This window comes from Pseudomonas fluorescens group sp. PF-1 (genome assembly GCF_054481335.1).
This window is the reverse complement of sequence record NZ_JBTMNG010000002.1, coordinates 392,501-450,171: the sequence shown is the minus strand read 5'-3', so window position 1 is coordinate 450,171 and position 57,671 is coordinate 392,501. Positions and strand designations below refer to the sequence as shown.

Genomic DNA, 57,671 nt, shown 5'->3' with positions numbered 1-57,671 from the left:
CTTGTTCGATAAAAAGGCTGGCAAGGTCGTCGCCCGTTACCAGCAGGTATTCGGCATCAAGCGCTTGATTGAAAGAATCAGCCTGAAACGCAAAGACGGTGGCCGTGAAGGTGGGGTGATCTGGCATACCACTGGGTCTGGCAAGTCATTCACCATGGTGTTTCTAAGCAAGGCGTTAATCCTGCACGACGCCCTTAAACAATGCCGCATCGTGGTGGTCACCGACCGGATTGACCTGGAAAACCAACTGAGTAGAACTTTCGCCTCAAGCGGGGAGCTCTCAGGTAAAAAAGACCGTGCCTCCGCCATGGCGACCTCTGGCACACGCCTGGCCGAGCAGATAGGTCGCGGTCATGAGCGCATCATTTTTTCGCTGATCCAGAAATTCAACAGCGCCACCAAACTGCCGGAGTGCGTCAACACCAGTTCAGACATCATCGTACTGATCGACGAAGGTCACCGCAGCCAGGGCGGTGAAAACAACATTCGCATGAAACAAGCGCTGCCGAATGCGGCCTATGTCGCCTTCACCGGCACACCGCTGCTCAAGAAAGACAAGACCACCAACAAGTTCGGCCCGATTGTGCACGCCTACACGATGCAGCGCGCGGTTGAGGATAAGGCCGTGACGCCACTGCTGTATGAAGAGCGTAAGCCCGATCTGGATGTGAACGAACGCGCCATCGATAGTTGGTTTGCGCGTATCACCGAAGGGCTGACGGACGAACAAAAGACAGACCTCAAGCGCAAGTTCGCCAAGAAGGGGGCGATTTATAGCTCCGAGGATCGCATCCGTTTGATTGCGCTTGATGTCGCTAACCATTTCGTGAAGAACATCGATGCCGGCCTCAAAGGTCAGCTCGCCTGTGATAGCAAGGCTTCGGCAGTCAAGTACAAGAAGTACCTCGACGAAGCAGGTTTGTTCGAAAGCGCGCTCGTCATGAGCCCGCCGGACAGCCGCGAAGGCAACCTTGAAGTCGATGAGTCTTCTACACCTGAGGTGACTCAGTGGTGGGCCAAGAATGTCGGCAGCACGGATGAGCAAACCTATACCAAGCAGGTGATCGAGCGCTTCGACAAGGATGAATCGCTCAAACTGCTGATCGTTGTGGACAAGTTGCTGACCGGTTTCGATGAACCGAAAAACACCGTGCTGTACATCGACAAGCCGCTCAAGGAGCACAACCTCATTCAGGCCATTGCCCGGGTCAATCGTCTACATCCGCTGAAAAAATTTGGCCTGCTGATCGACTACCGCGGCATCCTGACTGAGCTGGATACCACCATTCAGAAGTACCAGGACCTGGCGTCCCGCACGCAGGGCGGCTATGACATCAATGACATCGCAGGTCTCTATGACCCGATGAGCAGCGAATACAAACGCCTGCCACAGCTGTACAAAGCCCTTTGGGCGATTTTTGCCAACGTCAAAAACAAAGGTGATATCGAGCAACTGCGTCACGTGCTGGTCCCAAGAATGCAGGAACGCGATGGCGAGCTGGTTGACGTCAACCTCAAGGTTCGTGAGGACTTCTACGAAGCCCTGAGCGAATTTGCCAGTTGCCTGAAAGTTGCGCTGCAATCGGCTTCGTTTTTCGAAGACACCAGTTTCAGCGATGCGGATCGCGATCACTACAAGGACACCCTGAAACAGCTCTCCAGCCTGCGCCTTTTGGCCAAGCAGGATGCGGGGGAAACGATTAACTATGACCAATACGCCGATCAAGTGCGCAAGTTGCTTGATAAGCACGTGGTCGGAGTTGAAGTGCGCGACCCTCAGGGCGTTTATGAAGTCGGCAAAATGGGCCAGAAGAAGCCTGAAGAGTGGAGCGAGGAGAAAACCCGCAACGAGACCGACATCATCAAGACTCGCGTGAGCAAGATGATCGAACAGGAGATGCTTGACGACCCCTATGCCAGGGAGGCGTTTTCAACGCTGTTGCGCCAGGCCATCGAGGAAGCGGAAAAACTCTTCGACCATCCACTCAAACAATACCTGCTGTTCCACGAGTTTGAGCAACAAGTACAAGCACGCAAACTGGATGAGTTGCCCGATGCATTTGACGGCAACAAGCATGCGCAGGCGTACTACGGCGTCTTCAAAAAGACCCTACCCGCCGCTTTTGCTGCGCTGGACTCTGCGGCTCAAGATGCATGGGTCAAATTGGCTTTTAGCCTGGAAGAACTGGTAACGGCTTCGGTGGCCGAACACTCGATCAACCCTCAAAACATTGAAGCGGATATTCGTAAAAAACTGCTGCCGCTGATGTTCAAAGAGTGCAAAGCCATTGGCGCCGGGATGGATCAGGCAAAAACCATCGTTGAATGGGTGGTTCAAATCACCCGTGTAGGCTTGAGCGCTGCATGAGTGTTCCCATACTCCTGCCTGAAGCTGGTGGTCGCCCTTCCAGGCACTGGCTGAGCTTCCACTATGCTGATGAGCTGATTGTCGTCGAACGGGCACCTAAGGCGCGACAAGTGCATCGCCTGCTGATCAAAGTTGATCCTGACTGTCGGGTGTCGGTGCAGGCACCGGCTAGCGCCAGCGATGCGGATGTGTTGCAGGCGTTGAAACATCGCGGCCGTTGGATTTATCAGCAGTTGCGACAGTTTCGAGCGCTGCTGACGCATGTCACGCCTCGTCAGTACGTCAGTGGGGAGAGCCACTATTACTTGGGCAAGCAACATGTGCTCAAGGTGATAGAGGCCCCGGGAGATGCTCCTCAAGTGCGGATGTTGAGAGGAAAACTGGAAGTTTCTGTCAGGCATAAATCTGCAGAGAATGTTCGCGAGCTACTAAGGGCCTGGTACAGAAACCGGGCACGGGATGTATTCGATCGCCGCCTACAGGCTCTGCTGGAACAAACGCTTTGGGTTGCAGATGAGCCGCCGCTGCGAATTCAAACGATGCAAACCCAATGGGGCAGTTGCTCGCCAAATGGTCGGATCACCTTAAATCCTCACTTGGTTAAAACACCCCGTGAGTGCATTGATTACGTCATCCTTCATGAGCTCTGTCATATCGCTGAACACAACCACAGTGAACGCTTCTATCGTTTGTTGACGCAGGTGATGCCCCATTGGGAGAAGGTCAAAGCGCGGCTGGATGGAATGGCCGCTCTCGTTTTAAGTGACCTGCCAAAACTGGATAACGACTAGCAATCCATCGAGATCAACTGGTATTGGACAGGCACATTCCCCTACTTGGTGGCCCAATAGATCGAATAAAGATCGGGCAACTTCACAACAAGGCACGCCTACTTGCCGTGAGTACAGTATCCCTGCACCATTGCCTCGACAGCCATCAGTTCGCCATTAGCGATTATCGCCATTTCATTTCCAGAATCGTTTTTTAAAAGGACTTTCCATGCCCAGTGCCAACCAAACCATTGCCGACGCTTTATCCAGCGCGCAGTCGATTCTTGCCCGGTGGGTGCCTTCTGAGGGCATCAGTTCCGAGCAAGCCTTGGGTGATCTGGTAGGTGTTCTAGACAACCGCACGCTATTGGCCGCTCAGCGCGTCCAGGCCGGGGAATGCCGCACGGGCGTAGACCGGGGTTTATTGACTAAGCGCTCCAAAGTCACCTTCGACCTATTGCGTAAATACGGCGTACTGGTCGATCCGGACTCCTTGAGTGATGAAGTGGTTGAACGCCTGCATCCGCGCATCAACTATCCGCGATTGTCATACGGACAAACCCTCCGGGAGTGGAGCGATACTGTCCTGGGTGAAGGTGAACAGGTGCTGTTCTTTCTTCCTCAAGCCCCTAAGCGCAATACCCACTTGAACACCGTGCAGTTCCTCAGCCACGACGCAAAGGCCTTTATTGACGAGCTGGTGACGGTAGCGCAGACCGAGGGCGAGTCAGAAGCGCAGGCCACGATCGAGGCGCAGGAGGAAGCCTTCGTCCTGGATCTATCGAAAGCGGAGCGGAGCAGTTTTGACAAAGAGGCCGAAGCGATCACTTCGGGTGGCCAGCGTGGACTCAATACCTTGCGCGCACTGATGGAGGTCGCAGAGGAAGACAAATGTTGGTCGCCAGCCGTCGTGGAGTGCATCGGCAAGCTGCTGGAGACTCATGACAGTGAAGAGGAAGCGGACACACTGGAAGTGATGACCCAACTGGTAGACCGCTTCGACTTGATGGTGCGCAAAGCCCGCGAGGTACTCGAGAAAGCAAAGGCTCAGTCCGTGTGATCACGCGCCGTCGTTCACGCCATAGGGCATCAGAGCTGACCCAGGAAGTACCTTCATACTGGCATTAACCAGCCACTGCATTTGTTCAAGGGATGGATGAAATGATCAAGAAATCGGTAACCGACCTCATGTTCGTCAACAGTCGAACGCCACTTCCGACTGTTGAGGTGGACTCTGAAAGCGTCGAGGCAGCTGGCTACAGTATTTATCGCACAGTGATGGAGGTCTTATCCAAATTGGCCGCCGATGACTCGACGCTGCGAGCCACCCTCTATTTGTATGGCACCGTCAGTGTCAATTTCCGCGAACCCTGCTGGTCTGAGTTCCTGCTGGTTGCAGGCCCCGAAAAAGTACTGATGGCGCTGGGCGCAGGCTTTGAGCGCTTATCAGGGGTGAAGTCCCGCTATAGCGATTACGTACCGTCGTCAGAAGCTGTACGCACATTCCATGTCGAGGATGGCTTGGTGTGGGAAAAGGAAGACGCCAGCACGTGGTACTCCCACGGACAGAAAGAAGAAACCGGCGAAGTCGTAGACACAGGCAACGACCTGGAGGAGTTCGAGGAAGAAGAAGCCGATTGGGAAGCTGAAGATCCCGAAGAACAAGAGGAAGACCAAGTCGTGGCCGTCAGCAGAAAGGCAGCACGTTATCGTGCGGCACGATCGGACGCCAAGGTCAGCAGCATTCGTTTACGAATAGAGGAAGTCTTTGGCTTGCCGATTGGATCGGTTGCGCTATGCGGGCCGGATGGCCGCCCTCTGCGTGGCAATGCCCTGATCAGGACACTGCGTAAACGCTGGGAAGAAATCTAAAGGCGCAAGTGAATCAGACGGGGCGAAACTTCTCGTTTCCCCCAGCCCATGTTGAACCATGAAATCGATCATTCGTGTGCAAAGTTGCCATGAGTGATCACCCTGCACCAAATGATTACTCCGTCGTCCAATCAAACTCGTCGTATTCATCATCGTCCTCGTCATCCTCGAAACCTTCATCTTCGAGCACGTCGTCTTCAACGATGTCTTCTTCCGGCTGATTCAGCAGAAAATCCTTACGACTTTCGGTAATCGCTCGCCGTAGTTCCTCACCCTTTTCCGGGCAGTTGAGCATTTGGGCGATGCGGTCGATTTTTTTTGTCACGGCATCCTCCAACGCATCGACTTCAAGCTGATAGTGCGCGCTTTCGGGGAGGGATGCCAAATCCCCGGAAGGCCGCGCACTTCAGTTTTTTCTGCAAAGCCGCTGAAGTGATCAGGCTTCAGCGGTGGTAACGCCGGACCACGCTGCTGTTTTTCAGCACATGACCGTTGATTCGTTCCAGCAGCTGCGCACGGGTCAGGCCTGCCGGCAACGCCTCCGGTGCGAGGTCCAGGGCGTAGATCTGGATGATGTAATGGTGCGCACTGTCGCCAGCCGGCGGGCAAGGGCCGACGTAACCGGCGGTGCCTTTGCTGTTGATGCCGGACACGCCTTCAAGTGTGGACTTTGCGCCGACACCGGACGCGATCTGGTGGGTGCTGGCTTTGATGCCGTAGTGCACCCAGTGATCGACACCCTGTCCTTTCTGGCCGTCAGGGTCGTGCATGACGATGGCGTAACTGAGCGTTCCGGCCGGGCCGGCGCTCCAGCTCAGCGCCGGTGAAACATTATGCCCGCCGCAGCCCGGCGCATCGCTGGCAGCGGCAGAAGTGAACAACCGGTCATCCGACACGCCTGGGATGTTCAGGGTGAAACGCTCCTGGGTCGCTTGTGCCGCCTGCGCCGCATGCGCCGGCAATTGCACGCAAAGGGCGACCGCTATGGCCGCTAGCCAAGGGTTCAGAGAGGTCAATCGGGTCATGCCGGAGTACCTTGTGCGGGTGGGGCCGTCGTCGGCGTGCAAACTATAGCTGGAGCTTTCATTTGGTGGCACCAGGATTTGGCGCAACCTTCAACAATTGCGCCGTTTTTTTCAATGAAGCACCGCGCCTCAGAACCGTCCTACACCCGTTGCTGAAGACGGTGACGAGGATAGGTCGACCGCATTTCAACCGCCGAACAGCAAAACGCCCGGCGCCTGCATTGCGCAGAGGCCGGGCGTTGTCTGGAGGGTGGCGGTTTTATTGAACCTCGCCTGCGCCAGCAAATTTGCTCATGACGAAGCCGACAAATTCTTCGACTGTCATTTTCTGGCCGTTGAACTCGACCTGATTGTTGGCGTAATGCAGTTTGCTGACGATGTTGTTTCCGTCCAGTTTCGCCAGCTGCGAGCCGACGGCCATGCTGCCAAACATGTCGGCGGTGGCGGTGGCCTGATCGGCGATCAGCTTGGCGTCGGTCTGGCCGTCGATTTGCGATTGCACGGTGAACACGTCAACGAGCATTGGCTTGGACACTTGCAAATTGATGTCCAGCAGCGCAATCAACTGCCTGATCAGTTGGTCGGTCGGCAATTCGATCGATTGCGGCTTGGTCAGGTCCAGCACAAGGTTGGCGCGGCTTTCGCCGTTGGTGGTTTTGAACGAGAGGTTTTCCAGGGCCACCTGCGGGCCGGCCGCCAGCAATTGCTCCAGACCGGTTTTCAGTTGCGCCTCTTCGGCTTCGGTCAGCTTCAGTTCCGGCACCGGTTGACCCGCCTCGGCTGCCTCGGCGGCAAGTTGCTCATACGGCTGCAGTTTGCTCTGGTAAATCTGCATCAGCGACATCGTCGCCGGTATGTCGAGGTTCTTCAGGCTCATCGCCAACTGTGCCGAACCGAACGCCTTGCCGTTCAAGGACACTTCACCCACCTTGTAATCGGCACGCCCGGAGGCGCTGGTGCCCGATTCCTCGGTCTGGTTCTTCATCTCGAAATTCTTGAAGCCCAGCACGGACTGTTTGGCACCGAACGTGGTTTGGCTGTTGGTCAGCACAACGGTGTTTTCGCCGGTGTAGTAGCCGTAGGTGCTTTTGCTCAGGTTGCTGGCCAGAGTCAGGCCGTTCAATTCGACCTGCACCGGTGCCTGATCTTCGGAAACGGTGGTCAGCTTCAGACTGTCCATGTAGCCGTCGGCCTTGACCTTCTGCGCCTGGGCGCTGGCCGAAACATCGAGTTTCAGGCCAGAAAACTTCAAGCTGGACTTGTCATCCAGTGCGGTTTCCAGCGGCAGCATTTCCAGCGTGCCGTTGGTGGAGTTGTCGTAGCCGATATTGACCACGCCTTTGAGCGGGGAGACATCCTTGGCGGCGGCAAACCATTTTTCAGTGAGCGGCGTCTTTTCCAGTTCGTAATGACTGGTGGCCATGACCGGCAGCCACTTCAGCGACACCAGGCGCGAGAACGGCAGCGGACCGTGTTCGATGTGATCGACAAACAGCAGCTCGACCGGCTCCTCGCCGAACATTTCACCTTCGCCCTTGAGGCGATAGTGCGCGGTGCTGCTGAACACATGGCGCTCCAGCGACACCAGTTCCAGCGATGCCGTGCCTTTATGACCGACCAGCGCCGCTTGCAGTTGCTGGTTGGCGTCAGCCAGGGAGGTGTTCAGCACGCTTTCGATTTTGGTGCCGGTGTACCAGGCACCGCCGGCGCTGATTGCACCGATGGCCACGACAATTCCCAGTAACACGCCTGCTGATTTATTCATGAATGACCCGTTCAATGTCCGTTGTTGAAGGTGTAGTCGTCTTCCCTGAACCCATGACGGGTTGCGGTCGCGACAGCGCTGAAAGTGGGATGCAGATTAGCATCAGGCGCGGTGGACGGCCCAAGGATTAAAGGTGAAAGAGTGTCTATGGCGCATGTATGAGCGATTGTCTTCGCTGGCAAGCCAGCTCCCACAGGTTGCGCACATTCCCCGTAGTAGCTGGCTAGCCAGCGAAGGCGTCAGACCTGCCAACGCAGCATCAGGAATACTGGACCTCGATCTCATCGAGCTGATGATCAAAGGTTTTAAGCCGCGCGGTCCAGGTGTACACCAGCACTTCAAAGTCGCGATTGATCACCGCCCCGCCCATCACTTCCCCCTGCGGGTCGCAGAAATCCAGCTGATAGCGTTCGCGGGCCATGGCGGCGGCGACATCGGCCAGTTCCCGCGCATTGTTGAGCCAGTGCCAGCCGTCGTCGGCCACTTGCTTGTCGAGCGCCAGGCATTGTTTTTTCAGGGTTTCCAGGCTCTTTTCCAGCGGTGTGCCGGTGAGTTCGCCCATGACCTCCTGGAACGTGCGACCTGGCTGCCAGTAACTGCCCCAGAAATAACGGTCGAACACCGTTTCGACACGACGCAGCGCGACCTTGGTGTCCCAGATCAGTACCAGGGTCTTGCCTTGTTCGAGTTGTCTTTTTTTGATTCGCTGGTTCTGGACCGAGGCCCAGGCCACCACCGCGATGGACATCACGGCAATCAGCGCCGTGGCGCTGTCGAGGAACACCAGAGCCTTGTCGATCTGGTGGGTCAGCATAACGCCGTAGAAATAGGTGGCCGAAAGCAGCACTAACGCTACGACGGCGCACCAGAAGCCGAGAGCATAAGGGTTTTTCATTATTGGTTTCCCCATGACCTGCGCGAGCTTTGCGAAGCAAGGGCGCCTGACTCCAGCGCCCCTCCAACACTTCAAAGCATAGCAACGGCCTCAGGGTTTGCCGGAGTTCGACGCTTGCGTTCGTCCGCTTTCCCACCCTCCGCCCAGGGCGAGGAACAAATCGATCTGGCTCATGGCAACTTGCGTGTTCGCCGTGGCCAGTTGCGCCGTGACGTCGGTGTAAGTGCGGGTCGCTTGCAGGTCCGCCAGGAACGACTCGCGGCCGGCCTGGAAGAAGCGGTGCGTCTGGTCGGCCGCCAGTTTCGCCGATTGCTCGGCATCCGCCAGGGCATCACGGCGTTGCAGCAGCGCGGAGTACTGGGCCAGGGCGGTCTGGGTTTCGCGAATGGCGTTGAGCACAACGCCGTCGAAGTGTGCCAACACACCCTGGGTCGTGGCTTCGGCTTCACGGATGCGGGCGCGGGTGCCGTTGGACGGTACGGTCCAGGTCAGCGACGGCCCGAACCCCCAACGGTTGGTGGATGGGTCGCCGAGATCCCCCAGGATGCCGACGGTACCGATGGTCGCGCCGATGCTGATGTTCGGGTACAACTCGCCCGTAGCGATGCCGATACCGGCCGTCGCGGCCGCCAGTCGGCGCTCGGCCTGCCGCACGTCGGGACGACGCTTGAGCAATGCGGCACCATCGCCCACAGGCACCAACTGCGCGATTTTCGGCAGTTCGGCGCAAGTCGCGGTGCCGGCCGGCAATTGATCCACAGGCTTGGCCAGCAGCATCGACAAACGGAACAGCCCGGCCTGACGCGCCGCCTCATAACGGGGCATGTCGGCACGCAACGACTTGAATTGGGTTTGCGAGCGCGTGACCTGGGTCTCGTCGCCGCGTCCGGCGTCGCGCAAGCGCTGGATCAGCGTGGTGCTCTGGGATTGCAGATCAAGGGAATGCTGGGCGATCTCCCGCTCTTCGTTGGCCGCGCAGACTTGGGTGTAGGCCCGAACCACATCCGCCACCAGGGTAATGCGCGCGGTGTCGGCGGCAGCCTGGGTGGCATCGGCATTGGCCTTGGCCGCTTCGATGCCACGCTGCAACGTACCGAACAGGTCGAACTGGTACGACGCAGAAATACCAATATCGCCGATGTTGGCCACCGGCACCTTTTCCGGCAACAGGAAGGCTTGGCCGGACTCCTGCAAACGCTCTGCGCCCATTTTCACGCCACCGCTCCAGCCACCGGCCGCCTCGGCCTCGTCGACTTGCGCACGAGCGCGCAACAGGCTGGCCGCCGCCACGCGCAGGTCGGTGTTGGATGCCATGGCTTGCTGCACCAGTTGATCGAGACGCGGGTCCCGATACAGGCGCCACCAATCGGCAGGCACCGGCGCCGAGACCACGGGCTTGCCAGCCACCGCCAGTTCGCCCTGCAAGTCATCACGGTGGATGGCCGCCTCCTCTGGCAAGTGATAGTCCGGCCCGACCACCTGACACGCCGACAGCAACAAGCCTAATCCGGCAACCGCCAAACCCGTGGCTTTGCTCATTGCGCAGGCTCCCGGACCTGATCGTCGATGATCGACACAGTCGCCGTACGGCCGGCGATCATGCGGAAATCCGCCGGTACGTCATCGAAAGCAATCCGCACTGGAATCCGCTGGGCCAGGCGCACCCAGCTGAACGCCGGGTTGACGTTGGGCAACAGGTTGTTGCCGCTGGTGCGGTCGCGGTCTTCGATACCGGCGACGATGCTGACCACATGGCCACGCAGGCGCGCGCGGTCACCAATCACCCGGATGTCGACGCTCTGGCCGATATGGATGCCGTCCAGTTTGGTTTCTTCAAAATAGCCGTCGATGTGAAACGAATTGCTGTCGACGATAGACAGCACCGGCCGCCCGGCACTGACGAATTCCTGGGCACGCGGCGCGCGGTCGTTGACGTAACCGTCCACCGGGCTGCGGATCACCGAACGGTCGAGGTTGAGCTGAGCGCTGTCCACCGCCACCTGGGCTTCCATCAATGCCACTTGCGCACGGGCGACCTTGGACTGGCTTTCTTCCAGCTGTTCGGCAGGCACCAGATTGCCCAGGCCCTTGTTGCGCTTGGCTTCGCGCTGGGCCTGGGCCAGGGTTTCTTCCCGGTCGGCGACGGCGGCTTTCGCCTGGCGCAGGGCCAGTTTGAAACGGTCCTGATCGATGCTGAACAGCACCTGACCGCGCTTGATCGGCTGGTTGTCGCGCACGTCCACCTGCTGGATCAGCCCGGAAACGTCCGGGGCGATCTGCACAATGTCGGCACGGATGTGACCGTCGCGGGTCCAGGGGGCAAACATGTAATACAGCACCATCCGCCAGACCACGACCACGGCGAAGCTCACGATCAACAGGGTCAGGGCCACGCGGCCGATGGTCAATAAAGGCTTTTTCATGTCATCAGGTATCGACTGAGTGAGTCCACGACGCCAAGCAGCAAGGCGTAGAGAGCCACGTTAAACAATGCCCGGTGCCAGACCAGGCGATAAAAGTGCAGACGCGTGAGCACCCCGTGCACCAACAGGAACAACACATAGGTAATGCCCATCAGCACCAGCAGTGTGGGCAGGAATACCCCGCTGAGATCCAGGTCACCAATCATAAAGGCGCTCCATCGATGCCATGGGGAAGCGGTTCTTCAAGCTCGGCGGAACCGACAAATTCGACGCCAGGCAACAACGCCAGGCGCAAGCCACTCAAGGCGTGCAACAGTTGCAGGCGGGTCTCGTCATCGCCCGCGCCGCCCAGCGCTCGACGGGCTCGGTCCATGGTCATCAGCAACGGGCTCGGTGCGGGCAAGCGCCTGCCAGCCTTGAGGCACGCCTTGAAGTATTCGCCGACCTCGGCCACCACCTGGCGCAGCAACGCGTTCGGCACCCCGTCAATACGCGGCGCGTAGGCGAGAAGATCGAGCATATTCAGCGCCACGCGGACTTCCCGCAGGGCAATCCCGGTGTCCTGCCCGGTCAAGGCCAGACGCGGCAAATGCTGCATCAGGCGGTCAAGCATTTGCACGCCAAGGTGCCGGTGCTCGGCCAGACTGGCCGGTTCGGACAGGCCGACAATGTCACGCCAACTGAATCGGGTCAGACGCTTGGCCGCCAGTTCGGCGCCGAAGGGCCGGGCGATCAGGGTCCAGACAAACGCAAACAGCAAGCCCACCGGGCCGGCCAGGTTGGCGTTGGCAAAGCTGAGGAAGTCCGCGTCGTACGCGCCCTGAATGCTGATGAAGGACGAGGTGTTGACCAGTGTCAGCAACATGCCCAGGTAAAACTGCGGCTTGACGGTCAAGGTGCCGACGATGATGAACGGCACGGCGAACGCCAGCACCAGCATCGGGAAATCGTGCAGGTTGGGCAGCACCAGAAACAGGTAAAGGCTGGCGAACAACACCGACATCGCCGTCCAGAAAAAGAACCGGTAAATCTGTGGTGCAGGGTCGTCCATCGAGGCGAAGAAGCTGCACGCCACGGCCGCCAGAATCACGGCGGAGCCCCCGTCGGTCCAGCCCAGCAGAATCCACAGCACCGATGCAACGATGATCGCCGTGACGGTGGACGCCGCTGAATAAAGCATCAGGCCGCGATCCAGAAATGGCGACAGTCGGCCGAGCCGCCAATGCCGATACACCGCGTGCCAACTGTCCTGGTTTTCGCACTGGATGGCGCTTTGCAGACTGCGGCAGTCCTGCCACAGATCGATCCATTCGCCGAGGCGGTACAGCGCGTTGGAGAACAACAGCTGCTTGCGGTCCTCCAGCGCTTCGACATTGGGTTGAAGGGCTTGGACCTGGTCTTTGAGCGCCTGCCAGCGATCGACATCCGCGTCCTTGTGTTGCAGCCATTCGCCAGCGGCGCTGAGGAGCGGCGCGAACTTATCCACAAGCTCGGGCGTGCGCCGCTCCAGGGCGTAAAGCGCATCGTCGAGGGCATCGACCACGGTCAGCAGGTGAATCATCCGCCCGCGCAGCTCCTTGGTGTTGCGCACCGTTTGCGGCCGCGCGCCTTCGTGGGGCAACTGACCGATCATCAGCTCCAGGCTATTGAAGGTCGCCACCATCGACGCACGCAACGCACTGGCTTCGGCCGGTTGCACATGGCGACCGAGGAATTGCAGGCTATAGGTCGAGGCATCGGCGAACCATTTGCTCACCGAATCGTTGAACACCGGGGCCAGCCGCCGGGGCCAGAACATCGCGCCGACGACTGCCGCAACGGCGATGCCGAGGAAGATCTCCTCCGTGCGTGCCTCGGCGACGTCCCACACCGACAACGGGTTATTCATCACCGGCAACGCGATAAGGGGCAAGGTGTAACCGGCGAGCATCAACGCGTAGTTGTTGGCGGTTCGCAGGTGCAGGGACAGAAACAACAGAATCCCGGTCCACAGCGCAATGACCAGCACCAGCACATAGGGGCTCTGGACAAACATCGGCACGAAAAACACCGCCGCGGCAGCACCGAGGAAGGTGCCCACTGCGCGGTACAGCGCCTTGGAACTGGTCGGGCCGACAAACGGGCTGGAAACGATATACACCGTGGCCATCGCCCAGTAAGGACGCGGCATTTGCATGAGCAAGGCGATGTAGAGCGCAATCATCGAGGCGGCGAACGTACGCACGCCGAAGAACCAGTCCCGCGCCGGGGGCACGCCGGTAAAAAAGCCGCTCAAGGGTAGAGCACCGGTGCTTGTCCGGCCGACTCGAAGGCCTTCAATACACGCAAGGTGGCTTCGAGGTCGCGCGCATCGATGCCTTCGAGCACCTCACTGCGCAAGCGCACCAGCTCAACTTCGACGGCTTGCACCAGTGTCCGACCGCTGTCGGTGAGGCTCAGGCATTTGGCGCGGCGATCCTGCGCATCCTCGGTGCGACAGACGTACCCGGCGTGACACAACTGATCGAGCAACCGCACCAGGGACGGACTCTCCATCCCCGCCGCCTGCGCCACCGTCACCTGACGCACCCCTTCGCCCAACCGTCCGATCATCAACAACGGCACGGCACAGGCTTCGGAAATTCCGTAATTGAGCAGCGTGCTCTGGCAGATTTTCCGCCAATGCCTGGCGGCCACCACCATGGAGCTGCTGATGTTCATCTGCAGAACGTCGAGATTATTCGGCACGGGAGAAAACACACTGTTAGTTTGCTAACTATCAATATGGCATTGGAGAGGTTTTTCCGTCAAGTTTTGAAACAAATTCGCCAACTGTCAGCGCTTTTTGGCCCGCTCATAGATTTCACTACGTTCCCGTTTCCCGACCGCGACGACAGAAACGACTACGCGCTCATCGATAACCTCATATACCAACCGGTATCCTGAGGACTTAAGCTTGATTTTGTAGCAATCAGGCATGCCATGAAGTGCGTCGGATGGGATTCGAGGCAACTCGAGTCGTTCTGCCAGCTTCTTTTTGAATTGCTCGCGCAACGTATGTCCAAGCTTGTCCCATTCCTTACGCGCAGACGGCAGGAATTCGAGCTTATAGGTCATCCAGGCTTACCGGGATCGGTGTTTCATGACGACGAGAACGAATGATTTCCGCCAGCGAAAGGTCATCAAGGCGCTCCATCATGGCCTCGAAAACATCGGCAGGGACCATGTAGCCCATGACTCGATTGTGATTGAGCACCGCAACGGGCCCGCCATGAGCACCGTTTAAAACGGCAGTCGGGTTTTTCTTTAACTCAGACACACTGACAGCCATGTCGGCCAGAACACTTTGCATAATTAAGACCTCAAATAAGGTCGTAATTCTGGTCTGTTTTTCCCAAGCGAGCAATGTTGCAAGCAACCTCCCATCAGATTTCTTATACCCCCCGCCCCTTCCTCAACATCACATCCAGCTGATCAACCACCTCCGCCCAATCGGCATCCTCCAGAATATCGTCGCGCAGAAAATCCGCCTGGCTCTGGGTCCAGAAGAACGCATCCGCCAGGTGCAGCTCCGGTTTGAGCGGTGAATGGGTGGAAATGAATTTATCGATGCTTTCGGCGTCGTCGGGCAGACCGAGTTGTTTGAACAGCGATGGGAGGCTGTGGGTCGGGTTTTCCATGTCTGGAGCTCCTGTGAATCAATGAAGGGACCGCTGCGCGGTCAATCGCGGGCAAGCCCGCTCCCACAGGGTGAGCGCATGACCTTGTGGGAGCGAGCTTGCTCGCGAAGACGCCGCACATCTAATGACTCAACTCCCGCACCTCGGCATGCGGCACCATTTTCAGGAACTGTGGCATGTCCATGTGCAGCAGGTTGATGTGGTTGCCGGCTTCCAGATAAATGTCCTTTTGCCGGGTCAGCAGCGGGTCGATGACCACGTCCAGCCCATAGGCCTCGCCCAGGGCGGGTACGGCGCCGCGCTCGCAGTCATCGAACAGGTGCGGCAGAGTGCTTTCGCGCGAGACTTGCCATTCACCGCTGCTGCGCACTTTGCTCAGGTCCAGGTGGCGACTGGCGGGCAACACGGCCATCAGGTAATGGCCGTGGTGGTCGTCGAGGATGACCGACTTGGCCACCCGCTCGGCTGGAATGCCCGCGACTCGCGCCGTTTCCAGGCTACTGGCCGAGTGAGGGTGGGTGACGATGTCATATTCGCATTGAGCCTTTTCCAGGCTTCGCTGCACGGTTCTTGCCATACGCATGATGCACCTCGGTGTCCGCAACAACGTCTGACGGACGATGGTTGACGCTGTTCCACGTAGTGAAAGTCTAGGCCCGCCGGGCCAAACCGGTGGGAAATCCGCCCATTGGACACGTCGACACCTGAACAAAATTCATACAACCAAACGGTCAACTAAACTGTATACAGAACCGTCCACGACGCTCCCGGAGGGTGACGTGAATACGCGCTGTTGTACCGCTGCACTGCTAATGGCGTTGAGCGCATCAGCCTTCGCTGCAGACACTGTCGGGCTACCGGCGACCAATCCCGCCGGAATCTGGTTGATCACCTTCGGCCTCGCGTTCCTGATCGCCGAGGCGGCCCTGCCCAATTACGGCGTGATTGGCCTGGGCGGAATCGTGATGTTCGTGATCGGCGCGCTGATCCTGACCAATGCCGAACTCCCCGCTCCGTTGATGATCGTCTTGGGCCTGATCAGTGCGTTGCTGCTGGTGTTTCTGCTGATCCGCGCCCTCAAGACCCGCCCGCGCCATACCATCAGCGGCGATGCCGTGCTGGTCGGCAGCATCACCCCCGTCACGTCATTGCTGGCCGACGATGCCTGCCACGGCTGGGTGCATTTGCAGGGCGAATACTGGCAAGTGTCGAGCGCCAAACCCCTGCAGATCGGGCAGAAAGTTCGCGTGGTGTCGCGCAAGGGATTAATGCTGAAAGTGGCCGCGACTGACGCGGTGCCAGCGGGAGAATAGTCATGGGCCTGCAAGTGGGTTTTGTCGCGCTGCTGTTACTGCTGATCGCGCTGGCCGGTTCGACCTTCCGCATCCTGCGTGAATACGAACGCGGGGTGGTGTTCCAGCTCGGACGCTTTTGGCAGGTCAAGGGCCCGGGCCTGATTCTGTTGATTCCGGTGGTTCAGCAAATGGTTCGCGTCGACTTGCGCACCGTGGTGCTCGACGTCCCGGCGCAAGACGTGATTACCCGCGATAACGTCTCGGTCAAGGTCAACGCCGTGCTGTACTTCCGCGTACTCGATCCACAGAAGGCGATTATCCAGGTCGAGGACTTCCTGATGGCCACCAGTCAGCTGGCGCAAACCACCTTACGCGCGGTGCTGGGCAAGCACGAACTTGATGAGCTGCTGGCTGAGCGCGAACGGCTGAACATCGATATCCAGCAAGTGCTCGACGCCCAGACCGATGCGTGGGGCATCAAGGTGGCCAATGTCGAGATCAAGCACGTGGACCTCAACGAATCGATGATTCGCGCCATCGCCAAACAGGCCGAAGCGGAGCGCGAGCGCCGGGCCAAGGTGATCCACGCCGAAGGCGAATTGCAGGCCTCGGAAAAACTCATGCAGGCCGCCGAGATGCTGGGCCGCCAGCCCGGGGCCATGCAGTTGCGTTACATGCAGACGCTCAGCTCGATCGCCGGCGACAAGAGTTCGACCATCGTCTTCCCACTGCCGATCGAGCTGCTCAAGGGCATGGCGGACTTGTCGTCGAAACCTTGAGCGCCGTCACTCAGCCCCCATGACGAACAAGCGTGCCCGAGTGTTACCCGCAGCGGTTTCGGCGACTTTCTGCCAACCGCCGGGCAGCGGGGCGAATTCGTCGGGTTGATCCGCCGTGCTGATCAACCACACGCGCCCCGTTGCCCTGGGCAATTGACTGAGATGGTCGAGATAGATCCTTGGCGCATCACCATTGACCAGTGTGCCGAAGCCATAATCATTCGGGCGGCTGGATGTGCCGTTGACCAAGGGCGGGGTGTACAGCAGCGGATCCGTGCCGGTGCGGTTGTAATAGACGTAACTCATGTACCAGAGCATGTCACTGATGACGATTCGGTCGCCCGCCACGTAGTGCTGATTGACGAAATCGACCATCACATTGATCTGGTCATTCACATCCACGGTGGCATTGTTTTTCAGCCCGACCAGCTCGGTGCCGACAAACAGCACCAACAACCCCAGCGCCAATACCCGAAAGCCGCTCAGCAAGCGGTCGATGGCCAGTGCCATGATCAGCGGCAGGCCCATCGCATAGGCATTCAGATAGCGCTCGATAAACACGGGTGAAATAAACGAAACCCCGTAAACCAGCAACAACGGTAGCAGGGTGTAGAGTGCCAGCAATGCACTCCAGCGAAAGGGGCTGCGATCACGCAGCACCGTCAGCACGATCACGGCTAGCAATAGGATGGGCAGCGCAACGAACAAGAACCGGGGCAACTTATCCCCATCGTCCTGGATCAGAAAGTCCCACACCATCGACGGCAGGGAACTGAGGGTGACCGGCAATTCCCAACCCACATCGCCATTGGCCTTGAGCTCACCCATGTGCCGGGTCAGATCGACCAGGCCAGGGATCCAGGGAGCAAACAGCACCACAATGGCCACGTTGCTCAGCCACCAGGCCGGGCGAGTGATGTGCTTCAAGGGTTGCTCCGGCTGCAGACGCAACACCAGCAGGTACGCCCAATGGACAAGCACACAGAGCGCAGTGAAATAGTGGGTGTAGAACGCGGTGGCCATCAGTAGCGCGTAGATCACCAGCGCATGCGTATTGCGAGGCTGCTTGACCCAATACACCAGTGCGATGGTAGCGCCGAGCAACCACAACCCCAGCCACGAATACATCCGCACTTCCTGGCTGTAGCGCACCGCCGTAGGCAACAGCGCCAGCATCAACCCGGCCAGTAATGCCGCCCGCGGATTGGCGATCAGCCGGACCAGCCACATCCCCAACATGACCGACGCGACACCCGGCAGCGCACTCATACTGCGTATCGAAAAAAGGCCATCGCCAAACAGCCCGATCCAGCCATGCAGCATCATGAAATACATCGGTGGATGGACGTCACGGGCGGCATGAGCCCAGATACCATCCAGGGTGTACCGACTCATCAACAGGCTGGAACCTTCATCGCCCCAAATCGCGGCATCGGTCAGGCCGTATAAACGAGTCAGGACGGCCAGCACCAGGACCAGCAACCCGCCACCCCACCACAGCAGTCGCTGCCTTGAGTCGAGCACTGCCAAGTTCGCGGTCGATGGCCGGGGTTTGGCCAACCGCTCTTTTCTCTGCGCCTCCACTACCACTCTGTTCACCTGCACTGCCTAATCGTTCCGCTCACTTTAGGCTAATGTCAGCCGCCACGGCCAGCGGATACACCGGCGCCACCTCCCCTCCCTTCCACGTACCGCTGTTGCGCTGTCCGCAGGGCGATCTGATTCTGACGAACGGCTTCGATCAGGCTGTCGATACCGGGTTTGCTCCAGCCAAGCAGGGAGTCAGCCGCAAAGACCTAACAGTTCTGATAGTTCTCAATTGTGAGCCGGGCGAGTAGAACTGATGGCCTGCATTCTCTTCGGCCCCGCGGAGTTCGCTGGATGACCAGAGCCAACGCTGTGAAACAACGCGTGATACTGCTAGCGACCAACAGCAGCCAATCGATCATTGGCGAAAGCGTCGAGGGCAAGGTCAACACCATCGGTTACTCCGCCTATGGCGAGCAGTCAGCGCAGCAGGAAGTCGCATCGGCGCTGGGTTTCAATGGCCAATTGCGCGAAGCCAGACTCGGCTGGTATTTGCTGGGCAACGGCTACCGCGCCTACAACACGCGATTGATGCGCTTTCATAGCCCGGACAGCTGGAGTCCGTTTGGTGGGGGTGGGTTGAATGCGTATATGTATTGCGTGGGGGATCCGGTGAATCGGGTGGATCCGACGGGGCATTGGGGAGTAATTTCTTTAATTTCCGCCACTAGAGAGCTTGGGATAATCGGTTACCTGACTTCTTCATTAGGATCGGGATTGAATATTGGTTCTTTAGTGATAAATCGCGGACGAGCTACCCTCGCAAATGGTTTAGGCACGCTATCCGGTGTAACGGGTATTGCAGCAGGACTTTCAAGCATGTATGACATTGCTCCTCAGGCATCTCAACTGCTTGCCACTACAAGTTTGGTCTCGGGTGCGGCCTCGACTTATCTTGGCTATCGGTCCATGCGCGCTAACTTCAGGCACCTCGGGTGGTACGAAGCTCCATTCAGCAGACCGCCAGGCAGCCCTCCTGCTTACTTCGATCTTTACCCGCTGCCTGGTGCTCCAAGTGTTAAGCCGCCAACGCCCCCAGTCTATCCCCTAAATCGTTCAACTCTACTTGATGTGCCAGCAGGGGAAATGCCGCCAGTTTATTCAAGGCAAGATCCGAATTTGTTCAAAAGGCCGTCGCCTGAAGCTGACAATCACAGGATGCTTTCATCGTTTCCCCAATCGATAGGAGTTAATGGGGCGCCACCACCCAGGCGTCAGGTTCAACTACGCAGAGAAGCCTTGAATCGGATGGATGGGCTCCCTCATGCGCAGGCAATACGACAAAGGAGATGAAGACCAAAATAGTGGCTAATACACTTACCGCTGCATCCCCCACCGCTTCATCGTCACCTGCTCCAGCGAATCAAACACCAGGTTCTCCATCAGCAGTCCAATCAGAATCACCACCGCCAAGCCGGCAAACACCATGTCGGTGTACAGCTCATTGCGATTCTGAAAGATGTACCAGTCCAACCCGCCCTTGCCGCTGGTGGCACCAAACACCGGTTCAGCGGCGATCAGCGTGCGCCAGGCAAACGCCCAGCTGATTTTCAGCCTGGCGAGGATCGACGGCAGTGCGGCCGGAATCAGGATGAACAACACGAAGCGTATGCCCTTGAGGCCATAGTTGCGCCCGGCCATGCGCAGGGTTTCCGACACACCGAGAAACCCGGCGTAGGTGTTCAGCGCCAGAGCACAGAGCACCGAATGCACCAAATTCGTCGGGTTGATCCGCCGTGCTGATCAACCATACACGACCGGTTCCCCTGGGCAATTGACTGAGGTGGTCGAGGTCGATCCTTGGCGCATCACCATTGACCAGCGTGCCAAAGCCATGCGCTGCCGAAACGTTCCCCTCACTTTAGGCTAATGTCAGCCGCCACGGCCAGCGGATACACCGACTCCCACCCCCCGCCCAGCGCTTTGTACAACCCGACCATTGCCAGCGACACACCGGTCGAACTTTCCACCCATTGCTCCTGAGTGGCCAGCAAGGCGCTTTGTACAGTGAGCACGTTGACGAAGTCCACGACCCCTTGCACGTACTGCTGTTGTGCCGTGCGCAGGGCGATCCGGTTCTGACGCACGGCTTCGGCCAGGCTGTCGCGGCGCAGTTGACTGGCGTTATAGGCGCTCAATTGATCGTCGATTTCATGCCAGGCGCGCAATACCGTTTGCTGATAGGCGATGGCGGCCTCCTGTTGCTGGGCTTCGCGCAGATCCAGCACCCCGCGCAAGCGTCCACCGTCGAACAGCGGCAGGCTCAATTGCGGGCCGATGCCGAACGCGCGCGAGCCCCATGAACCGAAATCGCTCAACTGCAGGGCTTGCGAGCCGACGTTGCCCGACAGGGTTATGCGCGGATAAAAATCGCCCTTGGCCACCCCAATGCTCGCGGTCGCGGCATGCAAACGCGCCTCGGCCTGGCGAATGTCCGGACGCCGTTCGGCCAGTTGCGACGGCAGGCCGATGGCGATCTGGGGTGGGGTCTGCGGCACCGGCGCATCGGTGGATAACTCGGCGGTGAGTGCCTGCGGCGGCTCGCCCATCAACAGGCTCAGCGCGTTGATCAGTTGCGTCTGACGTTGCGCCAGGGCGGGCAGGCGCGATTCGATGGCCGCGACTTGGGCGGCGGCTTCGGCAACATCCAGGTCCGTCGCGACACCGTCGGCCAGCCGTAGCTGCGACAGTTTCAGACTGTTGCGTGCGACTTCAAGGTTCTGCTCGGTGACTGCGCGGGTGTTTTGCACGCCACGCAGCTGAATGTAGTCCTGGGCGGTTTCAGCGAGTACCGACAACAACACCGCGCGACGGTCGTTTTCGGCGACTTCCAGGGTCGCGTCGGCGGCTTCGGTTTCGCGGCGCACTCGCCCCCACAAGTCCAACTCCCAAGCAGCGGAAAAACCCGCATTCCACAGGTTGAACGCCGAATGGCCGTTGTGCCCCGACGGATCGCTCAGGCCATTGCCACTGTTGCGCTCACGGGAATAGCTGGCCGTGGCGGCGGTGGTGGGATAGCGGTCGGCGGTGATCACCTGACGCACGGCACGACTTTGCTGCAAGCGGCTGCTGGCGAGTTTCAGATCGAGGTTGTCGGTCAGGGCACGCTGGGTCAGGGCCGAAAGCTGCGGATCGTTGAAGACTTCCCACCAGCGCTCGCCCAGGGTTTCGGTAATGGCTTGGCTGGGGGCGGCCTTCGATGGTTTTGACCATTCGGTGATGGGCGGGGCCTGGGGCCTTTGGAAGTCCGGGCCGACGGTGCAGGCACTCAACGAAGCAAGACTTAACCCAATGGCCAGCGACTGCATGCAAAACCTGTGGCGAGGTCGCTTGCGTACACCCGCCGATTCTGGGGACGCTTCGCGGCCCTGCGGGAGCACGCGCCCCCGCCACAAGGATGAATAGTTGCTGACGTTCATCGTTGCGCAACCCCGTGGTCACCGACGCCAGCCGTATCGATCCTCGCTTCCACCGACATCCCCACACGCAATCGTTCGGCCAGTGGCTGACCCGGTTCCAGCATGATTTTCACCGGAATCCGCTGCACGACCTTGGTGAAATTGCCGGTCGCGTTATCCGGTTTCACCGAGGCAAAGGTCACGCCGGTGGCCGGTGCGATGCTCTCGACACGCCCGTTCAGCGTCGCACCGTCGAAGGTATCGACACGTACCTGCACGTCCTGCCCCGGGTGCACATGGGTCAATTGGGTTTCCTGAAAGTTCGCCATCACGTAGGCCTGCGCCAGCGGCACCACCGCGAGCAGTTTGCTGCCTGGCGTGACATAGGCACCGACCCGCACCGCACGCTCACCGACCATGCCGTCCTGCGGCGCGACGATGCGTGTGTAGGACAGCTCATAACTGGCGATTTCCAGCTTCGCCTGCGCCCGTTTCAGGCCACCCTCGGCGGCGTCGCGCTGCGCCGTGAGGATGTCCACTTGCTTGCGTTCCGCCGCCAGCACTGCCGTGACGTTGGCCAAGCGTGCACTGGCCTGATCGATGCGGGTGCGCGCTTGTTGAGCGTTCTGCACCGTGCCGGCGCCGACGCCGGCGAGGTGGTCGTAGCGGTTCAGTTCATGTTCGGCGAAAGCCATTTCCGCCTTGGCCGACACGACTGTCGCTTGTGCCTGAGCAATCATCGAAGCCTGGCGTTCAAGGGTCGCCCGGGCATTCTGCAATTGCGCCTGGGCCACGAGGGTTTCGGCGGACGCCGCTTCGGCGGCGGCCCGCAGATCGCGGTCATCGATCAGCGCCAGCAACTGGCCGGCCTTGACTTGCTGGTTGTCTTCGACCAGCACCTCCTTGATGAACCCGGCCACCCGCGGCACCACCAGGGTGTAGTCCGCCGAGACAAACGCATCATTGGTGCTTTGTTGTGTGCGCTGGCCGAATGCCCCCGGCGCCAGCAGATACACCAGCACGCCCACCGCGATCACAACGGCAACGCCCATGGCCACTTTTTGCTTTGATTGAGTCGTCATAAAAACCTTCTGTTTCAGTGAGGCGTTCAAGTCGCCGCCCGCGGCGGAAAGACCCGAGTCGGTAACCAGAAAATCAGCAGGATCAGCGCCACGGCGATACCGGCCATGCACAGGTACAGATCCGCGGCGGTCAACACCACGGCCTGCTCGTGCAACCGGTGCGCAAGGCCTGCGCTGTCAGCGTCGACCAGGGGTGAATTGCCCAGGCGATCCACCAGCATCGTCGAGTGAAAGTGCAGACGCGTGGTGGTCAGGGTTTCCAACACGCCGGTGGCGATCACCGCCGACAGCCCTTTCACGGTGTTGAACCAGGACGACGCGAACGGTCCGTCCATCGGATTGATACTGCCGGTCGCCAGCATCAGCAGCGGCAGCACCGCCATCGGCTGACCGAAGATTTGCAACCATTGCAGCGCATAGAAATCGTCGCGAATCCACGCCGACGTCAGCTGTGAGCCCCCGAGGCAGGACAGCATCAGCATGCTCAGGCCGATCCCCAACACCCAGCGACAATCGACCCAGCGCAGGTTGCACAGTGCCGCCACCAACGGCAGCGCGATCAACTGCGGCAGTGCCGCAACCAAGGTGACCGGCGCCGTCTGCACCGGGCGATAACCCTGGACTTGAGCCAGGTAGCTGGAAGGAATAATGATCACCGCCAGCAGCACGACCAGCACCCCGGCCAGGGTCATCAGGGCGAATGAGAGGTTGCGGATGCCGAGCATCTGCATCTTGAAAAACGGAATCGGCTGCGACCATTCGTTGATCAGAAACGCCACCAACAGCAGCACCCCACCCATGAGCAGTCCGCTGATCAGGTTCGACTCGAACCAGTCCAGGCGATTGCCCTGCAGGATACCGACCACCAGCATGCAGATCGCCGGAAACCCCAGCAGCAAACCACGCCAGTTGAACTGTTTGAAACGCTCCAGCCGCAGCGGGTCCTGGGGAATGCCATAGGCCACGGCGGCCATGGCAATCAGGCAGGGCACGACGACCTGCCAGAAGGTCCATTGCCAGCCGACATACTCGGTCCAGAGCCCGGCCAGTGGTGTGCCCAGTCCCGGGCCGAAGGTCGCCGTCAGTGCATAACCGGCCAGGCCATACAGCTTGACGTTGGGAGGCAAAAATCGCAGCGCGACGGTCATCAACATCGGCGGCAATGCACCACCGGCCAGGCCTTGCAAGGTGCGCAGGATCATCAGGCTTTCGTAGTTCGGCGCCAGTGGGCAGAGCACGCCCAGCAGAGTAAACGCGCCAATGGCGCAGAGGGTGAAGCGGCGCAGCGAGTACGTGACCGCGCACCACGGCGCGAAGGCCGCCGCGGCCACCGAGGTCGCGGCATAACTGGCGACCAGCCAGGTGCCCTCGTCGTAGCCTATGGCCAAGGCACCGCGAATATCCGCCAGGGCCACCTTGGTCACCATCTCGTTCAGGCCCGACACCAGCACCGCCAGCAACACGCCCACCAGGCCGATGATGATTCGCAGGCCGAAAACTGGCGGCGTGGCAATTGCGGGTTGGGTCGCAGCGAGAGGTGCCGTGGCCGTGAGGGATGTCATTACTGCGAGCTCCGGAATAAACCTGCAGAGCATTCTATGAAGCGCATGACCTGACGAAAATTGACTTATTGGCAGCTTATAAATGCGTTTTATGCAGCAATGCGTCTGGGCGGAGCGGGCTCGTCTCAGGCCTGGTTTGCGGCCTGCCACGTTTCTTCGCAACAGGTTTTCAGGGTTTCACGCAGCCAGCGGTGAGCCGGGTCCTTGTCGAATCGCGGATGCCAGGCCTGGGTCAGCATCAAGGTCGGTAGCGGGATCGGCAAGGTGAACGAGCGCAGCTTCAAGCCCAGGCGCTGCACGCTTAACAAGGCTTCCTTGGGCACGGGCAAAATGAGATCCGAGTCCGGCAGCGCAAACATCGCCGCATGAAAACTCGGCGCAATCACGGCCACCCGTCGTTCCAGCCCCAGGGCATTGAGCGCCGCGTCGATAGGCCCGCGGGCGATCCCCCGACGGGACATGCTGATGTGAGAGAACCCGGCGTACCGCTCGGGGGTGATTTCCGCGTCGAACAACGGATGATCCTCACGCACCAACCCGACAAAATGAGTGGAGAACAGGTTCTGCACCTTCACTTCCGGGGTCAGCGGCCGGGTATTGCTGACGTTCAGATCGATGCGTCCTTCACGCAGCGCTTCATCGTCGCCATCGCCCTCGGGGACGAAACGCAATTCGCAGTGGGGCGCCTGACGATCCAGCGTGTCGAATAACCGGCCACCGTAAACGCCCACGAAGAAGTCGTTGGCGCGAATGTTGAAACGCCGCCGCAAAGAGCCCAGTTCCACCCCATCGGCCGAGCGAAACAGCAACGCCGCCTGGTCCACCACGTCACGCACCTGCCCGCGCAATTCCAGCGCCTTGGGTGTCGGCACCAGACCACGACCGGCGCGCACCAGGATCGGGTCGCCCATGGCTTCACGCACGCGGGTCAATGTACGGCTCATGGCCGCGGGACTGAGGTTCATCCGCCGCGCCGCGCCGACCACACTGCCCTCGTCGAGCAGGGCGTCAAGGGCGACCAGCAGGTTCATGTCGGGTAGTTGCATGGCAAGCACTCATGTCTGGTCAGAACTGACTCAAACACAATGCTAGCAGTTCTCTACCAGACAGCGCCGTTCATCACGCCTCACAGTACGAACGATCTTCCAGCCACAGCCCCAATCCACGAGCCGAGAGTGGCCTGGAAATCAGATAACCCTGGGCGACCTCATAACCTTGTTCCTTCAGAATGCGCTGCTGGCCCAGGGTTTCGATACCTTCGGCCACCACGCTCAGCTTGAGACTCTCGCCAATGCGAATCACCGCTTCGCTCAGCGCCTGGCTGGTGGTGTCATTCTCCAGATCGTGCACGAAGCTACGGTCGAGCTTGAGCTCCTGGAGCGGTATGCGACGCAGGTAACTGAGGCTCGAATAACCTGTACCGAAATCATCCATGGCCAAGCGTATTCCCAGGGCATGGACCTCGTTGATCGTGGTCAAGGTGTCTGGATTGCTGTCCATCAAGACGTTTTCGGTTATTTCCAGCGTCAGGTCGTTAACCGTCAACCGCTGTTCGGAAAGGATTCGGGTCAGAATGTCGGGCAATTGGCGATTGTGAAAATTGGTCGGCGACAGATTGACCGATATGGCTGGCACGCTCAGCCCTTCGCGCCGCCAGGCAGCCAATTGACCGCAAGCTTCACGCAGTGCCCACTGCCCGAACTCAACAATCAGCCCACACTCTTCGGCCAACGGTATAAAGCACCCGGGTGAGATGTCGCCCAGCTGCGGATGTTTCCAACGCGCCAGCGCTTCTACCCCATAAAGTGCGTTGTCTTGCAGATTGATCTGGGGCTGGTAGACCAGATGCAACAGTTGCTGATCAATGGCTTCGCGCAACGCCGTTTCAAGCCTCAATCGCCCGCGCGCCAACTGGTCCAGGCCTTGACTGAAGAAGCTGACACAACCCCGCCCACTTGTCTTTGCCTGATACATGGCCATGTCGGCGCGATGCAGCAGGGTTTCCATGGAGCGGCCATCGTCGGGAAAAAGGCTGACACCGATACTGGCCGACGGCTTGAGCGTCACGCCCGAAATCTGGCAGGGTGCGCTCAGTTCTTCTCTCAAGTACTCGATCACCACCTGCGCCTGGCTCAATGCGCACTGGGGCAACACGACGACAAACTCATCACCCGACAACCTGCTGACGATGTCGACTTTGCGACGATACTTGGTCAGGCGCCGGGCGATCACTCGAAGAAACTCGTCACCCGCAGGATGCCCCAATGAATCATTGACCTGCTTGAAGCGATCCAGATCGATAAAGAGGACCGTAAGCGGCGTGCCGTTGCGGGAGGCATCGGCAATGGCTTGATTGGCACGGACATGAAGCTGATTGCGATTTGGCAAACCGGTCAAGTCGTCATAAAACGCCAGCTGTTGGATGTGAGCGCGGGACTGCTCACGCTCAAGCGCCAGTGCACACAGGTAAATACTGGCATTGACCAATTGCTCATGCAGCAGTGACGGCTCGCGGGGCGAACGATAGTAGAACGCAAAAGTACCCAAAACCCTGCCTGAACTGGACTTTATAGGCGTCGACCAGCAAGCCCTGAGCCCGAGAGGCAATGCGAGGTCGCGAAAACCGACCCAGAACGGATGAGAGGCAATATCGCGGACCATCACCGCTTGGCCGCTGAACGCCGCCGCGCCGCAAGAACCTACCCCAGCCCCGATAGCCACTGCATCCAGCGCCGCACTGTAGCTTTCTGGCAGATCAGGAGACGCCAGGGTGCGCAGCAATCCGTCGTCATCCACGCTCAAGATCGAGGCAATCACCTCCGGCGCGATCCTCTGGACCTCTTTACAAACAAGGGCCATCAAGGACTCTATGGACTCCTCCCGCACCATGGCTTCGAGCATTTTATTGCGCAGAATCTCCGGCATCCGAGAGTGGGTCACGTCAATCATTACGCTGACGGTATTGATCAAATGACCCTGCGCATCACAGACCGGGTAAATCGTGACATTGCACCACACCCGGCGGCCTTCACGGGGGTAGGCGACCGCCTGCGAATGATAAATCTCCCCCGACATCACCTGCTCTTGCATGGCGACTTTGACATGCTGATCGAAGTCCGGCGCAATCACGCTGTCGAGTGGTTGTCCGTAGACCTCATCGGTGGCGTGCCCGAACATGCGGGAAAACCCACCGTTGGTATACACAATGCGCCATTGGGCATCGGTGATGATGATGGCATTTTCCGAAGTGTCGACGACGAGCGACAACAGTTGCAGGCGTTCGTGTTCCTTATGATGCCGGGTAATGTCCCTGATGATCGCGGCATAAAACTGTTGCCCTGCAGCGCTGACCCTGGAGATGGACATGGCCCCCCAGCGGTAGTCGCCGTCCTGGCGCTCGATCAGCACGTCACGGCTGGTGCCGACAATTTTGTTGATACCGCTGCGACGATTGGCTTCGATGTAACTATCGTGGCTAGCCTGGATCAGTTGTGGCACCAGGAAGTTGACGTTCTTGCCCATGACTTGATCGCGGGTATAGCCCCATAGGCTTTCAGCGGCATCGTTGAACACAATGACCCGATTCTGGCTGTCGATAACCACAACGCCATCGATACTTTGCTCTAGTGCCTGGGTAAAGACCTGCGAAAAATCCTGAACATCCGACATATGGCAGTGATCCGCTAACTACGATTTAACATTCCAGGCTAAATTCGCTGTACTAACAATGCTCGACGCGGCCTGCTTTTCCATTTCCCCGGGCATCAGGTCTTGAAGTGGCGGACCATCGCACTCAGCTCGGAGGCCAGACGGGACAATTCGCCACTGGCTGAACTCGTCTGATGCGCACCGTCGGCCGCCCGTGTAGACAACTCACGAATATTCAACAGATTGCGATCCACTTCATGGGCGACTTTGGCCTGCTCTTCAGTGGCGCTGGCAATGACCAGATTGCGTTCGGTGATCTGGTGGACAGCAACAAAAATCTCTTCCAGTGCCTTGCCCGCCGCTTCCGTCGCCTGCAACGTGCTACTGGCTCTCAACGTGCTGGCGCCCATGGCATCAACCGCCTGGTGCGTGCCGGCCTGGATTCCGGCAATCATCTGCTCGATTTCCCGTGTCGACTCCTGGGTGCGATAAGCCAGCGTTCGAACCTCGTCTGCCACCACGGCAAATCCACGCCCCGCTTCACCGGCCCGCGCAGCTTCAATGGCCGCGTTGAGCGCCAGCAGATTGGTCTGGTCGGAAATACTGCGAATGACCTCCAGCACCTTGCCGATGTCACGAGTCTGAGTGGCCAGATCCTGGACCAGCGCGGAACTGGTACTGATCTCCCGACTCATGGCGTCCACCTCTTCGACGGTCGCCTGCACTTGGCGCCGACTCTGGCCCGCCAACTCGTTGGTGGCGTTGGAAGCCTCTGACGTGGACACCGCGTTTCTCGCAACCTCTTCCACTGCGGCAGTCATTTCAGTCACGGCGGTGGCCGCTTGCTCAAGCTCATTGTGTTGTTGATGCAGGCCGTGATTACTTTCCACCGTCACCTGTCTCAACTGCTCGGCGGAGCTGGCCAATTGATGGGCGTATTGACTGATCTGCTCAATGGTCTGGCGCTGGCTGACCTGCATTTTCTGCAAGCCCGAGAACAACTGACCGATTTCGTTGCTCGATTGCACAGTGATCGAACGACGCAGATCCCCGGAGGCGATTTCATCGAAATGCTCCCCGGCTTCGCGCAGTGGACGCAACAAGCGGCTGGCGATAAACCACCAGCAACCGGCCACCAGCAAGGCGGCAATCATCAACAGAATCAACGCTTGAACCTGGGCCAGGTTGTAGCGTGAATGTGCCTGGACCATGATCGAAGCGATCTGAGTGTCGAGCTGTTGTTCGAAGCCTTGCAGAGCCTGGTCAAACCGGTCGTTGGCCGCTCTCGCCTTGAGATTGACTTCAACGTAGCGAGCCTCTGTCCCTTCATTCAGCGCCTGCGTCTGCTCCTCCAGCGTGCTGCGATAGGCTGCGAAAGCCTGCTGTAATTCATCGCTCTGAAGGGTCGAACCGCTGCTTTTTTCTTGCGCCGCAAACGCTTCGAAGAAATCAATGGCCTCCTTGAACAGGATCGTAGACCGTTGCAGGCTGGTTTGGGCTTTGACCGTGTCGCCCATGCGCGCTTCAAGGAAAGCGCCCGCCATCCCGACCCGTGCACGCAACAGGCGCAGATAAGCCAGGTGAACCCGGCTGTTCTGGGTCACCCCCACCTCATTCAAAGTCTGGATCTGTTCATCACTACTCGATGCACTGCGCCAGCTTGTCAACGACGAAATCAGCAGTGCACAGACGAAAAGCGCAAGCACCCAGAACATTCCTGTTCGGATCTTCAAATGAGTCAGCATCTTGGACAGTTCCCAGTTGCATCAGCAGTAACCGGCCAAAGCCGACGATTAGATTACTCCCATGCTATCGGCCGATTTTGACCTGAATCAAACAAACAATGACGTAATCCATCAATACCTTAGTCTTATAACATCATTCGCTTGAACGTAGTAACGCCGGAAAATGTCGCATAACGACGAGGGTGTTGACGCAAGAGGTTAAGAACATGAAGGAACGTAAAGTCGCAGGCCAAGTGGGTGCCGCTATCGCCGCGCGCCGCAAGGCGAAAGGTCTGACTCAAGCCCAAATCGCCGAAGCCATAGGCGTGGAAAAGGAGACCGTCAGCCGGATGGAAAATGGCGTGATCTCACTGACCCTGCAACGACTGCAGCAAATGTCCGAGGTGCTTGATTGCTCGCTCAGCGATCTGGTGCGCACAAATGCCACGGACGCCCATAGCCACTCCCAGAACATCAATGAGCTGATTGCAAGCTTGCCGGTCGGTGAGCGAGTGATGGTTGTCAATTTCGTGGCTGAAATCGTCAAAGTTTTGAAAGCCAAAGGGTCCGTTCAACAGCTGTGATTGCCCCCCGACGGATGACAGAACCTCGCCCGAGGTTGTGACTCCACCGCTGCACCCCCCAACGCTTCTCTGCCACACGCTCAAGCAAATCCAACACCAGGCTCTCCACCCGTGACCCGATCAGAACCACCACCGCCCATGGCCATTGGCTCATGGATGTCGCTTGCCGCCAGCCACCCATTTTCACCAACCGTTTAAAGGCGCCAATAAAATGACACGACTTCACCTCCCATTTCGAAACTCTAGCACTTTGTTACGAAATATTGACACCGTCAGTTTGATATCACATCATTCGCCCGCTTAAAAACGGCTATATGTGCATGGCACGGTGGTAGATTTCTCTGGCTTAGTTGATTGATGAGTGTTTTTTCATGATCTTATTGAGACGAGCATCACCACCGACAGCGATGTCTGGATACTCTTTGTCTCTTAATTAGCAGCCGTCAAATTTTGCCGATACTTAACCATTCGAGTTGAGTGTTTCTCGTGCAGTTCGGATGAGTGGAGTAGAAGGCTGTGGGTCATGTCACGTTAGCCATCCGGCATCTACAGGATGAGCAAATGTCGCTTCGCAAGGGCGGCTTGTATTGGATCGCCCTGGACCGTGCGAGCGATGCGGAAATTCTTGCTCAGCAGTTTCTGTCAGCCTTATCCGAAGCACATATCGCCACGCTGATATGCAGCGGCACCGACCCTCGGACAATTGTCGAGACCTTGGCTGCAGACAGCGGCCCGTCTGCGCTGCGCATGTTTTCCATGCCTCACGATGCCTCTGCTCGCAAAGCCTTCACCACCCTGACCTCGGACTTGAAACGAATCAAGATCGCACGCGGCAGTTATCTGCTGTTGATGGTCAATTCGGACTCTCTGGATAATCTCGGCACTGAACAGTTACAGCATTGGTGTGAAAATACCCGACAATGGTTGTTAAGTATTAACTGCACACTTTTAGTGCTTTGCAGCGGTCAATCGCCGTTATTGCATGAATGCTTGTCACGTCTTAATGAACAACTTTCCGGTTTGGCGCAACTGTATCGCCAAGATGGTGCAATTCACTACCAACTGAACTTTTGGCACAGTGACTTGGGTGTTTGCGCCGCGCAAACATTTGACCTGGAAGTGACCGACATCGGTTTTTCCTTGAGCGATTCGCAGCTATCCAGCCCCTCGCAAATCCGCACCGACGACCAGCGTATCTACCTGACCCAGCGATCCGCCCTTGAGGGATCGGCCCCGTTGTCTGAGCAATGGCGCCTTTTTGAACATCGTGCCGATCTCCTGCAGCAGGCTGCCCGCGCGCGCGCCGCCTGCGTGATCGTGACGCTGGAAAGCAACCAGGATGTGGAACCGCTGGCTCGGCAATTACACGGATTACGCGAGCAATGTGGTGCCGCGTTGAAGATCATCGTGCGGGAAATGGAGTCTTGCCTGCGCTACCGCGACGAGCGTCTATTGCTGACTTGCGGGGCTAACCTGATCGTGCCTGCCAAAACCACACTGGCGAACTTCCTCAGCATGGTGGAAAGCGCCCAGGGACAGATCTGGCGTTATCGTCAGACCGCCGATATCCAGTCATTGTTTGCACGACTGCGTCCTCCGGCGCGACGCGGATTGTTGCCGCCACGTGAATTTATCGACCTGCTGGATGACATTTACGGTGGCACTTCGGGCGAGCTTGCTCATCAATTGCTGCGGTTGCGCCCCAGAGGCGACCTGAACATCGACCAATACTTGAGTCAGATCACCTTGCGCCGCTTCGGCGACGTCGCCTGCGCACTCAACGGAGTGTTTTATCTGTTTCTGTTCGCTTGCCGTGGCGACGGACTGGAGCCGGCACTGGGCAATATCTGCCGCCTGCCATGGAGGGACATTTTCAGCGAGTGCAAGGTCCTGTCCGGCGTGGACGCGTTGCCGCGTCAGGATTTTATCGATACCCCCGAGATGCCTGAAGCTTCACGCCTGGCCACCGGACAGGTAACCGCTGATTTGACTCACGCCATCACCCAGAGCGGTTACGCGCCGCAACGCATTACGCTGCCGTTGTCGGAGCCGTGCCCATGAATTACGCCCAACTGCTCCAGGTTATCGCGGCAAGCTGCCTGATGACCGTCGCATTTATGCTGGCGCTACGCAGTCTTTTGCAGCGCTTCAATCGGCTGCTTCTGCAGTATTTGTCACCGCGTTATCTGCAGCCGCGCGGGGTGCGTCGGCGCAAGTCCGTGTCGCCTGTTGAGCGTGACGCACATGAATAGTCCCGAGCGATTCGAAGTGGACAGGACAGCCGTACAACGCGACTGGAGCTGGCCGGGCCTGGGGCTGTGGAACCTGTATTTTCTGATTAAGCTGGCGATGTTCTGGGGCGGCTACCTGAACCTGCAGATCCTGCCGAACCTGGTCTTCGCCGCTGTATTGCTGGTGCCGCTGCGCAATCGATACCTGGCGCTGCTGCGCACGTTGATTGCCATACCACCCGCTGTAGCGTTGTTCTATCAGGACACCTGGCTGCCACCCTTCAGCAGGTTACTGGACCAGCCAGGCGTGCTGAATTTCAGCGGCGATTATCTGCTCGACCTGGCCGGCCGTTTCATTGACCCGAACCTGTGCGGCGCATTGCTGCTGTTGGTGGTGGCATATTTCTTCGTGCGTCAGTGGCTGCGCCTGACCACCTTGACCCTGGCCGGTTTCGCCTGGCTGGGCGGAGCAGGGTTGATGGCAATGCATGCGCCGGTACAGCAGAGCACTACGCAAGCGCCGAGTACCGGTGGCGCACCGATTGTCAGCGCCGAGCCGGACAACGCGACACTCGACACTTATTTGCAAAATTTCTACAACACCGAGGCCGGTCGGCAGGTTGTATTCCAGCCATCACAGTCGGCTGCTCAGCCATTCGATCTGCTGCTGATCAATATATGTTCAATGGCCTGGGATGATCTGGACGCTGTGGGTTTGCGTAACAACAGCTTGCTGCAGCAGATGGACATTGTGTTCGAGAACTTCAACTCGGCCACTTCCTACAGCGGGCCGGCCGCCATTCGGCTGCTGCGCGCCAGTTGCGGCCAGCAGCCGCACAGCAAGCTTTATGACGTGGCACCCGAGCAATGCCTGTTGATGGATGACCTGCGCAAGCTGGGCTTCAACAGCGAAGTCATGCTCAACCACACCGGCCAGTTCGAAGGTTTTATTGACGAAGTGCGTGCCCAAGGCTCATTGCCAGCGCCGGAAGTCAGTGTCTCCAGTCTGCAACGTGCCCTGGTGGGTTTCGATGGTTCGTCAATCTGGCGTGATCGTGACGTACTGAACAAATGGTGGCAGCACCGAGAGGCGCAAAGTGATTCCAGGGTGGCGCTCTTCTATAACACCACGACGCTGCATGACGGCAACCGCAGCCTGACCCTCGATGGCGGCACGAAGAGCGCCGAGTACAAGCCCCGCGCCCAAGCATTGATCGATGACCTGAGCACTTTCCTTAAAGACCTGGAGAAAAGCGGACGCCGGGTGGCGGTGGTGATCGTGCCTGAGCATGGTGCGGCCTTGCACGGTGACCGCATGCAGATATCCGGAATGCGGGAAATCCCGAGTTCGTCGATTACCCACGTGCCGGTCGGCATCAAGTTGGTCGGCATGGGCAAGAACACGCGATCGGAGCCGATTCTCGTCACCGCACCGAGCAGTTATCTGGCGCTGTCGGAAATTATCTCGCGCCTGTACGCCGCGCCGCCCCAAGGCGATGGCCTGGGCCCGGACTGGCAGGCATTGCTGGCCGATCTGCCGCAAACCCCGGTGGTCTCGGAAAACGCGGGTACCGTTGTCCTCGATTACGCGGGCAAGCCTTACGTTCGGATCAAGGAGAAAGGAGCTTGGCTTCCTTACCCGCAAAATCTCAAGTAAAGAACCAGGCGCTCTCGCGCTACGAGCGAGCCGATGATATTGCCCGGCTTAAAGCCGAGCTGCACTTGCCGAGCCTGGAATACGTCGATGTCTCGGCATTGCTGGAATTAAGCCGCGCGCTCAAGCGCTGGCCGTTGCTGGCTGATTTCGCAATCACTGGCAATCAGCCGCCATCACCGGTTGCCCAGCCCGTACAACCGGGCAAGGTCGGAGCGCTTAAGTGACAGCACTGAGTATCTGCGGGGTACGTGGAGGCGTCGGTACCACTTCGTTGGTAGCCGCACTCGGTTATGCCCTGGAAAGCCTCGGTGAGCGGGTACTGATGATCGACATGTGCCCGGAAAACCTGCTGCGACTGCATTTCAATCTGCTGGATAGCGGGGAGTCGGGTTGGGCGCGGGCGATGCTCGATGGTCAGCAATGGCACAAGCAGGCCTGGAGCCTGACGCCGACCCTGCAGCTTTTGCCTTATGGTCGCCTGAGTGCCGATGAGTCCATGAGCATTGAGCAGCAACTGATCCATGACCCGCAGATCTGGGCACGGCGCCAGGCGAGTCTGGCGGCCCACTTTGACTGGCTGCTATTCGACATACCGCAACGCTTGCCAGGGCACGGCACCATCGGCCCCTGCCTGCTCCCGATCCAGATAGCCGAGGCCGATGCCGCCTGCCATGTGCTGCTGTTGCAGCAGGCGGGCAGCAATCCCGTCCTGGTGAACCGCTTTGATCCGGGCAGCCAGCTGCAACGCGATCTGTTACTCATCTGGCGTAAATTCTATGCCGCTCGTCTCTTGCCCCTGACCGTGCATGCAGATGAAGCCATGCGTGAAGCGCTCGCGTTCAAGCAACCAGTGGGGCGATACGCACCGGAAAGCCTTGCTGCGCTAGATGCGCTGAGCCTGGCGACCTGGTGTCTGGCAAGACGCCGAGAGGTGACATGATCACGCATTGGTTTCCTTACCTGTACCTGCGCCGGCGCTACGACTGCCACCCGTTGACGGCTTTGCTGCTGGCGTCGTGCACCGCGTTGGCCTGGCTGTTCCTGCGCCTGGAGTCGCCGGCCTGGCAGCGTCTGATCGAGCAGCGCCAGCGCTGGTATCCGCACCTGGCCAGCAAAGTCCCAAGTGTCGGTGACCCTTTGCGCATTGCCCTGCAAAGCCTGTGGTTACTGGTGTTCCGTCCCTGGCCGCAAGCCCGGCGGCGCGCTGCACCGCAATGGATGCATCGCGTTGGCGAGTCCAACCACCGTCTCTGGAGTCGTATCGGTGTTTTTCTAAGTGGCCTGCCGGAGCACGCCAGCGAGAACAAAGCCGTACTGGATGGTGCCCAGTGGTGGCGCAACCTTCGTCCTCGCCAGCAACATTGGCTGAATTACAGCTGCGCCGCTGTCGCGTTGATCCTCTTGGTGGTGTGCATCACCGAGCCCTTCAACTACTTATCGCAATCGGTTTTCGTGATTTTGCTGTGGGTGGTCGCCATGGTGATCCGTCGCGTGCCGGGCCGGTTTCCGACGCTGCTGCTGATCATGCTGTCGCTCATCGTCTCTTGTCGTTACCTGTGGTGGCGCTACACCGCGACCCTGAACTGGGACAGTCCGCTGGATCTGGCCTGCGGCGTGTTATTGCTGATTGCCGAAACGTACTCCTGGCTGGTACTGGTGTTCGGTTACATACAGACCTGCTGGCCGTTGAACCGCCCACCGGCACAACTGCCTCGTGATACAGAGCTATGGCCTACGGTCGATCTGTTGATCGCGACGTACAACGAAGACCTGTCCATCGTACGCGGCACCGTGTATGCCGCCCTCGGTATCGACTGGCCCCGCGAAAAGCTGCGTATTTCGATACTCGACGATGGCAACCGCGAAGAATTCCGCGTGTTCGCTGAACAGGCCGGGGTGAACTACATCACTCGTAGCGACAACAGGCATGCCAAGGCAGGCAACCTCAATCAAGCCTTGAAGCAGCTCGATGGAGAGCTGGTGGCCATTTTCGACTGCGATCACGTGCCAGTGCGTTCATTCCTGCAACTCACGGTGGGCTGGTTCCTGCGCGACCCCAAGCTGGCGTTGGTGCAGACGCCGCATCACTTCCTGTCGCCAGACCCTTTCGAGCGCAACCTCGATACCTTTCGGCACCAGCCCAATGAAGGCGAGCTGTTTTACGGCCTGGTACAGGACGGCAACGACATGTGGAACGCCGCATTTTTCTGTGGCTCCTGTGCCGTGCTCCGACGTTCGGCGCTCGATGACATCGGTGGCTTTGCCGTGGAAACCGTTACCGAAGATGCCCATACCGCACTGCGCCTGCACCGCAAGGGCTGGAACTCGGCTTATGTGCGCATTCCCCAGGCGGCGGGGCTGGCCACTGAAAGCCTGTCCGCACATATCGGTCAGCGGATTCGCTGGGCTCGGGGCATGGCGCAGATTTTCCGCACGGACAACCCGTTGCTGGGCAAAGGCCTGACGTTCTTTCAACGCATTTGCTACGCCAACGCCATGCTGCACTTCCTCGCAGGCCTGCCGCGCCTGGTGTTCCTGACCGCGCCTTTGGCGTTCCTGCTGTTGCACGCCTACATCATCTATGCGCCGGCCTTGATGATCATTCTGTATGTGATCCCGCACATGGTTCATGCGAGCCTGACCAACTCACGCATGCAGGGAGAATACCGTTTGACGTTCTGGGGAGAGGTCTATGAAACCGTACTCGCCTGGTACATCGCTCGGCCGACCACCGTTGCCCTGTTCAACCCCAAGAAAGGCAAGTTCAACGTGACCGCCAAAGGCGGCTTGATGGCTGAGGACCAGTTCGACTGGGGGATCGCCAAGCCGTATCTGGTGTTGGCGCTGCTGAACATCGTTGGCCTGGGTTTTGCGGTATGGCGCCTGATTTACGGGCCGGGCACTGAAATCGGGACCACGCTGGTCAGCAGTCTGTGGGTCATTTACAACTTGCTGATCGTGGGCGCTGCGGTGGCCGTTGCCGCAGAGGTTCACCAGGTGCGCAAGTCCCATCGTGTGCAGGCCAAATTGCCGGCGGCGGTGCGTCTGCAAAACGGGCGATTCTATCCCTGCATGCTGGTGGATTACTCCGAAAGTGGTACCGGCGTCGAGCTGGACGTTGAGCTTTCCCTGCCCATCGGTGAGCGGGTTTTCCTGATGATGCAGCGCGGCGAACGCGAATTTCTGTTCTCCGGCATCATCAGCCGCAGCCACAAGAACTTCATTGCCATCGCCCTGAACGAGCTGTCGTCGGAACAGAAAATCGATTACGTGCAATGCACGTTTTCCCGTGCCGATGCCTGGTTGAACTGGAACGAAAACTTCGAACCAGACCGGCCGCTGCATAGCTTCATCGACGTCCTGCGTCTGGGTGCCAGTGGCTACTACCGCCTGTATCAATATTTGCCTGCCTGGACACGGTCCCTGGCCCGCCCGGTCATGCGTCTGCTCGCTTGGCTGATCAGCTATGCACCGCGCTTCGCCAAAGCCGCCCCCTTTTCTTCTACATCTCGATCGGTATGCGCCCCATGAGTCGCTATTTCAATTTCACGCTGGTAAGCCTGCTGTCACTGGCAATGAGTTGTGCCCAGGCGCAGCCCATCAAGGAGCAAACCGCCAAGGTGCAGCCACCGGTTACGACGCCAGCGTCAGATTCGGCTGCAGTGAGCAGCGTGCCTGGCTGGGACGTTTCGCGTAACTTCGAAGAACTGGGGCGATTGACCGACAGTCTGTTGCTGGGCACGCATAACACCGATCAGTTTGAATTCACCATGCGTCGCGACCGCATCGCCAGCGATGCGAAGCTGCAGCTTGAATACACACCCTCACCGGGACTGCTGCCAACGCTGTCGCATCTGCGGGTTTACCTCAATGACGAGTTGATGAGCGTCATCACCATCGACAAGGAGCAATTGGGGAAAAAGACCGTCCGCCAAGTCGATCTCGATCCGCGCCTGATCAGCGACTTCAACCGGGTGAGGCTAGAGTTTGTCGGCCATTACACCGACATTTGCGAAGAGCCTTCCAATAGCGCGCTGTGGGTCAACATCAGCCGGGCCAGCCTGGTTTCCCTGAAAGAGCAGGCGTTGATGGTCCAGAACGATCTGGCCTATTTTCCGATGCCATTTTTCGATGCTCGCGACTACGACAAGCCTGTTCTGAATATGGTATTTGCGGCTTCGCCGACGCTTGGCGAGCAACGTGCGGCAGGCATTCTTGCCTCGTACTTCGGCAGCCAGGCCGCGTGGCGCGGCACGAATCTTCCGGTGTCGTTCGATCAACTGCCCGCAGCGACACCCGCCAGGCCGGTCACCGCGTCCATCGTATTTGCCACCAACACTCACCGTCCCGCATTCCTGAGTGACCTGAAGCAGTTCCCGCCGGTCGAGGCGCCGGTGGTGCAGATGATCGACAACCCGAACGACCGCTACGGCAAGGTGTTGCTGGTGCTGGGCCGTGACGAGGCCGACCTGGCCGTGGCCGCGCAAGCGCTGGTGCTGGGTGGCGATCTGTTTCGGGGTGATCGGGTTGTTATCGACAAGGTGCAGCAGATCCAGCCACGCCAACCTTATGACGCTCCGAACTGGATGCGTACCGACCGGGCCGTTCGTTTTGCCGAGCTGATCAAGTACCCCGAACAATTGCGGGCCAGCGGCCTGCAGCCATTGCCTATCAGCCTGGACATTAACCTGCCGCCGGATCTGTTTGTGTGGCGCAACCAGGGCATTCCGCTGCAAACGAAATACCGCTATACGCCACCGGCGTCCAATGACGGTTCGCGTCTGAACATCAGCCTCAATAATCAGTTCATCACCAGCCTGCCGTTAGTGGCCAGCAGTAAGGACCGGCTCGAAGAGTTGCGCCTTGCCGTGTTATCCAGCGAGTCATCGAACATCAATGAAAAACTGTCGGTCCCGGCACTGAAAATCGGCGACCGCAACAACCTGCGGTTCAATTTCAGCTTCGCCACGACGACCAGCAGTTCCCAGCGGGATCGTTGCCAGACCTCGTTACCGGTGGACACTCAAGCAGTCATCGACGATCAGTCGACGATCGATTTGTCGGGTTATCACCATTACATCGCCATGCCTGATCTGTCAGCGTTTGCCCGCAGCGGCTTCCCCTTCAGCCGCATGGCGGATCTTTCCGAAACCGTGGTGATGGTGCCGTCGCAGTCCAGCGCTGTGCAGTTGAGCACGTACCTGGAAGCGATCGCCGGAATTTCGGCACGCTCGGGCCTGCCCGCGATCAATCTGACGTTGAGCGATAACTGGGAAGAGGCGTCGACGCGCGATGCAGACGTGCTGATCCTCGGTTCTCTCCCTCCTGACCTGCGCGACAACCAGGACATGAATGTTTTGCTGGACCGCTCCCGGGACTGGCTGCTGAAAGCAAACCACCAGGGACCGGGCTCGTCGCAAAGCACTAACCCGGGCAGTCCTGTTGCCAGTCGCGTCGAGGTCTCAGCCAAAGGCCCGATTGCTGCAATCGTCGGCATGCAGTCACCGTCCCACGAACAACGCAGCATTGTGGCCCTGTTGGCCAATGAAGATGCGGGCTTCCAGTTATTGCGCGAGACGCTCAATGACAGCGGCAAGATGGACGCGGTCGCGGGCTCGGTGGTGTTGATCCGTAGCAGTGGCGTTCAGGGCCAGATGGTCGGCGACCACTATTACGTCGGCAGTCTGCCCTGGTGGCTGATGCTCTGGTTCAAGTTGTCCGAGCACCCGATCCTGATCGCATTTCTCGCGGTGTCTGGCGTACTGCTCAGCGCATTCCTGACCTGGCGTATCCTGAAATGGGCCGCTCGTCGTCGTCTGGCTTATGAAGAATAAGTCGGTGAAAAATGCCCGGTCGCGACTTCTTGCGGCGGTTCTACCCATCCTGGCATGGCCCGCGCAGGGTGCGAGCCAGTGTGTTTGGCCGGCCTGGGAAAACTTCAAGCAGCACATGATCAGCGCTGATGGGCGGGTTATAGACACGTCCTCTGCGCAGCAAATCACCACGTCTGAAGGGCAGAGCTACGGGCTGTTTTTTGCGTTGGTGGCCAACGATGGGGAAAGCTTTGACCGGCTGTTGACCTGGACCCGCAACAACCTGGCGGACGGCGATCTCAGCCGTCATCTTCCTGCCTGGGAATGGGGACTCAACAAGGACGGTCGATGGGGCGTGCTCGACAACAACAACGCCAGCGACGCTGATCTGTGGATTGCCTACAGCTTGCTGGAAGCCGGTCGCCTGTGGCGCAGGCCTGATTATCTGACGTTGGGTAATCACATGCTGTGGCGAAGCGCCGCACAAACCCTGCGCAAACTGCCGGGGCTTGGCCTTATGTTGCTGCCAGGGGACGTCGGTTTCGAATCCGGCAAGGGCTGGCGCCTGAACCCCAGCTATCTGCCGCCACAATTGTTGTCCCGATTCGCGCTCATCGCACCGGTTTGGGCCGAAGTGGCGCAAAACTCCCGGCGCCTGCTGATCGAAGGCGCCCCCAAGGGCTTCGCACCGGACTGGTTGGTGTGGCAGGCCGGAAAAGTTGTTTCAGTCGATGGGAAAGGCGCACAGGGTAGCTACGACGCGATACGTGTCTATCTGTGGCTCGGCATGTTAGCGGCCGATGCCCCCGGGCGCACCGACTTGCTCGATCACTTCAAACCCATGCTTGAGGCCACTGCCCGCCTGGGGTATGTGCCAGAACACGTCGACTCCGGCTCCGGCAAGAACAAGGGCTCCGGGCCTGTCGGGTTTTCGGCGGCACTTTTACCGTTGTTGGCCACCGATGCATCGTCGGCGGCAGCACTGTCTGCCCAGCGTGAACGCCTGCGCCAATCGCCGCCATTGGCCGATGCCTATTACAACCAGTCGCTGCTGATGTTTGGCCAGGGCTGGGACGAACAGCGCTATCGGTTCGACAAGGATGGGCGACTTCAACCGAACTGGACGAGTACATGCACGCAGTGAACAGAGCCCCCCAAACCAGCGCACTTAAGGTTTTAGTCTTGCGCTGCACGCTGCTGCTGCCCTGCCTGAGCGGTGCCGCGCTGGCAGCGACGGCTCCTGTTACGCAACAAGAGCAACAGCAATGGCTGCTTCAACAGATGCGTATCGGTGAAGCGTTGCAGCGCGAAGACTTGGTTCGCGACTCTTTGGCGCGGTTGAAATTGATTGCCCCGGACAATCTTCAGGTTCTGGTGGGCGAAATACGCCAGGCGTTGGCTGACAAGTCGCAAACGCCGAACAGCGCCTGGATCGAGCAGCGATTGACTCGCCTGCGCCAGTTGGCCCCGGACTCCGCGCAACTGCGCCAGGCTCAGGCACTGATCAAACTGCAGAGCCAGGACGGTCTGCGCCAGCTGCAGCAGGCTCGGCTATTGGCGGCTGCCGGGCGCTTCGAAGAAGCCAGCCAGGCCTTTGAGCAGCTGTTCGCAAAGGAGCCGCCGGACCTCGCATCGGCGCTTGAATACTGGAGCGCACGCAGCCGCATCAGCGGCGAGCGTGCGGCCGTGATCGGTCATGTGCAGGCGCTGGACCGGGAATACCCAGGCAATACCGCCGTACGACAGATGCTCGTCGGGCTATTGTTCGCCGAGGGTCGCAACGACGATGCCCTGGCCGTGTTGCATCAATTGGCAGCTGATCCCAAGGCCAGCGCCAATGCGGCCGAACGGGAATACAACTACCTGATCAAATTGCCGGTTGGCCCGCAAACGGCGCAGGCATGGCAGGCATTCATTCACTATTACCCGGACTCATCGTTCGCTAAAGACGCCAAGAAGCAACTGGCGCTGCAACAAGGCTTGTTGGCCGATCCTGCCTGGCAGGCCGGCGTCAAAGCCAAGAGCCTGCTTGAGCAAGACAACGCCCCAGACGCTGCGGCCAAGGCGGCGACAGCCGAAGGACTGTTGCGCCGTGCCTTGAAGGCGTATCCGCAAGACTCAAGCCTTTATGGCGCACTGGGTATCGCGTTGATGCGCCAAAGCAAATACTCGGCGGCACACGAGGCGTTCTCCACGGCGCTGAGCAAGGAGCAGGACACCGATTACATCAGCAAATGGCAGGATCTACAGACTGTCACGCGCAACTGGATGATCCTGCAGAAAGGCGACGAAGCCCTGCAACGCAAGGACTATGCGGCGGCGCGTAGCGCGTATCAACAATCGCGAAGCCTCAAGGCTGATTCCGCCGACCCATTGATCGGCCTCGCCAATGTCGCTATGGCCGAGTCCAATGAAATCGAGGCCGAAGCGTTACTGTTACAGGCGCGCAAGATCGAACCGGGCAATGGCAGCGTCGTGCGTGCCCTGGTCCGACTGTATCGTGGCCAGTCAAACGAGCGGGCCGAAGCCTTCCTCAACACCTTGCCCGCCAGCAACCAGCGTGAGTTTTCCAGCCTGCGTCGGAGCATTGAACTTGAGCGGCTGAATTTGCAAGCTGACCTCGCCAGTCAGCATTCGGACTGGGCTCAGTTGGCGTCCCTGCTGAAGAAAATCCGCCTGCTGGAGCCTGACAATCCCTGGACGACCTATCGCCTGGCCGCCGCCGAGATTGCCATGGGGCAACCGCGAGAGGCTGATAAAGCGTTCAGTGAATTACTGGCGCTCCAAAGCCGCAATCCTGAGGCTCGTTACGCCCACGGTCTGTACCTGGCCAACGAGAGCCGCGACAGCGAAGTGCTGGCCACCCTCAGGCAAATCCCGGCCGCCGCCTGGACCGATAACATGCGTGAACTGGAAACCCGGATCAAACGTCGGATGTTGATGGCTCAAGTCGAGCAGCTACGCAACGCCGGGCATGAGCCTCAGGCCATTGCATTGTTGTTGCGTGACCCGACCGTGGATGATCTTGGCACCCTCGCCGACTGGGCGGCACAGCGTGAAGACTACGCCGAAGCCGAACGTTACTACCGCAAAGTGCTCCAGCTCCAGCCGAAAAATGACGAAGCGCAGTTGGGCTTGATCGAAACGCAGATTGCCACCGGGCACATCCCACAAGCGCGTGCCGGCCTGGAAAAAATCGTCGTGCCGCCGTCGGCACCTGCGCCCTGGCAACGACGTCTATCCAACGCCTGGTCCGCGGTGGGTGAAAAGGACAAAGCCGCCGCGATGTTCGCCAATCTGCTGAAAACACCACAGACCGATCCGCTGATCTACCGCGATGCGGCGCGTCTGATGGCCAGGGATCAGCCGCAACAGGCACTGGATAATTACGCCCGCAGCATGGCAGCAGCAGGTTTGATTTCACCTGCCCAAGCCAGCCCCCGCGACAACATAGCCATGACCGAGGCCAGTCGCGCCAAGGACAGCGATGAGTGGCTGGCGCGAAGCCTGCGCAGTGATGTCGATGAGCTTTATAAACAGCAGAACCCGACCGTCAATCTTTACCATGACTACGCTTGGCGCACCGACAACACTGCACCGGGCATCTCCGACCTGACGACGCAGATAACCATTTTGCGTATCGATTCGCCGTTCGCTCAGGGCAAGGGTTTCGTTCAGGCCGAACAAGTGGGCCTTGACGCCAGCGCCTTCGACACCGACGCCGATGGCTTACACCGGGAACAGTTCGGCACCTGCGCCGTGCAGTACCAGGTTAAGGCGACGGGTACGCCGGTGCCCAATGGCTGCCCCAGCACTTCACTAAGCACCAGCGGGCCAAGCCTCGCTGCGGGCTGGAAAAACGATCAATGGGCGCTCGATCTTGGCCATTCGCCGCAAGGTTTCGAAGTGGGCAACTGGCTGGGTGGTGTCGCGTACAGCAGTGACTGGAGGTCCATTGGCTGGACGTTGACTGCCTCGCGCCGGCCCATGAGCAACTCGGTGGTGTCCTACGCCGGAGCCGTCGATCCGGTGACCGGTACGCGCTGGGGTGGCGTGACCAGCAATGGTGTGACCTTGAGTCTGAGCCATGATGAAGGGGGTGTTGATGGTGTTTGGGCCAGTTTCGGCAGCCATTGGCTGCGCGGCAAGAACGTGGTCGACAATCAGCGGCTTTCAGCCATGACCGGATACTATTACCGACTGGTCGACCGTGCCGACGAGCGCATGCGTACGGGTTTGACCCTTATGTATTGGGGTTACGACAAAGACTTGAGCGAGTACACCCTGGGTCAGGGCGGCTACTACAGTCCACAACGGTATTACTCCATCGGCATACCCTTCAGCTATGCCTGGCGTAATGCCAACTGGTCGACGCTGCTGGAAAGTTCGGTGGGCTGGTCCGTCTCAAAAACCGATGGAAGCGATTTGTATCCGCTGGACGGTCCGGCGGGCAAGGTGTTCAGCCAGGCCGCCGCCGCTGGATTGGAAATCGATCCGGACACGACCCTGACCAAGGCCGGAAGCAGCAGCAGCGGCGCGAGTATCCGTGTGCAAGGTTTGGTCGAACGCCGCCTGACCGATCACATGGTCTTGGGCTCGGGGATCTCCTTGCAACACAGCGAAGGCTACGCCCCAAGCCGGGTGATGCTGTACCTGCGTTACACCTTCGATGAATGGCAGGGCAACCTCCCGATGCCGATCGAACCAATAACGCCGTATGCGGACATGCGGTGATGATGGGAGGTTTCACGGCCGCCCCCCTTGGGCTCTAGAAGCGAACGTGTTCACGGTTAAGCTCACCGGGAGCCGTGAGTGACGGGGTCACGAGTATTCGGGGATGTGCGCTGAACCCTCCATCGGCGCGATGTTGGCTATGCTGCTGACAGCATGATGCTTGTTCACTATTGGGGGGATGATTGATGTTCTACGTGCAACGCAATGCAGAAGGCCACCTGATGCGCGTGGAAGCCGAAGCTTACGCCGAATCCACGGAAACGCTTCCGGCCGACCACCCTGACCTGCAGGCCTGGTTCGCCAGTGAAGTCATGGCCACCAGCCACAAACAACTGCTGCAAATCAAACAGCTCAAGCAACTGAGGCAGAGTGACCTGGAAATGATCCGGGTACTCGATGACTTGATCGAGGTGTTGATCAGCAAAGGCGTGATCCTGGTCACCGATCTGCCAGCGCCGGCGCAGGCCAAATTCATGGACCGCAGCCAGGCCCGTGAGGCCTTGGGTGGGCTGAGTCTTCTGGTTGAGGATGATGAGGAAGGGTTTATCTGACGCTTCGCTGACGTTACGGAAGCCATCGCGAACAAGCTCGCGATGGCGGCATCAACGACGACACACCCCATGCCCTAAGCCCAAGGCTTGGGCTCTCCGACCAACCGCCCCTGAACCCCATACACACCCATCTCGCGAATCACCGCCAACTCCCCTTCGGTTTCGACACGCTCGGCAATCAACGGCAGATCAATACTGTGGGCGGCACGTTGAACGGCTTCGATAAACAGGCGTTTATCGCTCTCCTGATCGATCGCGCGGATGTAGCTGCCGTCGATTTTCAGATAGGCCAATCCGAGTCTCGCCAGGTTGCCGATCATGCTGAAGCGCCCACCGAAATGTTGCAGGCTCAACGAGAACCCCAGTTCGCGCAAACGCCGCGTCAGGTCTGCGAGGTCGGCTTGCTCCGGCAATTGCTCTTCGCCGATTTCCAGGGTCAGTCGTGGCCCCAGATTGGAATGCGAACGTAGCGTCTCGAACAGCGCATTCAACGCTTGCGGATCTTGCAGAGTCGCCAATGACAGGTTCAACGCCAGTGAATGTTCGTGATCGTCCATCTGTTCAAGCACCAGCTCCAACATTAGCCGGTCCAGTCGTGCAGCCCAGCCGAACCGTTCAAGCCATGGCAGGAAACGTCCCGCCGGGATGCTCTGACCCTCATCGTCGATCAAGCGTGAAAGCACTTTGTAATTGAGCACCAACTGTGTGTCCTGGCTGGCGACGACCGGTTGGAAATACAGTTTGAATCGCCGCTGATTCAGCGCCTGATCCAGCATCTTATGCCAGGCATGGTGGTCGTCACCGCCCCCGGCCAACGCACTGTGATCGAGGCAGACCCAGTTCGAGTCAGTCTGGCCCTCGGCCTGCGCCAACGCCTGGTCCGCCAGCCCGAGCACGGCTTGCGGGGTATCGCCATGAATAAAGGGTGCCAGGCCGATGGCGGCCACCGAGACCACGTCCGTGGCGCCGGTCGCATGCAGGCTGGCCAGGGCGGTGTCGAGGTGCTGCGCCAGTTGCAAGGCCTCCTCGCGCACCAGCCCTGGCGCCAGCACGGCGAATTCGCCGCCTCGGATCCGCGTGACCAGATTTTGCGTTTCCGGGTATCTGGCGCACTCGCGGGACAACTGCTGGCCGACCGCTTGAAGCAACTGATCGGTGCGCTGCCCGCCCAGCCGTTGGTTCAAACCCGCCAGGTCCTGAACCCGCAACAGCAGTAAATAACCGGAGCTGGCCTGTTCGGGATTGCTCACCCGTGCGTTCAATTGCATCTCAAAATAACGTCGATTGGCCAGCCCGGTCAGGCTGTCCTGATAGGACTCGATTCGCAGTTTTTCACTGCGTTCGGCCTGTTCCTGAAACAACGCCTTGAGCTTCTCGACCATCTGGTTCATGGCCAATACCACTCGACGCAATTCCGGCGTGCGCGGTAATTCCGGCAGGCTGAGAAACTCGCGACGGGCAATGGCGTGGGACTGCTGGACCATGTAATCCAGCGGCTTCAATTGCCGACGCAGCAACAGCGCGCCCAATACCGCACTGACCACGCCACAACCCAGCAACCACCCCAGGCTGCCCAATGCGCTCTGCCACAGCTTGGCCAGTGCGAACATCGGGTGACTGACCACCTCGACCCGCGCGGCCTGCTCCCATCCACGACTGACAATCGCATCGCCGCCAGCGGGTTCCAGACCAATGAGTTTGACGAACCAGTCCGGCACATGGGTATCGGCCGGCATGCCGCTGCGTTCGACCAGGGTTTTATTGGTGGATATATCGACCACTCGGATGCTCGCGTAATAACCGCTGTCAAAGATCGAGCTGACCAGTAACTCGGTCATCGCCGGGTCGTCGATGTTCGGCGTCAGGGACAGCGCCAGCGCCGTCGCCGCGTCCTGCGCGTGGGAGCGCAGTTGATTGACGTATTGGGTGCGCGAGCTCTCCAGGCTGACCACGAAGTTGCCGGTGAAGGCGACGACCAGAAACAGACAGATAGCGATCAACAGTTGTTTGAACAAAGACATCTGTGGGCGTGCTCCTAGTGGGTCGTCTCGACCGGGAATCCTTCGGCCTGCATTTTTTTCAGCACATCCTGCCATCGGGACAGACGTTTGGTGTCACCAACCTTCTGATTACCCTTGGCACCCGGCAACCACAACCCTTCGGCATTGAAAGAGTAGACCGGCAGTAAATCCTTTCGTTGGCTGGCCGGCCTGATCACGTCGATCAGGCTGTCGAGCACCAGCGGCTCGGCGTCCGGGCTGGAGTAGTAGGTCAGCACCATGTGCGCACGATTCAGGCTCAACGCCTTTACGTAGGTGATGCGCAGCTTGTCACTGGAGACGCCGAGGTGGCGCAGGCTGAAATATTTGGCAATCGCGTAATCTTCGCAATCGCCGGCGCCCTTCCACAGGGCTTCGATGGGTGTTTCCCAGTAATCAACCTGGTGCCACAGGTCGATGTCCTCGACGTAGCGCACTTGTTTGTTGAAAAAGCGGTTGACCGCATTGAGCTTGTCCAGCTCGCTGACCTGCTTCTGGGTGGCCAACAAGTGTTGCCAATCATCAATGCGCTGCTGACCTTCGCCCAAAGGGCCGTACAATGCCCGCGCCCGACCGCTGATCAGGGAAAAATCCCAATCGGCATGCACCCCGCCCAGCAGCACGCCGGCCAGGAGCAAGGCGCCGCACAGACAGCGCAATATCCGGGAGATCGGGAAACGTACCGCCAATGCAAGGCATCCAGGGTAGTCAGGAGAACGTCGGTTGATGGTGTCGGTTCGCCCGTTAAAAAACAATGGCACGCTGAGATCAACGACCACGCGCTAGACTAAGACAAAGCCCCCTATGTTGGGCGTTTGACAACCTGTCCGGCAGTCACTAGTGTCAGTTGGATCCAAAAACTTCAATCAATCAGGGTGCGTAGTAGTGACACAAAAGCCCAACCCTCTCGGCAGTATCAAGGTCAACGGGCCGATTCCCGCTCATCTGGCACGCTCAGTGATAGAACAAACCCTGCGCTCAGCCATTCTCGACGGTCGTATTCCCTGCGGTACGGCCTTGCGCCAGCAAGACCTCGCCGACTTGTTTGGCGTCAGCCGCATGCCGGTTCGCGAAGCCCTGCGCCAACTCGAAGCCCAGGCACTGCTCAACGTGGTCGCCCATAAAGGCGCGGTCGTTGCGCCGCTGGTGCAAGGCGACGCCGCTGAAACCTATGCACTGCGGATCCTGCTGGAGTCCGAAGCGCTGCGCTTGTCGATTCCCTTGCTCAAAGACGAGGATCTCGCCCAGGCCTCCCGCTACATCGACGAGTTGGAAACGGAAAAGGACTACACCGAAATCGGTCGACTCAATCGCTTGTTCCATATGTCGCTCTACGGCAAGGCCTCCAATCGCCGGCTGTTGACACTGGTCGAAGACGGGTTGAACGAAGAAGAGCGTTTCCTGCGCTTCAATCTGGAAGCCATGGGCCTGGGCCAGTTATCCCAGGAAGATCACCGGGCACTGCTGCGGGCCGCCGAAGACCGGGACGTCGAAAGGTCAGTGACGCTTCTGGAAAACCACCTCAATCGTGGGGTCGAAGTCATTACTCGCTACCTGGGCAGCCTTGAAGCCCAGAACATAAAAACCTCCAGGTGAAACCGATCGGCCTGTGACGAGGGAGCTTGCTCTCGCCGGGCTGCGCAGCGGCCACAAAACCTGCACACGGTTTCTTTAGTACCTGAAAGCGAACGATCCCTTACAAATTTCCCGCCTCTACCTCCCTTTCCCATCCGCACACCTCAGTGATAGCGGCTGCCTTGAATTACGCTCACTCTTGGGTCGACAACGAACGATGAACGGGTGAAGCGCCGCAACTGCGGAGCAGTCCTCGCACCAGAAACCTACGGAAGGAGCCTTGCCACGGGAGCGCAAGAGTCGGTGTCACCCCCGACACTTCTCCCTTAGTCAAATCACCTCAATCATTCAGATCAGAAAGTTGCTGCGAGTGAGGCATTCACTCTTTATTTAAATTCTGACTTATATAAGACGGAAGGAGCAACGACATGCCAATAAAACTTATATAAGAAGTTTTATTGAAACTTCTCGCACCCGAGAAAGTTTAACTTTAAAAATCCAACGAAATAACTTGCCCAACACTTAATTTATGTACTAGTTTTTTCCACGCCGCCCATGCACGCCGACGGCAGCACCATATAACGCTGGTCCAAATGCAACTAAACAGATCAATTCATTTGAGGTACGCCCTCGCCAACAGAAAAACAATATCAACAGTTAGTGCACAACTACAGTCCATCTGACTATTTAGAGATTCGCCCATGAAACCAACTAAAGACCGTCTCAACCAGAAGAAAGCCGAGCTTGGTTCACACCCGATTTTCTCGGAAATACATTCGCTGTCTGTATTGCAACGCTTCATGGAAACCCATGTGTTTGCCGTGTGGGACTTCATGTCCCTGACCAAGCGTCTACAGCAGGAATTGACGTGCATCCAACTGCCGTGGCTGCCGCCGCAAGATCCACAGGCCGCTCGGTTAATCAATGAGATCGTGTTGGGCGAAGAGTCCGACGACCGCCCGGTCCATGGTCACTACAGCCATTTCGAACTGTATCTGGATGCGATGCGTGAAGTCGGCGCCAGCACCTCCGCCATCGAGCACTTCGTCGCGCTGCAACAAGAAGGCGTGAGTTACGACGTGGCGTTGCAAAGCGTGAACGTCGATCCAGCGGCGGCTCGGTTTGTACGCCATACGCTGCACACCGCGCTACATGCGCCAGGCCATAGCGTGGCGGCAGCGTTTCTACATGGCCGCGAGAGCGTCATTCCGCAGATGTTCCAGCGCATTCTCGACGATTGGGGCATCGGCATCGAACAGGCGCCGACCTTCCGCTATTACCTCCAACGACACATTGAAGTCGACTCCGAAGACCACGGCCCGGCCGCGGAAAAACTCCTGGCCCGGCTGGTCGATGGTGATCCGCAACGGCAGGAAGACGTGTATGCCAGCGCCATCGCCGCGGTGGAAAGCCGCATCGCTCTGTGGGACGGCCTGCGCCTGAGCATGAGCGAACACCTATCGCAGGTGAACGCATGAACGCCGCCGACTACCAATCCTTCGCCGACGCCTGGGAAAGCCGCGCGACCATTCGCACCCGCCCGCGTCGCGTGCTGGAGAACGACGACAAACTGATCTACCCATTAAGCCGCCAACCGCTGGTGCTCAGTGATAGCTTCCAGCGTGAGTGCCCGGAACAGCGCGACTTCGCCCTGGTGCAGACGCTCTACAAATTCATCAACGACGTGGTGATTTTCGAAACCGAGATCGTCGACAAGACCGCCCGCAGCATCGCCAAGAATCGCTTCGACGTGGCCTTCCCGTTCGCCTGCCGCTATGACGCCATGACCGTCGTCGTGGACGAGGATTACCACGCGCTGGTGGCGATGGATTTCATGCAGCAGACGGTCGCCATGACCGGCATTGCCCCCATCGAACTGCCGGGTGAAATCGAGCTGAGCCGCGCGATCCCGACGGCCGTGGCACTCGCGCCGCAGCACCTGCGTGGCGCTGTGGAGCTGATCTGCGTGGCCATCGCCGAAAACACCGTGACCGGCGATGTGGCGGCCTTCGCCAAGGACGATACGGTCAAGCAGTCGATCAAGGGCTTGATGGCCGATCACTTGTTGGACGAAGGCCGGCACTCCGGCTTCTGGTCGCGGATGGTGCGCATCTACTGGCACACCGCGAGCGAAGAAGACCGCCAATGCATCGCACGGATCCTGCCGGTGTTCATCGGCCACTACCTGACCAACGACATCCAGAAGTCCTTCGACTTCCGGTTGATCGACGCCTTGCAGATCAGCGACACGGCGCGGCACGCCCTCAGGCGCGAAGTGTCGGGGCTGGCCTTCCCGATCAATCGCCATCACCCGTTGGTGACCAACATCGTGCGGTTCTTCCACAGCAGTTCGCTGCTGGATTCGCCGTGCGTGCAACGCGCCTTGAGCGACTACCTGATTTGAGGAGGAGCCAACATGAGACGTCTCGACATATTGCTCGTTGGACACAGCCAGGCCCTGACCGACCTGGCGCTGGAACTCGAACAACACGGTCATGTGCTGATGCGGGTAAAGGCCGGCGATGCGCTGATGCCAAAGCCCGTGGACTTGTTGATCGACGATGCCACGTTGACGGTTCAGCGCTTCAAGGATGTACCGCGACTGACGCTGCAACTGGGCATCGGTTTACCGGGCGCTTCCGGGCTGCCGTCGCTGGACTTGCTGTGCCTGCACGATTGCACGCTGGTCAGCCGCGTCCCGATAGCCGATGAACCCTCGGGCAATGGCCAGTCCTTGCGTCTGCGCGCCGTAGCGGAACTGGTGGACCACGCGGCCCTGCTGGTCAGCCGCTTCTCCAGGGACGCCGACTGTTTTTTGCTGGCCGGTCCCACCCCTTCGGCGCCCTTCGAGCGCGTGGAAAGTCTGCTGTTTCTCGAGAGCCTGGCCTTTGTGCATCGGCTCAATGCCACCGATGAACCGCGCCTGCTGCATTTGGCACAGACGCCAATCATCGAGCGGCTGGAGCAGCGATTGATTCAGTCTGCCGATCGCCCTGCGCTGAACATTGCCGGCACATCACTCGATTACGGCCAACTGCATAACCACAGCCGAGCCATCGCCCAGCGTTTGCAGCCGCTGCTGGGCCGGCATCCTGGCCCCATTGTGGTGGGTATCTGCCTGCCCAAATGCAGCGCGTTGTACGCGGGAATTCTGGCGATCCTCGGTTGCGGCGCTGTGTATCTGCCATTGGAGCCGAGCCATCCGTTGCAGCGTCAGCAATACATCCTGTCGAACGCCGGCGCGGTCTTGCTGCTGCATGACGGGCAACATCCGCTCTCATCAGAAGTGCCGGGGCTGGACATTACCCTTATCGATGTCGATGACGCGGATCCCGATCAACCGCTGATGCACCAACGCCCCGATCTCGACGCACCGTGCATGGCGCTCTACACGTCGGGCACGACGGGTCACCCCAAAGGCGTGCTGCTCAGCCAGGCCAATCTCGCCCACTTCACGGCGTGGTACGCCGACTATGTGCAGTTGACCGAGCAAAGTCGGGTGCTGCAGTTTTCGTCGCTGAGTTTCGACTCTTCGTTAATCGATATTTTCCCGACCCTGCTGCAAGGTGCCGAGTTGATCGTGCCCAGCGAGGACCAGCGTCGCGACACACTGCAATTGGTTGAGTTGATCCGCCATCAACGTCTGAGCCATGCCTTTTTGCCACCGGCCTTGCTGAGCATCCTGCCGCTGGAGCAACTGCTAGGCCTCGATCACGTGATGACCGGCGGCGATGTCTGCGAGCCCTGGGTCATCCAGCAACTGACCCGCCAAGGCACGCTCTACAACCTGTACGGCCCCACCGAAGCCACGGTGCTGATTACGGCGCGACGACTGCGGACCGGCGATAACAATCGGTCGCTGGGCGGTCCGATCGCCAACAGCCAGGTGCTGATTCTCGATGAAGACTTGCAGCCTGTCAGCGAACAGACCGTTGGCGAGTTGTTCATCGTCGGACCGGGTGTTTGCCTGGGTTACCTGAACAATCCACAGCAGACCGCCGAACGTTATCTGACCTTGAGCCTGCCCAATGGCCAAAGCCTGCGCGCCTACCGAACCGGCGACATGGCGAAGTGGACGCCTGAGGGGGTCGAGCTGTGCGGACGGCGTGATAATCAAGTGAAAATTCGCGGCTTCCGGGTCGAGCCGGAGGAAATCGAACGCTGCCTGCGCGACAGTCAGTTGTACCGGCAGGTGGCGGTGGTCATCGACGCCCAGCGACGGATTCTGGCCTTCCTCGCCCAGCCTCAGGAAGATCGAATCGGTGCCGCTCGCCAGGCACTGAAGACCCATGCGGCGCAGCACTTGCCGGACTACATGCAACCCATCGCCTGGACCGAAATGGCGAGCATGCCGTACGCCAGCAACGGCAAAATCGATCGCAAGGCCCTGCTGGAACTGCCGATCACCGTCAGCGAAAGCACCCCGCGACGCTTGCCTCTCGATGCCGATGAAGCGCTGTTGCTGCAGATCTGGGCCGAGCTGTTGGAGATGCCGGGCAGCGATATTTCCACCGACGAAAGCTTCTTCAATCTGGGCGGTCACTCGATCCTGCTGTCACGCATGCTCCTGCGTTTACGCGAGGAGTTCGGTCGAAGCATTTCGATCAACCGCTTCATCGAGCAGCCCACCATCACCAAGCTGGCGACGCTGGTTCGCGGCTCCGGAAGCGAAGAGGTGTTGAGCCCGCAAGCCATGGCCGATGTCCAGCGCGAACTGGAGGTGCAGCCATTGCCCGCCAACCGCCTGGGTGATGTGCATAAAGTCATCGTCACCGGTGCCAACAGTTTTGTCGGCGTCCATATTGTCGAAGCGCTGCTGGCGTGGGGTGCCAGTGAAGTCGCATGCCTGGTGCGCGACAGCGATGGGCAACCGGCTTCCGAACGGTTTGCCCATGCGCTACGGGAAAACCGTCTGGAGCATTTGGACCTGAGTCGGGTTCGGGTATACGCAGCGGACATCACACGTCCCCAGCTGGGGCTGGCCGCTGATGTATATGAGCGGCTGGATCGAGAGTTCGGTGCATTGGTGCACAACGCCGCCAACGTCAATCACGTGCTCGATTACGAGTCATTGGCGCGGGATAACGTCGAGCCAATTTTCGAGTGCCTGCGACTGTGCGAAGGGCGTAGCAAAAAGATCTTCAACTTCGTCTCGACGCTTTCGGCCTCGAGCACCATCTCCGCCGAAGGTCGGGTGCTTGAGCTTCCCGCGGCACATACCCCGCCGATCTACATCAAGAATGGCTACAACCTGTCCAAGTGGGTCGGCGAACGGATTCTTGAGCGCGCGCGGGAGCGCGGGGTATGGGTCAATCTCTATCGCCCCGGAAACATCAGTTTCAACAGCGCCACAGGCGTGTGCCAGCCGCACAAGAACCGTTTGATGCTGATGCTCAAGGGGTCGATCCAGCTCGGGCAGGTGCCGGCATTCGCGCTGAATTTCGACCTGATGCCGGTGGATTTTCTCGCCCGTTTTATCGCCTTTCATGCCAGCCGTTATCAGCCGCAAAGGCCGGTGTTCAACCTGCACAACCCCGAACCGCTGGATTGGGGCACCTACGTTGCCTCCTTTCGCGAAGCGGGTCGCGAATTTTCCCTGGTCAGTGTCACCGATTGGCAGCAACAACTGGGTCGGGTCGACAGCGACAACGCGTTGTTCGGGGTGTTGGGTTTCTACCTCAATGGCTTCGAGGAAGACATCGGCGACATCTCCATGATCGGCCATGACAACGCCAAGGCTGGCGTTCGGCAAATGGGCGCGTGTTACCCGGAAAAGTCCCCTGCGCTGCTGCGACGCGGTTGCGACTACCTCAAAGAAATCAATTTCATCTGATCCACCCCAACCAAGAACGGAGAAAAACCATGAGCACTCTGCAACCCGACACCCTGATCAAAAACCCGCAAGGCTGCCAGGTGGTGTCCTCGGTGGAAGTACCGGTCGATGCCGCAAAAGTCTGGGCCGTGGTCGGCAACTTCGCCGGCTTCGATCAATTCATCCCGGCGCTGTCGCACATCGAGATGACCGGCGAGGGCGTGTCGTCCCTACGCAAGAAGTTCTTCAGGGACGGCAACCTGGTGGTCGAGCAACTCAACTCCCGAGACGACCAGGCTCTGAGCATGACTTGGACCACGATTTACAACACCTTGGGCGTGGCCAATTTGTGGGCGGCCATGAACGTGGAATCACTGGGAGCAGGTCAATCGCGGGCCACTTGGACGATCATTGCCGAACCCGCCCAGGGGGGTGCTGATGCGCTACCGGGGTTCAAGGATTTCGTTCAGGGCTTTGCCGATGATGCGATGAATAATGTGTTGAAGGTGTTTGCATAAGGCTGGGCTTGCTTCTCTGCCAGCCGACCACTTCGGTTGCTGCTACAAAGCCAGCCTCTGAGTCCAGGGGCCGGCTTTTTTATGGCTGATGATTTTTGACTGGTCCAGAACGACAAAACCCCTACCTGCATCTGCAGATAGGGGTTTCGGAATTTAATCTTGACGATGACCTACTCTCACATGGGGAAACCCCACACTACCATCGGCGATGCATCGTTTCACTGCTGAGTTCGGGATGGGATCAGGTGGTTCCAATGCTCTATGGTCGTCAAGAAATTCTGTGTGTCGGTCCGCCTGTAATGGCGTGCCAACGAATTCTTGATGCTTCTACTCTTAAAGACAAAACCCCTACCTGCATACGCAGATAGGGGTTTTGGAATTTAATCTTGACGATGACCTACTCTCACATGGGGAAACCCCACACTACCATCGGCGATGCATCGTTTCACTGCTGAGTTCGGGATGGGATCAGGTGGTTCCAATGCTCTATGGTCGTCAAGAAATTCGGGTACCGAACCGTCTTTCGACGCTTCAGCAAATTGGGTATGCGATAGTTTGTGCGGCTTTTGTGAGTGGTTGCGAACTTTCGGTTCATTGCGTCTTCACACACCGCAATCTGGCTCTTAAGCGCAAATTGCTTGGGTGTTATATGGTCAAGCCTCACGGGCAATTAGTATTGGTTAGCTCAACGCCTCACAGCGCTTACACACCCAACCTATCAACGTCGTAGTCTTCGACGGCCCTTCAGGGGACTCAAGGTCCCAGTGAGATCTCATCTTGAGGCTAGTTTCCCGCTTAGATGCTTTCAGCGGTTATCTATTCCGAACATAGCTACCCGGCAATGCCACTGGCGTGACAACCGGAACACCAGAGGTTCGTCCACTCCGGTCCTCTCGTACTAGGAGCAGCCCCTCTCAAATCTCAAACGTCCACGGCAGATAGGGACCGAACTGTCTCACGACGTTCTAAACCCAGCTCGCGTACCACTTTAAATGGCGAACAGCCATACCCTTGGGACCGGCTTCAGCCCCAGGATGTGATGAGCCGACATCGAGGTGCCAAACACCGCCGTCGATATGAACTCTTGGGCGGTATCAGCCTGTTATCCCCGGAGTACCTTTTATCCGTTGAGCGATGGCCCTTCCATACAGAACCACCGGATCACTAAGACCTACTTTCGTACCTGCTCGACGTGTCTGTCTCGCAGTCAAGCGCGCTTTTGCCTTTATACTCTACGACCGATTTCCGACCGGTCTGAGCGCACCTTCGTACTCCTCCGTTACTCTTTAGGAGGAGACCGCCCCAGTCAAACTACCCACCATACACTGTCCTCGATCCGGATAACGGACCTGAGTTAGAACCTCAAAGTTGCCAGGGTGGTATTTCAAGGATGGCTCCACGCGAACTGGCGTCCACGCTTCAAAGCCTCCCACCTATCCTACACAAGCAAATTCAAAGTCCAGTGCAAAGCTATAGTAAAGGTTCACGGGGTCTTTCCGTCTAGCCGCGGATACACTGCATCTTCACAGCGATTTCAATTTCACTGAGTCTCGGGTGGAGACAGCGCCGCCATCGTTACGCCATTCGTGCAGGTCGGAACTTACCCGACAAGGAATTTCGCTACCTTAGGACCGTTATAGTTACGGCCGCCGTTTACCGGGGCTTCGATCAAGAGCTTCGCGTTAGCTAACCCCATCAATTAACCTTCCGGCACCGGGCAGGCGTCACACCCTATACGTCCACTTTCGTGTTTGCAGAGTGCTGTGTTTTTAATAAACAGTCGCAGCGGCCTGGTATCTTCGACCGGCGTGGGCTTACGTAGCAAGTACTTCACCCTCACCGGCGCACCTTCTCCCGAAGTTACGGTGCCATTTTGCCTAGTTCCTTCACCCGAGTTCTCTCAAGCGCCTTGGTATTCTCTACCCAACCACCTGTGTCGGTTTGGGGTACGGTTCCTGGTTACCTGAAGCTTAGAAGCTTTTCTTGGAAGCATGGCATCAACCACTTCGTGTTCTAAAAGAACACTCGTCATCAGCTCTCGGCCTTAGAATCCCGGATTTACCTAAGATTCCAGCCTACCACCTTAAACTTGGACAACCAACGCCAAGCTGGCCTAGCCTTCTCCGTCCCTCCATCGCAATAACCAGAAGTACAGGAATATTAACCTGTTTTCCATCGACTACGCTTTTCAGCCTCGCCTTAGGGACCGACTAACCCTGCGTCGATTAACGTTGCGCAGGAAACCTTGGTCTTTCGGCGTGGGTGTTTTTCACACCCATTGTCGTTACTCATGTCAGCATTCGCA

General features: G+C 58.7%; 45 protein-coding genes, 3 rRNA genes and 1 pseudogene (2 of these 49 running past the window's edge). 23 read left to right on the top strand and 26 right to left on the bottom strand.

From position 1 onward, the window contains the following. The 4 genes from ACX3YD_RS16760 to ACX3YD_RS16745 form a co-directional block, all read left to right on the top strand. Positions 1-2,368, top strand: the 3' portion of a protein-coding gene (locus tag ACX3YD_RS16760) for a type I restriction endonuclease subunit R (RefSeq protein WP_458960539.1). The gene continues 908 nt to the left of window position 1, outside the view; 2,368 of the gene's 3,276 nt are visible here — the last part of the coding sequence; its start codon lies off the left edge, out of view; the stop codon is at positions 2,366-2,368. After that, on the top strand, positions 2,365-3,159 hold the full coding sequence (locus ACX3YD_RS16755; protein ID WP_458960538.1) for a M48 family metallopeptidase: 795 nt from the start codon (positions 2,365-2,367) through the stop codon (positions 3,157-3,159). Before ACX3YD_RS16760 ends, ACX3YD_RS16755 begins: the two co-directional genes overlap by 4 nt. Positions 3,160-3,367: 208 nt before the next feature. Then, a complete protein-coding gene (locus ACX3YD_RS16750; RefSeq protein WP_458960537.1) occupies positions 3,368-4,198 on the top strand; it encodes a hypothetical protein in 831 nt (276 codons plus the stop codon). A gap of 101 nt (positions 4,199-4,299) precedes the next feature. After that, positions 4,300-5,010 (top strand): hypothetical protein, encoded by a 711-nt coding sequence (locus ACX3YD_RS16745; RefSeq protein WP_458960536.1) that lies wholly within the window; start codon positions 4,300-4,302, stop codon positions 5,008-5,010. Positions 5,011-5,125: 115 nt separating this feature from the next. Here ACX3YD_RS16745 and ACX3YD_RS16740 read toward each other — a convergent pair whose 3' ends face one another. The 13 genes from ACX3YD_RS16740 to ACX3YD_RS16680 form a co-directional block, all read right to left on the bottom strand. Continuing rightward, complete coding sequence (locus tag ACX3YD_RS16740; protein ID WP_458960535.1) at positions 5,126-5,395, bottom strand: hypothetical protein; 270 nt, start codon at positions 5,393-5,395, stop codon at positions 5,126-5,128. A gap of 58 nt (positions 5,396-5,453) precedes the next feature. After that, positions 5,454-6,035 carry a YbhB/YbcL family Raf kinase inhibitor-like protein gene (locus ACX3YD_RS16735; protein WP_103406564.1) on the bottom strand — a complete coding sequence of 194 codons (582 nt, stop codon included), beginning with the start codon at positions 6,033-6,035 and terminating at the stop codon, positions 5,454-5,456. A gap of 259 nt (positions 6,036-6,294) precedes the next feature. Next, the gene (locus tag ACX3YD_RS16730; RefSeq protein ID WP_090465961.1) at positions 6,295-7,800 is read right to left on the bottom strand and encodes a YdgA family protein; all 1,506 of its coding nucleotides are present in this window, start codon (positions 7,798-7,800) and stop codon (positions 6,295-6,297) included. 259 nt (positions 7,801-8,059) lie between these two features. Next, positions 8,060-8,695, bottom strand: coding sequence for an NADH:ubiquinone oxidoreductase subunit N (locus ACX3YD_RS16725; protein ID WP_103406566.1), 636 nt, complete (start codon positions 8,693-8,695; stop codon positions 8,060-8,062). Positions 8,696-8,785: 90 nt separating this feature from the next. Next, positions 8,786-10,234 carry an efflux transporter outer membrane subunit gene (locus tag ACX3YD_RS16720; RefSeq protein WP_047536042.1) on the bottom strand — a complete coding sequence of 483 codons (1,449 nt, stop codon included), beginning with the start codon at positions 10,232-10,234 and terminating at the stop codon, positions 8,786-8,788. After that, positions 10,231-11,118, bottom strand: coding sequence for an efflux RND transporter periplasmic adaptor subunit (locus ACX3YD_RS16715; RefSeq protein WP_103406567.1), 888 nt, complete (start codon positions 11,116-11,118; stop codon positions 10,231-10,233). Before ACX3YD_RS16715 ends, ACX3YD_RS16720 begins: the two co-directional genes overlap by 4 nt. Continuing rightward, positions 11,115-11,324 carry a DUF1656 domain-containing protein gene (locus ACX3YD_RS16710; protein ID WP_047536034.1) on the bottom strand — a complete coding sequence of 70 codons (210 nt, stop codon included), beginning with the start codon at positions 11,322-11,324 and terminating at the stop codon, positions 11,115-11,117. The genes ACX3YD_RS16715 and ACX3YD_RS16710 overlap by 4 nt, the downstream gene beginning before the upstream one ends. Next, entirely contained in the window at positions 11,321-13,393 is a 2,073-nt protein-coding gene (locus ACX3YD_RS16705; RefSeq protein WP_458960534.1) for an FUSC family protein, read from the bottom strand. The genes ACX3YD_RS16710 and ACX3YD_RS16705 overlap by 4 nt, the downstream gene beginning before the upstream one ends. Further along, the gene (locus tag ACX3YD_RS16700) at positions 13,390-13,818 is read right to left on the bottom strand and encodes a MarR family winged helix-turn-helix transcriptional regulator (RefSeq protein ID WP_047536030.1); all 429 of its coding nucleotides are present in this window, start codon (positions 13,816-13,818) and stop codon (positions 13,390-13,392) included. Before ACX3YD_RS16700 ends, ACX3YD_RS16705 begins: the two co-directional genes overlap by 4 nt. Before the next feature lie 114 nt (positions 13,819-13,932). Beyond that, on the bottom strand, positions 13,933-14,214 hold the full coding sequence (locus ACX3YD_RS16695) for a type II toxin-antitoxin system RelE family toxin (RefSeq protein WP_103406569.1): 282 nt from the start codon (positions 14,212-14,214) through the stop codon (positions 13,933-13,935). Then, a complete protein-coding gene (locus tag ACX3YD_RS16690) occupies positions 14,204-14,449 on the bottom strand; it encodes a type II toxin-antitoxin system Phd/YefM family antitoxin (protein WP_103406573.1) in 246 nt (81 codons plus the stop codon). The genes ACX3YD_RS16695 and ACX3YD_RS16690 overlap by 11 nt, the downstream gene beginning before the upstream one ends. An 82-nt stretch (positions 14,450-14,531) precedes the next feature. Beyond that, on the bottom strand, positions 14,532-14,777 hold the full coding sequence (locus tag ACX3YD_RS16685; protein WP_047536022.1) for a DUF2789 domain-containing protein: 246 nt from the start codon (positions 14,775-14,777) through the stop codon (positions 14,532-14,534). Positions 14,778-14,898: 121 nt separating this feature from the next. After that, entirely contained in the window at positions 14,899-15,360 is a 462-nt protein-coding gene (locus ACX3YD_RS16680) for an aminoacyl-tRNA deacylase (RefSeq protein WP_103406570.1), read from the bottom strand. Between the two features lie 196 nt (positions 15,361-15,556). Between ACX3YD_RS16680 and ACX3YD_RS16675 the strand changes: the two genes are divergently transcribed. Next, the gene (locus ACX3YD_RS16675; protein ID WP_178083167.1) at positions 15,557-16,090 is read left to right on the top strand and encodes an NfeD family protein; all 534 of its coding nucleotides are present in this window, start codon (positions 15,557-15,559) and stop codon (positions 16,088-16,090) included. Between the two features lie 2 nt (positions 16,091-16,092). Continuing rightward, positions 16,093-16,851, top strand: a complete 759-nt coding sequence (locus ACX3YD_RS16670) for a slipin family protein (RefSeq protein ID WP_047536013.1) — start codon at positions 16,093-16,095, stop codon at positions 16,849-16,851. A 6-nt stretch (positions 16,852-16,857) separates the two neighbouring features. Here ACX3YD_RS16670 and ACX3YD_RS16665 read toward each other — a convergent pair whose 3' ends face one another. Then, entirely contained in the window at positions 16,858-18,435 is a 1,578-nt protein-coding gene (locus tag ACX3YD_RS16665) for a glycosyltransferase family 39 protein (RefSeq protein ID WP_458962054.1), read from the bottom strand. A 297-nt stretch (positions 18,436-18,732) separates the two neighbouring features. Here ACX3YD_RS16665 and ACX3YD_RS16660 point away from each other — a divergent pair, with 297 nt between their 5' ends. Beyond that, positions 18,733-19,731, top strand: a complete 999-nt coding sequence (locus tag ACX3YD_RS16660) for an RHS repeat-associated core domain-containing protein (RefSeq protein WP_458960533.1) — start codon at positions 18,733-18,735, stop codon at positions 19,729-19,731. Positions 19,732-19,755: 24 nt separating this feature from the next. Here ACX3YD_RS16660 and ACX3YD_RS16655 read toward each other — a convergent pair. From ACX3YD_RS16655 to ACX3YD_RS16625, 7 genes and pseudogenes are all read right to left on the bottom strand, one after another. Continuing rightward, positions 19,756-20,154 (bottom strand): annotated as a pseudogene (locus ACX3YD_RS16655) (ABC transporter permease); the annotation flags it as partial. Positions 20,155-20,294: 140 nt separating this feature from the next. After that, positions 20,295-21,746 (bottom strand): efflux transporter outer membrane subunit, encoded by a 1,452-nt coding sequence (locus ACX3YD_RS16650; protein ID WP_458960532.1) that lies wholly within the window; start codon positions 21,744-21,746, stop codon positions 20,295-20,297. 107 nt (positions 21,747-21,853) lie between these two features. Next, complete coding sequence (locus ACX3YD_RS16645) at positions 21,854-22,918, bottom strand: HlyD family secretion protein (protein WP_458960531.1); 1,065 nt, start codon at positions 22,916-22,918, stop codon at positions 21,854-21,856. Between the two features lie 26 nt (positions 22,919-22,944). Beyond that, the gene (locus ACX3YD_RS16640; RefSeq protein ID WP_458960530.1) at positions 22,945-24,480 is read right to left on the bottom strand and encodes an MFS transporter; all 1,536 of its coding nucleotides are present in this window, start codon (positions 24,478-24,480) and stop codon (positions 22,945-22,947) included. Positions 24,481-24,605: 125 nt separating this feature from the next. Then, a complete protein-coding gene (locus ACX3YD_RS16635; RefSeq protein WP_047536000.1) occupies positions 24,606-25,526 on the bottom strand; it encodes a LysR family transcriptional regulator in 921 nt (306 codons plus the stop codon). Between the two features lie 73 nt (positions 25,527-25,599). Then, positions 25,600-28,149: an EAL domain-containing protein gene (locus tag ACX3YD_RS16630; protein ID WP_103406519.1), complete on the bottom strand. Its 2,550-nt coding sequence runs from the start codon at positions 28,147-28,149 to the stop codon at positions 25,600-25,602. A 95-nt stretch (positions 28,150-28,244) separates the two neighbouring features. After that, a complete protein-coding gene (locus ACX3YD_RS16625; protein ID WP_103406518.1) occupies positions 28,245-29,873 on the bottom strand; it encodes a methyl-accepting chemotaxis protein in 1,629 nt (542 codons plus the stop codon). A gap of 206 nt (positions 29,874-30,079) precedes the next feature. On the opposite strand from ACX3YD_RS16625, the gene ACX3YD_RS16620 reads away from it, so the two are divergent. The 11 genes from ACX3YD_RS16620 to ACX3YD_RS16570 all read left to right on the top strand — a co-directional run bounded on the left by ACX3YD_RS16620 (position 30,080) and on the right by ACX3YD_RS16570 (position 45,422). Continuing rightward, a complete protein-coding gene (locus tag ACX3YD_RS16620; protein ID WP_103406517.1) occupies positions 30,080-30,436 on the top strand; it encodes a helix-turn-helix domain-containing protein in 357 nt (118 codons plus the stop codon). A gap of 516 nt (positions 30,437-30,952) precedes the next feature. Further along, positions 30,953-32,497 (top strand): cellulose biosynthesis protein BcsE, encoded by a 1,545-nt coding sequence (bcsE, locus tag ACX3YD_RS16615; protein ID WP_458960529.1) that lies wholly within the window; start codon positions 30,953-30,955, stop codon positions 32,495-32,497. Next, positions 32,494-32,688, top strand: a complete 195-nt coding sequence (gene bcsF, locus ACX3YD_RS16610) for a cellulose biosynthesis protein BcsF (protein ID WP_458960528.1) — start codon at positions 32,494-32,496, stop codon at positions 32,686-32,688. The genes bcsE and bcsF overlap by 4 nt, the downstream gene beginning before the upstream one ends. After that, complete coding sequence (gene bcsG / locus ACX3YD_RS16605; RefSeq protein ID WP_458960527.1) at positions 32,681-34,324, top strand: cellulose biosynthesis protein BcsG; 1,644 nt, start codon at positions 32,681-32,683, stop codon at positions 34,322-34,324. Before bcsF ends, bcsG begins: the two co-directional genes overlap by 8 nt. After that, complete coding sequence (gene bcsR, locus ACX3YD_RS16600) at positions 34,294-34,548, top strand: cellulose biosynthesis protein BcsR (RefSeq protein WP_458960526.1); 255 nt, start codon at positions 34,294-34,296, stop codon at positions 34,546-34,548. Before bcsG ends, bcsR begins: the two co-directional genes overlap by 31 nt. Beyond that, positions 34,545-35,264 (top strand): cellulose biosynthesis protein BcsQ, encoded by a 720-nt coding sequence (gene bcsQ, locus ACX3YD_RS16595; protein ID WP_103406514.1) that lies wholly within the window; start codon positions 34,545-34,547, stop codon positions 35,262-35,264. The genes bcsR and bcsQ overlap by 4 nt, the downstream gene beginning before the upstream one ends. Continuing rightward, positions 35,261-37,855 (top strand): UDP-forming cellulose synthase catalytic subunit, encoded by a 2,595-nt coding sequence (gene bcsA / locus ACX3YD_RS16590; protein ID WP_103406513.1) that lies wholly within the window; start codon positions 35,261-35,263, stop codon positions 37,853-37,855. Before bcsQ ends, bcsA begins: the two co-directional genes overlap by 4 nt. After that, positions 37,852-40,158 (top strand): cellulose biosynthesis cyclic di-GMP-binding regulatory protein BcsB, encoded by a 2,307-nt coding sequence (gene bcsB / locus ACX3YD_RS16585; RefSeq protein ID WP_458960525.1) that lies wholly within the window; start codon positions 37,852-37,854, stop codon positions 40,156-40,158. Before bcsA ends, bcsB begins: the two co-directional genes overlap by 4 nt. Continuing rightward, positions 40,148-41,281, top strand: a complete 1,134-nt coding sequence (gene bcsZ / locus ACX3YD_RS16580) for a cellulose synthase complex periplasmic endoglucanase BcsZ (protein ID WP_458960524.1) — start codon at positions 40,148-40,150, stop codon at positions 41,279-41,281. The genes bcsB and bcsZ overlap by 11 nt, the downstream gene beginning before the upstream one ends. A 38-nt stretch (positions 41,282-41,319) precedes the next feature. Beyond that, a complete protein-coding gene (gene bcsC / locus ACX3YD_RS16575) occupies positions 41,320-44,871 on the top strand; it encodes a cellulose synthase complex outer membrane protein BcsC (protein ID WP_458960523.1) in 3,552 nt (1,183 codons plus the stop codon). A 185-nt stretch (positions 44,872-45,056) separates the two neighbouring features. Further along, a complete protein-coding gene (locus tag ACX3YD_RS16570; protein WP_047535976.1) occupies positions 45,057-45,422 on the top strand; it encodes a hypothetical protein in 366 nt (121 codons plus the stop codon). 74 nt (positions 45,423-45,496) lie between these two features. Here ACX3YD_RS16570 and lapD read toward each other — a convergent pair whose 3' ends face one another. Both lapD and lapG read right to left on the bottom strand, forming a co-directional pair. Further along, entirely contained in the window at positions 45,497-47,443 is a 1,947-nt protein-coding gene (gene lapD / locus ACX3YD_RS16565; protein WP_458960522.1) for a cyclic di-GMP receptor LapD, read from the bottom strand. 14 nt (positions 47,444-47,457) lie between these two features. After that, positions 47,458-48,150, bottom strand: a complete 693-nt coding sequence (gene lapG, locus ACX3YD_RS16560) for a cysteine protease LapG (RefSeq protein ID WP_103406508.1) — start codon at positions 48,148-48,150, stop codon at positions 47,458-47,460. A 196-nt stretch (positions 48,151-48,346) separates the two neighbouring features. Here lapG and ACX3YD_RS16555 point away from each other — a divergent pair, with 196 nt between their 5' ends. The 5 genes from ACX3YD_RS16555 to ACX3YD_RS16535 all read left to right on the top strand — a co-directional run bounded on the left by ACX3YD_RS16555 (position 48,347) and on the right by ACX3YD_RS16535 (position 55,366). Then, positions 48,347-49,057 (top strand): GntR family transcriptional regulator, encoded by a 711-nt coding sequence (locus ACX3YD_RS16555; RefSeq protein ID WP_458960521.1) that lies wholly within the window; start codon positions 48,347-48,349, stop codon positions 49,055-49,057. Positions 49,058-49,737: 680 nt separating this feature from the next. Continuing rightward, entirely contained in the window at positions 49,738-50,514 is a 777-nt protein-coding gene (locus tag ACX3YD_RS16550; RefSeq protein WP_103406506.1) for a DUF3050 domain-containing protein, read from the top strand. Then, positions 50,511-51,440, top strand: a complete 930-nt coding sequence (locus ACX3YD_RS16545) for a diiron oxygenase (protein WP_458960520.1) — start codon at positions 50,511-50,513, stop codon at positions 51,438-51,440. Before ACX3YD_RS16550 ends, ACX3YD_RS16545 begins: the two co-directional genes overlap by 4 nt. A gap of 12 nt (positions 51,441-51,452) precedes the next feature. Next, on the top strand, positions 51,453-54,869 hold the full coding sequence (locus tag ACX3YD_RS16540; RefSeq protein ID WP_458960519.1) for a non-ribosomal peptide synthetase: 3,417 nt from the start codon (positions 51,453-51,455) through the stop codon (positions 54,867-54,869). A 29-nt stretch (positions 54,870-54,898) separates the two neighbouring features. After that, positions 54,899-55,366 (top strand): SRPBCC family protein, encoded by a 468-nt coding sequence (locus ACX3YD_RS16535; protein ID WP_090466039.1) that lies wholly within the window; start codon positions 54,899-54,901, stop codon positions 55,364-55,366. A 157-nt stretch (positions 55,367-55,523) separates the two neighbouring features. Here ACX3YD_RS16535 and rrf (ACX3YD_RS16530) read toward each other — a convergent pair. The 3 genes from rrf (ACX3YD_RS16530) to ACX3YD_RS16520 form a co-directional block, all read right to left on the bottom strand. Next, positions 55,524-55,639, bottom strand: a 5S ribosomal RNA gene (rrf, locus tag ACX3YD_RS16530). A 111-nt stretch (positions 55,640-55,750) separates the two neighbouring features. After that, positions 55,751-55,866 (bottom strand): 5S ribosomal RNA (gene rrf / locus ACX3YD_RS16525). Between the two features lie 149 nt (positions 55,867-56,015). After that, positions 56,016-57,671, bottom strand: a 23S ribosomal RNA gene (locus ACX3YD_RS16520); it runs 1,236 nt beyond the window's last position.

Bases quoted from the DNA above. Each gene is read 5' to 3' on its own strand.
- bcsG (WP_458960527.1), top strand. From the start codon at position 32,681: ATGAATAGTCCCGAGCGATTCGAAGTGGACAGGACAGCCGTACAACGC.
- bcsB (WP_458960525.1), top strand. From the start codon at position 37,852: ATGAGTCGCTATTTCAATTTCACGCTGGTAAGCCTGCTGTCACTGGCA.
- ACX3YD_RS16730 (WP_090465961.1), bottom strand. From the start codon at position 7,800: ATGAATAAATCAGCAGGCGTGTTACTGGGAATTGTCGTGGCCATCGGT.
- lapD (WP_458960522.1), bottom strand. From the start codon at position 47,443: ATGTCTTTGTTCAAACAACTGTTGATCGCTATCTGTCTGTTTCTGGTC.
- ACX3YD_RS16640 (WP_458960530.1), bottom strand. From the start codon at position 24,480: ATGACATCCCTCACGGCCACGGCACCTCTCGCTGCGACCCAACCCGCA.
- ACX3YD_RS16735 (WP_103406564.1), bottom strand. From the start codon at position 6,035: ATGACCCGATTGACCTCTCTGAACCCTTGGCTAGCGGCCATAGCGGTC.
- bcsA (WP_103406513.1), top strand. From the start codon at position 35,261: ATGATCACGCATTGGTTTCCTTACCTGTACCTGCGCCGGCGCTACGAC.
- ACX3YD_RS16745 (WP_458960536.1), top strand. From the start codon at position 4,300: ATGATCAAGAAATCGGTAACCGACCTCATGTTCGTCAACAGTCGAACG.
- ACX3YD_RS16620 (WP_103406517.1), top strand. From the start codon at position 30,080: ATGAAGGAACGTAAAGTCGCAGGCCAAGTGGGTGCCGCTATCGCCGCG.
- bcsZ (WP_458960524.1), top strand. From the start codon at position 40,148: ATGAAGAATAAGTCGGTGAAAAATGCCCGGTCGCGACTTCTTGCGGCG.
- ACX3YD_RS16650 (WP_458960532.1), bottom strand. From the start codon at position 21,746: ATGCAGTCGCTGGCCATTGGGTTAAGTCTTGCTTCGTTGAGTGCCTGC.
- ACX3YD_RS16670 (WP_047536013.1), top strand. From the start codon at position 16,093: ATGGGCCTGCAAGTGGGTTTTGTCGCGCTGCTGTTACTGCTGATCGCG.
- ACX3YD_RS16695 (WP_103406569.1), bottom strand. From the start codon at position 14,214: ATGACCTATAAGCTCGAATTCCTGCCGTCTGCGCGTAAGGAATGGGAC.
- ACX3YD_RS16635 (WP_047536000.1), bottom strand. From the start codon at position 25,526: ATGCAACTACCCGACATGAACCTGCTGGTCGCCCTTGACGCCCTGCTC.
- ACX3YD_RS16725 (WP_103406566.1), bottom strand. From the start codon at position 8,695: ATGAAAAACCCTTATGCTCTCGGCTTCTGGTGCGCCGTCGTAGCGTTA.
- ACX3YD_RS16645 (WP_458960531.1), bottom strand. From the start codon at position 22,918: ATGACGACTCAATCAAAGCAAAAAGTGGCCATGGGCGTTGCCGTTGTG.
- ACX3YD_RS16545 (WP_458960520.1), top strand. From the start codon at position 50,511: ATGAACGCCGCCGACTACCAATCCTTCGCCGACGCCTGGGAAAGCCGC.
- ACX3YD_RS16685 (WP_047536022.1), bottom strand. From the start codon at position 14,777: ATGGAAAACCCGACCCACAGCCTCCCATCGCTGTTCAAACAACTCGGT.
- ACX3YD_RS16680 (WP_103406570.1), bottom strand. From the start codon at position 15,360: ATGCGTATGGCAAGAACCGTGCAGCGAAGCCTGGAAAAGGCTCAATGC.
- ACX3YD_RS16700 (WP_047536030.1), bottom strand. From the start codon at position 13,818: ATGAACATCAGCAGCTCCATGGTGGTGGCCGCCAGGCATTGGCGGAAA.
- ACX3YD_RS16710 (WP_047536034.1), bottom strand. From the start codon at position 11,324: ATGATTGGTGACCTGGATCTCAGCGGGGTATTCCTGCCCACACTGCTG.
- ACX3YD_RS16660 (WP_458960533.1), top strand. From the start codon at position 18,733: ATGACCAGAGCCAACGCTGTGAAACAACGCGTGATACTGCTAGCGACC.
- ACX3YD_RS16750 (WP_458960537.1), top strand. From the start codon at position 3,368: ATGCCCAGTGCCAACCAAACCATTGCCGACGCTTTATCCAGCGCGCAG.
- ACX3YD_RS16570 (WP_047535976.1), top strand. From the start codon at position 45,057: ATGTTCTACGTGCAACGCAATGCAGAAGGCCACCTGATGCGCGTGGAA.
- ACX3YD_RS16755 (WP_458960538.1), top strand. From the start codon at position 2,365: ATGAGTGTTCCCATACTCCTGCCTGAAGCTGGTGGTCGCCCTTCCAGG.
- ACX3YD_RS16630 (WP_103406519.1), bottom strand. From the start codon at position 28,149: ATGTCGGATGTTCAGGATTTTTCGCAGGTCTTTACCCAGGCACTAGAG.
- ACX3YD_RS16690 (WP_103406573.1), bottom strand. From the start codon at position 14,449: ATGCAAAGTGTTCTGGCCGACATGGCTGTCAGTGTGTCTGAGTTAAAG.
- ACX3YD_RS16550 (WP_103406506.1), top strand. From the start codon at position 49,738: ATGAAACCAACTAAAGACCGTCTCAACCAGAAGAAAGCCGAGCTTGGT.
- ACX3YD_RS16540 (WP_458960519.1), top strand. From the start codon at position 51,453: ATGAGACGTCTCGACATATTGCTCGTTGGACACAGCCAGGCCCTGACC.
- ACX3YD_RS16715 (WP_103406567.1), bottom strand. From the start codon at position 11,118: ATGAAAAAGCCTTTATTGACCATCGGCCGCGTGGCCCTGACCCTGTTG.
- bcsF (WP_458960528.1), top strand. From the start codon at position 32,494: ATGAATTACGCCCAACTGCTCCAGGTTATCGCGGCAAGCTGCCTGATG.
- ACX3YD_RS16625 (WP_103406518.1), bottom strand. From the start codon at position 29,873: ATGCTGACTCATTTGAAGATCCGAACAGGAATGTTCTGGGTGCTTGCG.
- ACX3YD_RS16535 (WP_090466039.1), top strand. From the start codon at position 54,899: ATGAGCACTCTGCAACCCGACACCCTGATCAAAAACCCGCAAGGCTGC.
- ACX3YD_RS16720 (WP_047536042.1), bottom strand. From the start codon at position 10,234: ATGAGCAAAGCCACGGGTTTGGCGGTTGCCGGATTAGGCTTGTTGCTG.